Genomic DNA, 57,671 nt, shown 5'->3' with positions numbered 1-57,671 from the left:
ACCTTGGGGGACAAGGCCAAGGATGCCCATATCGCCTATATGGATCTGATTGCCAGCCAGCCTTCGGTCGACGTGCAACGCGACCAGGGCTTCATGAAGGGCTTCGGCATCGACCTCGGCGATCCCAAGAAGATCGGGGACGAAACGGATGCACGCAATGTCTGCCACGATCTGTCGAGCGGCAACGAGGATGGCGGCCACACCGCCATGGAGAACTGCCTGCAGAAGGATCCGGACATCAACGTGGTCTACACCATCAATGAACCGGCAGCTGCCGGCGCCTATCAGGCGCTGAAGGCAGTCGGCAAGGAGAAGGACGTTCTGATCGTCTCGGTCGACGGCGGCTGCCCCGGCGTCAAGAACGTTGCCGAGGGTGTGATCGGAGCCACCTCCCAGCAATATCCGCTGCTGATGGCCTCCCTCGGCATTGAGGCGATCAAAGCATTTGCCGATAGTGGCAAAAAGCCCGAACCGTCGCCGGGCCTGAATTTCTACAACACCGGCGTGACGCTGATCACCGACAAGCCTGCAGCCGGTATCGAGTCCATCGACACCAAGGCAGGGCTCGCCAAGTGCTGGGGTTGATTTGAACCTCCGATCGGCTCAATCTTAAGACAACGATAAGAAGAGAATTGCGCGAGGTGGCCACAGCCGCCTCGCGCAAAAGGCGGGGAGGCCGTTTTGAGCGTTGAAACCACCAAGGCCAGCGGACCACAGGAGTTCGAAAAGACTTTGGCCGCAAGCGACACCAGCGTCGCTTCCTTCGACACCCATTCGCGCACGCCGCTGGAGAGTATCCAGCACCGGCTGCACAAAAGCCCGGCCATGGTGCCGTTGATCATCCTGTTGCTTTCGGTGATCCTGTTTGCCATCGTCGTCGGCGGACGCTTCTTTTCGCCGTTCACGCTGACGCTGATCCTGCAGCAGGTGGCGATCACCGGCATGGTGGGCATCGCCCAGACTCTCGTGGTGCTGACCGCCGGCATCGACTTGTCCGTCGGCGCCATCATGGTGCTGAGTTCGGTCGTCATGGGTCAGTTCGCCATGCATTACGGCGTCCCGGCCCCGGTTGCCGTTGCCGTCGGGCTTCTGGTCGGGGCGCTGTGCGGCTTTATCAACGGCATCCTCATCGCCAGGGTGAAGTTGCCGCCCTTCATCGTCACGCTCGGCACGTGGTCGATCTATGCGGCCATCAACTTCATTTATTCGGGCAACGAGACCATCCGCAGTCAGGATCTCGAAACGAATGCACCGTTGCTGCAGTTCTTCGGCAATTCGTTCAAGGTCGGCGGCGCGGTGTTCACCTATGGCGTGCTGCTGATGCTGATCATGGCGGCGATCGCCTGGTACGTGCTCAACCATACCGCCTGGGGACGACATGTCTATGCGGTGGGCGACGACCCGGAGGCGGCCGAACTGTCGGGCGTTCGCGTCGACAGGATGCTGCTTGCGGTCTATACGCTCACGGGCATCATCTGCGCCATTGCCGGCTGGGCCCTGATTGGGCGCATCGGATCGGTGTCGCCACAAGCAGGTCAGTTCGAGAACATCAACTCGATCACCGCCGTGGTGATCGGCGGCACCTCGCTATTCGGTGGGCGCGGTTCCATTCTCGGGACCATCTTCGGCGCACTTATCGTCGGCGTGTTTGCGCTCGGCCTGAGGCTCTGGGGCACGGATCCGCAATGGACGCAATTGTCCGTCGGCGCCCTTATCATCGTGGCGGTTGGCATCGACCAGTGGATCAGGAAGATATCGGCATGACCCAGGCTCAGGACCCTATTCTCACCGCCCGCGGGCTCGTCAAACGCTATGGCCGCGTCACCGCCTTGGACAACGCCGACTTCGACCTCTATCCGGGCGAAATCCTTGCCGTCATCGGCGACAACGGCGCCGGCAAGTCGTCGCTGATCAAGGCGATTTCCGGTGCGGTCACGCCCGACGAGGGCGATATCCGCCTCGATGGCAAACCTATCGCTTTCAAGTCGCCGATGGAGGCTCGCGAAGCAGGCATCGAGACCGTCTATCAGAATCTGGCGCTTTCGCCGGCGCTGTCCATCGCCGACAACATGTTCCTCGGCCGCGAAATCCGCAAACAGGGCTTCCTGGGACAATGGATGCGCATGCTCGACCGTCCGGCAATGGAAAAGCGCGCCCGCGACAAGCTCACCGAACTGGGCCTGATGACCATCCAGAACATCAGCCAGGCGGTGGAGACGCTCTCGGGCGGTCAGCGCCAGGGCGTGGCGGTGGCACGCGCCGCCGCCTTCGGCTCGAAGATGGTGATCATGGACGAGCCGACCGCGGCGCTGGGCGTCAAGGAGAGCCGCCGCGTGCTGGAGCTTATCCTCGACGTCAAGAAGCGCGGCCTGCCGATCGTGCTGATCTCGCACAACATGCCGCATGTCTTCGAAGTGGCCGATCGGATCCACATCCATCGGCTGGGACGTCGCCTCTGCGTCATCGATCCCAAGCAATATACGATGTCGGATGCCGTGGCTTTCATGACCGGAGCCAAGGTTCCGCCGGAAGCGGCGCTCGCGGCCTGATCCTCTCTGCGGATAAATTGCCGCAGGGGAACCGGCGGCTATTCGACCTAAATCGATTGAATGTATGTTGCGATGCACTAGGATGGGCTGGGACTGAGAGCGAAAGCCGGTATGATCGCAGCACGATCACGAGAGGCAGTATGACGCGAACAATGACAGCCAAAGCCCCTGTTCTCGAAATCCCCGATCCCAAGACGCTCGCCGACGAGGTGCTGTCGGCCCTTAAATACCGGGTCGGCAAGGGCACCAACGTCGCAACCCAATATGATTGGCTGACAGCGTCGATCAAGGTCGTGCGAGACCGCATCGTCGATCACTGGATGCAGGCAACGCAGGAGGCCTACGCCCAGCAGGAAAAGCGCGTCTATTATCTGTCGCTCGAATTCCTCATCGGCCGGCTGATGCGCGATGCTTTCTCCAATCTCGGCCTGATGGACAATATGCGCGAGGCGCTGAAGTCGCTGGGCGTCGACCTCGACCTCATCGCGGGGCTTGAGCCGGACGCCGCGCTCGGCAATGGCGGTCTCGGCCGGCTCGCCGCCTGCTTCATGGAAAGCATGGCGACTGTCGACATTCCCGCGCATGGCTATGGCATTCGCTACGCCAACGGCATGTTCCGCCAGGAAATCCATGACGGCTGGCAGGTCGAACTGCCGGAAACCTGGCTCGACCACGGCAACCCGTGGGAGTTCGAGCGCCGCGAACGCGCCTTCGAGGTCGGCTTCGGCGGTTCGGTGGAATCGATCACGTCCAAGGACGGAAGGCTCGAACGCCACGTCTGGAAGCCGACCGAACATGTCCAGGCCGTCGCCTACGACACGCCGGTGGTTGGCTGGCGGGCCAACCGGGTCAACACGCTGCGGTTGTGGTCTGGCATGCCGATCGATCCGATCCTGCTCGACAAGTTCAACGCCGGCGATCACATCGGCGCGCTTGCCGAAAGCAACAAGGCCGATGCGCTGTCGCGCGTGCTTTACCCCGCCGATTCGCACAAGGCAGGGCAGGAACTCAGGCTCCGCCAGGAATATTTCTTCTCCACCGCCTCGCTGCAGGACATCGTCCAGCGCCATCTCAGCCAGTATGGCGATCTTGTCTCGCTGCCCGACAAGGCGGCGATCCATCTCAACGACACCCATCCGGCGATCGCCGTGCCGGAGCTGATGCGCCTGCTGATGGACGTCCACGGCATGGATTTCGACCAGGCATGGGACATCACCAAGCGCACCTTCGGCTACACCAACCACACGCTGCTGCCCGAGGCGCTGGAAAGCTGGCCAGTGCCGCTGTTCGAGCGGCTTTTGCCGCGCCACATGCAGATCGTCTATGCCATCAATGCGCAGGTGCTGCTCGAGGCGCGCGCCACCAACCAGTTCTCCAACGAGCAGATCAGCCGCATCTCGCTGATCCAGGAAGCCGGCGACCGCCGTGTGCGCATGGGCAACCTCGCCTTTGTCGGCTCGCACTCGATCAACGGCGTGTCGGCGCTGCACACCGAGCTGATGAAGGAGACGGTGTTTGCCGACCTTCACAAGCTCTATCCCGACCGCATCAACAACAAGACCAACGGCATCACGCCGCGGCGCTGGCTGATCCAGTGCAATCCAGGGCTGACCGCGCTTACCCGCGAGGCGATCGGCGACCGCTTCCTCGACAATATCGACGCCATCAAGGGGCTCGATGCCTTCGCCGACGACGCCGCCTTCCGCGACAAGTTCGCCGCCGTCAAGCGCTCCAACAAGGTCAAGCTCGCCAATCTCGTCGCCGACCGGCTCGGCATCAGGCTCGATCCCTCGGCGCTGTTCGACATCCAGGTCAAGCGCATCCACGAATACAAGCGCCAGCTGCTCAACATCCTGGAAGCCATCGCGCTTTACGACCAGATCCGCTCGCATCCCGAGCGGGACTGGATGCCGCGCGTGAAATTCTTCGGCGGCAAGGCCGCGCCCAGCTATCACAACGCCAAGCTGATCATCAAACTCGCCAACGACGTCGCCAAGGTCATCAACAGCGACCCGTCGGTACGCGGTCTGCTGAAAGTGGTGTTCGTGCCGAACTACAATGTCAGCCTGGCCGAGGTGATGATGCCGGCCGCCGACCTGTCGGAGCAGATATCGACCGCCGGCATGGAAGCCTCGGGCACCGGCAACATGAAGTTCGCGCTGAACGGCGCCTTGACCATCGGCACGCTCGACGGCGCCAATGTCGAGATCAAGGAGTGCGTCGGCGACGACAACATCTTCATCTTCGGCCTGACCACGGCCGAAGTCGCCGAGCGGCGCAACAATGGCTACAACCCGCGCGCCGTGATCGAAGGATCGCCGGAACTGGCGCAGGCTGTCGCGGCCGTCTCGTCGGGCGTGTTCTCGCCCGACCAGCCGGACCGCTACCGCGAGCTGATCGACGGTCTCTACAACACCGACTGGTTCATGGTTGCAGCCGATTTCGACGCCTATGCCGCTGCCCAGCGCGATGTCGACGCCGTCTGGCGCAACAGTCCCGACTGGTACGCACGCGCAATCCGCAACGTCGCCCGCGTCGGCTGGTTCTCTTCCGATCGCACGATCCGCCAATATGCGAAAGAAATCTGGAACGTGCCCGCCTGATATGATTGCATGAGGCCACGAACAATGTGGCCCAACTCCCTGGGAGGGACGCTACCTGATGAGGAAACCGCGCGTGACCGCTGCGACAAGCGGGCCGGACGGGCTGGCGCCAGCCAGCGATGTCGCGGCGATTGTTGCCGGCACGCATGGCGATCCCTTCGCGGTTCTGGGTGTGCATGAAGCCGGCAAGGGCTTCGTTGCCCGCTACTTCGTGCCCAATGCCGAGTTCGTCACCGCCTATACGCTGACCGGCAAGGAGGTCGGCGAACTCTCACGCCGCGACGATGCCGGTTTCTTCGAGGGCAAGGTATCGATCCGCAAACGCCAGCCGCTGCGCTATCACGCCAAAAATGCCGGCGGCGACTGGTGGCTGACCGATCCCTATTCCTTCGGCCCGGTGCTTGGCCCGATGGATGACTACTATATCGCGCAAGGATCGCACCTCAGGCTGTTCGACAAGCTCGGCGCCCATCTCATCGACCATGAAGGCGCCTCTGGCGTGCATTTCGCCGTCTGGGCGCCCAATGCGCGGCGCGTCTCGGTGGTCGGCGACTTCAACGAATGGGACGGCCGCCGGCACACGATGCGCGACCGCCGCGACACCGGCATCTGGGAACTGTTCATTCCCGATATCCGTGCCGGCCACCCCTACAAATACGAGATCATCGCCCCCGATGGCGTCCGCCTGCCGCTCAAGGCCGATCCGTTCGCCTTCAAGTCGGAACTGCGCCCGGCCACCGCTTCGGTGACGGCGGTGCCGCCGGCGCATGAGTGGGGCGACGATGCGCACCGCAGCTACTGGCGCAAGGCCGATCCCAGGCGCGAAGCCATATCGATCTACGAGGTCCATGCCGGCTCGTGGCAGCAACACGACGACGGCAGCTTCCTGTCATGGGACGAACTTGCCGACCAGTTGATCCCCTATGCCGTCGAAACCGGCTTCACCCACATCGAATTCCTGCCGATTTCCGAACATCCCTATGACCCGTCATGGGGTTATCAGACAACCGGACTTTATGCGCCATCGGCGCGCTTCGGCGACCCGGACGGCTTTGCCCGTTTCGTCGACGGTGCGCACCGCGCCGGCGTCGGCGTCATCCTCGACTGGGTGCCGGCGCATTTCCCGGTCGACGCGCATGGCCTGGCCAATTTCGACGGCACAGCGCTCTACGAGCATGCCGATCCGCGCAAGGGTTTTCATCCCGACTGGAACACCGCGATCTACAATTTCGGCCGCCGCGAGGTTGTGTCGTTCCTCGTCAACAATGCGCTGTTCTGGGCCGAGAAATACCATGTCGACGGTTTGCGCGTCGATGCGGTCGCCTCGATGCTCTACCTCGACTATTCGCGCAAGGCCGGCGAATGGATCCCCAACGAGAAGGGCGGTCGCGAAAACCTCGAAGCGGTCTCCTTCCTGCAGAAGATGAATAAGGAAGTCTACGGCCACCATCCCGGCGTGATGACCATCGCCGAGGAATCGACCTCATGGCCGAAGGTCTCGGCACCGGTGCATGAAGGCGGACTGGGCTTCGGCTTCAAGTGGAACATGGGCTTCATGCACGACACGCTGGAGTATTTCGCCAAGGAGCCGATCTTCCGCAAGCACCACCACAACGACCTGACCTTCGGACTGACCTACGCCTTTTCCGAAAATTTCGTGCTGCCGCTGTCCCATGACGAGGTCGTGCACGGCAAAGGCACGCTGCTCGGCAAGATGGCCGGCGACGACTGGCAGAAGTTTGCGACTTTGCGCGCCTTTTACGCCTTCATGTGGGGCTATCCCGGCAAGAAGCTGTTGTTCATGGGGCAGGAATTCGCCCAGCGCCGCGAGTGGAGCGAGGCGCGCGCGCTCGACTGGAACCTGCTCGACTTCCGCCCACATCGCGGCGTCTGGCAGACGGTGCGCGACCTCAACTATCTCTACCGCTCGCGCCCGGCGCTGCATGCGCGCGACTGCGAGCCGGATGGCTTCTCCTGGCTGATCGTCGACGACAAGGAAAACTCGGTCTTCGCCTGGCTGCGCAGTGCGCCCGACGGCAACCCGATCGCCGTCATTTCCAACTTCACGCCGGTGCCGCGGGACAATTATCGCGTGCCGTTGTCCAAGGTCGGCAAATGGCGCGAAATCATCAACACCGATGCTTCGGACTATGGTGGTTCAGGCAAGGGCAATGGCGGTGTGGTCGAAGCCAGGGCGGAGGGAGGAGGCATTTCGGCGACGATGCTTTTGCCGCCGCTGTCGACGATCATGCTGGAATTGGTTGGCGACTGAGCGATGCTCCAGACTGGTAATTTGGGAGGGTAAAAATGGCAGACTTGAAGAGAACCCAGCCGCTGGCGCGTGATGCCATGGCCTATGTGCTGGCCGGCGGCCGCGGCAGCCGGCTCAAGGAATTGACCGACCGCCGCGCCAAGCCCGCGGTCTATTTCGGCGGCAAGACGCGCATCATCGATTTCGCGCTGTCCAACGCGCTGAATTCCGGCATTCGCCGCCTCGGTGTCGCCACCCAATACAAGGCGCATTCGCTGATCCGCCACCTGCAGCGCGGCTGGAACTTCCTGCGGCCCGAGCGTAACGAAAGCTTCGACATCCTGCCGGCCAGCCAGCGTGTCTCGGAAACCCAGTGGTATGAAGGCACCGCCGACGCCGTCTACCAGAACATCGACATCATCGAGGCCTATGGCCCCGAATACATGGTCATCCTCGCCGGCGACCACATCTACAAGATGGACTACGAGCTGATGCTGCGTCAGCACGTCGACGCCAATGCCGACGTCACCGTCGGCTGCCTCGAAGTGCCGCGCATGGAAGCGACCGGCTTCGGAGTCATGCATGTCGATGGCAAGGACAACATCATCGCCTTCGTCGAAAAGCCCGCCGATCCTCCGGGCATTCCCGACAAGCCTGAGTTCGCCCTGGCCTCGATGGGCATCTATGTCTTCAAGACCAAGTTCCTGATGGAACAGCTGCGCCGCGATGCCGCCGAGCCGGGTTCGAGCCGCGACTTCGGCAAGGACATCATCCCCTACATCGTCCAGCACGGTAAGGCGATCGCGCATCGCTTCGCTAAATCCTGCGTGCGCTCGACGGCCGAGAACGAGGCCTATTGGCGCGACGTCGGCACGGTCGACGCCTATTGGGAAGCCAATATCGACTTGACCGATATCACCCCCGAACTCGACCTTTACGACCGCGACTGGCCGATCTGGACCTATGCCGAATTGAAGCCGCCGGCAAAGTTCGTGCATGACGAGGACGGCCGCCGCGGGTCGGCTGTTTCCTCGTTGGTCTCGGGCGATTGCATCGTCTCGGGCGCTTCGCTGAAGCGCAGCCTGATCTTCACCGGCGCGCGCATCAACTCCTATTCGACGCTGGAAGAAGTCGTCATGCTGCCCGACGTTCATGTCGGCCGGAACGCAAAGTTGAAGCGCGTCGTCATCGACCACGGTGTAAGGATACCGGAAGGCTTGGTGGTTGGCGAAGACCCGGCTCTCGACGCCAAGCGTTTCCGCGTTTCGGAAAAAGGTATCTGCCTGGTCACGCAGGACATGATCGACAAGCTGAAGCTGTAAGACAGGACGATAGACGCATGCAGGTTCTGTCGGTCACGCCCGAAATCTTCCCGCTGATCAAGACCGGCGGACTGGCCGACGTGACCGGCGCATTGCCGATCGCACTTGCCGCCAAGGGCGTGACGATGCGCACGCTCATCCCCGGCTTTCCCCAGGTGATGGACGCCTTCAAGAAAAAGAAGGCCGTCTATCAGTACCCGCTGCTGCAGGGCGGCAAGGCTTCGGTCCATGTCGTGAAGATCGCCGGGCTCGACCTGTTCGTGCTCGACGCGCCGCATCTCTATGACCGTCCCGGCGGCCCCTACGGCAATGCGGCTGGCGCTGACTGGCCCGATAATTGGCGGCGCTTCGCCGCGTTGAGCCAGGTCGGCGGCGATATCGCCGGCGGCGCCATCTCCGGCTACCAGCCGGATCTCGTCCACGCCCATGACTGGCAGTCGGCGATGACGCTGGCCTACATGCGCTACGGCAAGGCGGTCGGCGTGCCTTCGCTGATCACTGTGCACAACCTTGCCTTCCAGGGCCAGTTCGGCGCCGGCATTTTTGGCGAACTCGGCCTGCCGGCGGTGGCGATGGCGCTTGACGGCGTCGAATATTACGGCGGCGTCGGCTTCCTCAAGGCCGGCCTGCAGGCGGCCTGGGCGATCACCACGGTCAGCCCCACCTATGCCCAGGAAATCCGCTCGCCAGAATTCGGCATGGGTCTCGACGGCCTGATCAACATGCGATCCTCGGACCTCTATGGCATCGTCAACGGCATCGACACCGACATCTGGAACCCCGAGACCGACAAGCACCTGGTGTCGGCCTATTCCGCGCAGACGCTGAAGGCTCGCCTTCCCAACCGGGCGGTTGTCGAGGACCGTTTCAATCTGGAACAAGACGACAGCCCGATCGTCTGCGTCATCAGCCGGCTGACCTGGCAGAAGGGCATGGACATATTGGCGGCGGTGGTCGACGGGCTCGTCGCCACCGGCGCGCGGCTGGCGATCCTCGGTTCCGGCGATGCCGGGCTGGAAGGCGCGCTGCTTGCTGCCGCCGCCCGCCATCGCGGCCGCATCGGCGTCGTGGTCGGCTATGACGAGGGACTTTCCCACACCATGCAAGGCGGCTGCGACGCCATTGTCATCCCGTCGCGCTTTGAGCCCTGCGGGCTGACTCAGCTCTACGGCCTGCGCTATGGCTGCGTGCCGGTCGTGGCCCGCACCGGCGGCCTTGCCGACACCATCATCGACGCCAACGAGGCAGCGATCTCGGCAGGTGTGGCCACCGGCTTCCAGTTCGCGCCCAACAATGGCGGCGCGATGCTGCATGCCATCCGCCGGCTGGTCGACGCGCATTCGAGCCCCGCCGTCTGGGAACAGATCCAGCGCCAGGGCATGAAGGCCGATGTCTCCTGGGACAAGAGCGCCGACAAATACGTTGAACTCTACCGTCTGTTGCTTTCGAAAAGGGTTGCCTGAAGCATGATCCGGACCGTCGCCACCAAACCCTATCTTGACCAGAAACCCGGCACGTCCGGCCTGCGCAAGAAGGTGCCTGTCTTCCAGCAGGAGCACTACGCCGAGAATTTCATCCAGTCGATCTTCGACGCGCTCGATGGCTTCAAGGGCAAGACGCTGGTGATCGGCGGCGACGGCCGCTTCTACAACCGCGAAGTCATCCAGAAGGCCATCGCCATGGCCGCGGCCAACGGCTTCGGCAAGGTGATGGTCGGGCAGGGCGGCATTTTGTCGACGCCGGCGGCCTCGCATGTCATCCGCAAATACGAGACCTTCGGCGGCATCATCCTGTCGGCCAGCCACAATCCGGGCGGGCCGCATGAGGATTTCGGCATCAAATACAATGCCGGCAATGGCGGCCCGGCGCCGGAAAAGCTGACCGACGCGATCTTCGAGAAGACCAAGACGATTTCGAGCTTCAAGACTGCCGACATCGCTGAGATCGACATCGACAAGATCGGCACTGTCGAGGCCGGCGGCATGACGGTGGAGGTGATCGATCCGGTCTCCGACTATGCCGAACTGATGGAGACCCTGTTCGACTTCGACGCCATTCGCGCCAATTTCAAATACGGTTTCCGCATGCGCTTCGACGCCATGCATGCGGTCACCGGCCCCTATGCCAAGGAGATCCTCGAACGCCGGCTCGGCGCGGAGAACGGCACCTGCCGCAACTACAAGCCGCTGCCGGATTTCGGCGGCCATCACCCCGATCCGAATCTGGTCCATGCCAAGCACCTCTATGATGAGATGATGGGACCGGACGCGCCGGATTTCGGCGCAGCTTCCGATGGCGATGGCGACCGCAACCTGATCATCGGCAAGGGCATTTTCGTCACCCCGTCGGACTCGGTGGCGATGCTAGCCGCCAACGCGCAGCTGGCGCCGGGCTACAAGGACGGGCTGAAAGGCATCGCCCGCTCGATGCCGACCAGCGGCGCCGCCGACCGCGTCGCCGAAAAGCTCGGCATCGGCATCTATGAAACGCCGACCGGCTGGAAGTTCTTCGGCAATCTGCTCGACGCCGGCATGGCGACGATCTGCGGCGAGGAAAGCGCCGGCACCGGCTCCAACCATGTCCGCGAAAAGGACGGGCTATGGGCGGTGCTGCTGTGGCTGAACATCCTGGCCGTGCGCGGCGAAAGCGCCAAGCAGGTGGTCACCGAACACTGGGCGACCTACGGCCGCAACTACTATTCGCGCCACGACTATGAAGAGGTCGAGACCGATCGCGCCAATGCCCTGGTCGACGAACTACGCGCCAAGCTTGGCTCGCTGCCCGGCACCAGCGTGCGCGGCATGAAGATCGCCAGTGCCGATGATTTCGCCTATCACGATCCGGTCGACGGTTCGGTGAGCAAGAACCAGGGGATCCGCATCCTGTTCGAAGGCGGCTCCCGCGTCGTGTTTCGTTTGTCCGGCACCGGCACGTCGGGCGCGACGCTGCGCGTCTATATCGAGCGCTACGAGCCGGACAGGGCGAGGCACGATCTCGACACGCAAGAGGCGCTCGCGGATCTGATTGCCGCGGCGGATGATATTGCCGGGATCAAGAGCCACACCGGCCGCAACAAGCCGAGCGTGATTACTTGAGGGTGGTGGTGCGCGCCTCTCCTTCTCCCCTTGTGGGAGAAGGTGGATCGGCGCGCAGCGCCGAGACGGATGAGGGGTGCGCGAAGGATCGCCGTCCTTGCCAAGCTGGAACACCCCTCATCCGTCGCCTTCGGCGACACCTTCTCCCACAAGGGGAGAAGGGGGAGACTGCATGACCCAACTCGGCGCCACCATCACTCGCGATGGAATACGCTTCGCCGCCTGGACGTCATCCGCGCGGCGCCTTTGGGTGTCGATCTTCGACGAAACCGGCTCGCGCGAAATCGACCGGCTCGAACTCCAGCCTGAAGGCGAAGGCGTCTACGCGTTGTTCGTCGCAGGCCTCGCTGCCGGCACCCGCTACGGCTTTCGCGCCGATGGCGATTATGCCCCGGAGCGAGGGCTGTGGTTCGATCCCGAAAAACTGCTCACCGACCCCTATGCCGTCGAAATCGACCGGCCGTACCAGTATCACTGGCGGCTCACCGCCAAACGCAACGAAGGCGCCGACACCGCACCGCTAATGCCGAAGTCGATCGTGGTCGCGTTGCCGGAACCTGTGACGCCACTGCCACCCGTCCTCCAGCCTGGCGGCCTGATCTACGAGCTCAACGTCCGCTCCTTCACCAGGCTGCATCCGGATGTGCCGGAAGCGCAGCGCGGCACCATCGCCGCGCTCGCCCATCCCGCCATCATCGAGCACCTCAAGAAGATCGGCGTCTCCGCTGTCGAGCTGATGCCGGTGACGGCATGGATCGACGAGCGGCATCTGCCGCCGCTCGGCTTGAGCAATGCCTGGGGCTACAACCCCGTCACCTTCATGGCGCTCGATCCGCGGCTGGCGCCGGGCGGCCTTGCCGAATTGCGCGACACGGTAGCGGCACTGCGCAAGGCCGGGATCGGCACCATCCTCGATCTCGTCTTCAACCACACCGGTGAGAGCGATCGGCTTGGGCCGACGCTGTCGCTGCGTGGCCTCGACGCGCAGGCCTATTACCGGCACGAACCGGACGGCAGACTGGTCAATGACACCGGCACCGGCAACACGGTCGCCTGTGACCATCCTATCGTTCGGGAGATGGTGCTCGACACGCTCCGCCATTTCGTCCGCCATGCCGGCGTCGACGGTTTCCGCTTCGATTTGGCGCCGGTTCTCGGCCGTGTCGACGGCGCATTCGACCCGACGGCGGCGCTGCTCGGGGCCATCACCAACGATCCCATCCTCGCCGACAGGGTGCTGATCGCCGAGCCCTGGGACATCGGTCCGAACGGCTACCAGCTCGGCAATTTTTCGCCGCCATATCTCGAATGGAACGACCGTTACCGCGACGACGTCAGGCGCTTCTGGCGCGGCGATGCCGGCGCGGTCGGCGCGCTGGCGACGAGGCTCGCCGGTTCGTCGGACGTGTTCGGCAGGGAGGGTCAACCGGCCAGCCGCACTGTCAATTTCATCGCCGCGCATGACGGCATGACGCTGGCCGACATCGTCACCTATGAGGCCAAGCACAACCAGGCCAATGGCGAGAAGAACCGCGACGGCCACAATGAGAACCTGTCCTGGAACAATGGCGTCGAGGGCGAGACCTCCGACAAGGCGATTGCCGAGGCCCGTACCAGTGACCGCCGGGCGCTGCTCGCGACCTTGTTTGCCTCGCGCGGCACCATCATGCTGACCGCGGGCGACGAATTCGGCCGCACGCAAAGGGGCAACAACAATGCCTACGCGCAGGACAATGCCATCACCTGGCTCGACTGGGCGGGACGCGACCCCGCACTGGAAGCCCATGTGTCGGCGCTCGCGGCACTGCGCCGCGCAATGCCGGCGCTCGACGATCCACGCTTCCTGACTGGAGAGCCGCAAGGCGGTTTGGATGTGCCCGATGTCGCCTGGCTGACCGAGACCGGGGCGCCGCTCAGTGAGGCCGACTGGAACGATGCCTCGCGCCATCGCCTCGTCATGCTGCTCGCCGACAGCGGGGACGGGCGCCTCGCCGTCATCGTCAATGGCGACCGCCGCCAATGCGTCTTCACGCTGCCCATGCGGGAGGGGTTTCAGTGGCAGCCGGCCATCGAAACGCAGGCGATCGACCTTGCACGCCCGCTGCCCGGCCGCAGTGTCAGTTTCATGATCGAGCGACGGACCGCAAAGGGCCGCGCCAGGAAGGGTCCGTGATGGCCGACGACAATGCCCAGCCGGGACCTGAACAGAGCGCCGACTGGTGGCGCGGCTGCGTCATCTACCAGATCTATCCGCGCTCCTTCCAAGACACGACCGGCGACGGCAGCGGTGACCTCTCAGGCATCACATCGCGGCTGGCGCACGTGGCCTCGCTTGGCGTCGACGCCGTCTGGCTGTCGCCTTTCTTCAAGTCGCCGATGGCCGACATGGGTTACGACGTCTCCGACTATCAGGCGGTCGATCCGATGTTCGGCACGCTCGACGACTTCGGCGCGCTGGTGGCCGAGGCGCACCGGCTCGGCCTGAAGGTGATCATCGACCAGGTGCTGTCGCACTCTTCCGACAAGCACGAGTGGTTCGTCGAAAGCCGTGCCAGCAGGGACAATGACAAAGCCGACTGGTACGTATGGGCCGACACCAAACCAGATGGCAACGCGCCCAACAACTGGCTGTCGGTTTTCGGTGGCCCGGCCTGGGAGTGGGACGCCACTCGCCGGCAGTACTACATGCACAATTTCCTGGCCTCGCAGCCGGACCTCAATTTCCACAATCCGGAGGTCCAGGACGCGCTGCTGGACACGGTGCGGTTCTGGCTCGAGCGCGGCGTCGACGGCTTCCGTCTCGACACGGTCAACTACTATGTCCATGACCGCTGGCTGCGCAGCAATCCGCCTTTGGCATCGAGCGTCGCCGGCACCAATGGCGAAACCAACACCTATCTTTTCCAGGAACATCTGTTCGACAAGACGCAACCGGAAAACCTCGATTTCCTCAGGCGCTTTCGCGCGCTGCTCGACGAGTATGGCGGCCGCGCCAGCGTCGGTGAGGTCGGCGACGAAGGCCGCTCGCTGCAGACGCTCGCCGCCTACACCTCCGGCGGCGACAAACTCAACATGTGCTACACGTTCGATCTGCTCGGGTCGCAATTCTCGCCTGCCCATGTGCGTGGCTGCGTCGAGGCCTTCGAGGCAGCGGTTGCCGACGGCTGGGTCTGCTGGGCATTCTCCAACCACGATGTCGTGCGCCACGTCAGCCGCTGGACGCGGCAGGACGGCGATCCAAATGCGGTGGCGAAATTCTCGATTGCCCTTCTCTCATGCCTGCGCGGCTCGATCTGTCTCTACCAGGGCGAGGAACTCGGGCTGCAGGAGGCGGAACTGACCTTCGAAGACCTGCGCGATCCCGTCGGCATTCGCTTCTGGCCGACGGTCAAGGGCAGGGACGGTTGCCGCACGCCGATGGTCTGGGAGGCGGGCGCCGAAAATGCCGGTTTCTCCTCGGGAAAACCCTGGCTGCCGGTGCCGGCAAGCCACCGCGCCCAGGCGGCCGACATCCAGAATAGCGACGAAAATTCCGTGCTCGCCGGCTACCGGACGATACTGTCCCTGCGCAAGGCGCATCCGGCTCTGGTCGAGGGGTCGATCCGCTTTCTCGATACCGACGGCGATGTCCTTGCCTTCATCAGGCAGGGCGAGGGCGAGACATTGCTCTGCGTCTTCAATTTCGCCGACGAGCCGGCCGACTGGCCATTGCCACCGGATTTCGGGCCCGTCGTGGCGATCGCTCCAGGTGGCGGTGCGGTCCTGCGGGAAGGCGGCTTGTCGCTGCAGGCGCTGGGAAGCTTTGTCGGGCGAGCCGGCTGACCCGGCCTATTGCACCAGAACGGAGCGGCCGCACGTCGCGCCGGTGACCCGGACATCGGCCTGGCCGACGCTCACGCCGAGCGCTGCGAGCACATTGTAGACCAGTGTGTCGACCGGCGCTGTCACGCTGTTCAGCAGCGCCACCACGGCCGGCTTCACCGTTCCAAGCAGGGCGTTGAGGTTGATCGGCAGGCCCAGCACGTTGGCCGTCAGCGACAGATCGTTGACCAGCGAGGTGGTCAGCGACTGCGTCAGGTTCTGCGTTGACACGGTCTTGATCGTCTTGGCGGCGATGTCGCTATAGTTGAAGACCAGGTTTGTCGAGTTCATGTTGGTCATCGCAAACGCCGCAGAGCCCTTCACCGCCAGGAGCGGGACGAGCAGCAGTCTCACCGCCGCGATCTCGGTGTTGTAGAAGGATTGCGGTTTGGTGAAGTCGGCGAAGGCACCGGCATTGCCGTCGGCGCTGCTGGCCGCGAGATGCGCCTCGACGACACCGGGACGCGCGGCGATGGTGACCTTGATGCTGTCAGGACCCTTCGGACAGCTTATGTCCGTCAGCTTGGCCTCCGCATAGGCGATTTCGATGTGCAGCGGCAGGGTGACGGAGAGCAGGCTGGTGCCGCCGCCGATATTGCTGTTGCCGACCGTAACTGACGCCAGAAGCTTGATGCGTGTCTGCGCGGTGCGCACCACGGTGCCGGCCTCGCCGACAGCCAGCCATGGCGACGATTGCATCGGCTCGCCAATGGCGACGTCGAGCGTCGTGGCGGTGAGCCCAGGCACGGTGACGCCCAGGTCGAGCTGGGCCTGGTTGGTACCGTTGGCAAGCGAGGCTGCGGCCGTCAGCATGCCCATGGCGCTGGCATCGACACCCAGCCCCGACGGCTTTTGCCCAAGAGCCAGGCGCCCGACCGTGCCGAGGTCGACAAGGTGGCTGAGCGGAATCTGGACCGTGCTGGTGGCCTTCGAGGCCACCGACTGCAAGGCCAGTTTGGCCGTGTTGTCCAACCCCGGAACATTGGCCATGGCGGTGGCGATCTGGCCGATGCTTGCCTTTGAAGCCAGCACATCCGAATAGGACACGCCGGTCATGTTCAACTGAACCGCAAGCGCATCGACGAAGGAAAGCACGTTGATGTCGGCGGCGATCAGGGAATTATAGTCCGTCACGCTGAGCGAGATGTTGCCGCCTACCAGCCCCTTGAGGAGCGCGTTGAGCAGCCCGCCATTGACGCTGAGCAGCCTCGAGCCGACCGAAAAGGTCGCCTGTGCCTGGGCGTTTGCAGTGGCCGTCGTGCCTATGACCGGCGGGGCCATAAGCGAGGCGCCGAAATAGAGCGTGCCCTGCTTCTTCAGGAACACGCGCACGGCATTGTAGGGCAGCTTGTTCGCTTCGAACCGGCTGCCGGCGGCGATGGAGCTCAAGCCCGTGTAGCGCCCGGGCACAATCTGGACCACCGCCTTGGTGGCTGTCGGCGCGATGGTTGTCCCGTCTTTCTGCACGGTAACGGAGCTGATTCCATTGTCCTTTAGTGTCGTCAGCACCGCCGTTTCGGCGTTGTTGAGATTGGCCGCGGCGGTGATCGCCGCCAGGTCGACGATCGACTGCGCTGCGCGGCGCTCGTTGAACAGCGCACCCTGGTCGACGGCGAACGCCGTCAGCACCAGTGCGACGGGCGCGCTGAGCGCCGTCATGACGGCGAAATTGGCCCGCTTGTCGCGCAGCAGCCGCCGGCATATCTGCCGCATTCCAGCCACGGCACTCCGCATCAGATGCCCCCGACCCGGATCGTCGATTGCCGGTGAATGGTCATGCCCGGCATAGGCAGATTGGGGAACAGATTCCAGATCGGCAAATTCCGTGCGTCGTAGCTGACCGAGACCACGAACTGACTGCCATCGGCGACGCTGTCCTTGGCGTCGACCGTCAGCTTCGTGGCATCGACGAAGGGATATCCGTTGACATCGTTGTTGATGAAATTGGTCACCAGCGTCTTGCGTTCAGTGGCGTTCAGCCCCGCAATCGCCGTTCGCGCCGCATCCGCCGCGATTTGCTGGACCGAGTGGCTGGCGCCGAAATAGATACCGTATGCAACCATGCCGAGCAGAAGCAGGATAAACAGCGGCGCCAGCATGGCGAATTCGATCGCCGAGGTTCCCGAGGCGTTCGCCCGGAAACGACACCATAAAGCGAGGAGTTTCGGGTTCTGCAGCATACTGCTGAGTATACCAAACCCCGGTAGCAAGAACAGAAAACCGATAAAGCAACCGCAAGGTGCAGCCAGTTGAAAAGCATCTGAATTTTAGCTGCTCCTATTTTAGCCGAAGACTGCTCACTCAACGTCAAGCAGCGAGCGGTTGAAATAATATTTCCGTCTGTCTAGTCTCCTGCCACCAGCTGCCCGGACGGGAACCGGCGGCGCGCTCAAAAGGGGCCAGAAATCGGTTCCGGGGCGTCAACACTCGAAGGCGCGAGCCGCTGGGCAGCGCCACAGGGAGAGACTTCATGATGCTGAAAAATATGCTGAAGGCGACGCTGGTCGCCACAACCATGACCTTTGCTGCAGGCACGTTCCTGACGCCGGCCCTTGCCGAGACTGTCTATAACCGGGGCAGCGCCGCCGAAGCGGAGACGGTCGATCCGCACAAGACCTCGACGGTCTACGAAGCCGATATCATACGCGACCTGTTCCAGGGACTGGTCATGCACGATCAGAAGACGAACCTCATTCCGGGCGCTGCCGAAAGCTGGACCGTATCGGATGACGGCACCGTCTACACCTTCAAGCTGCGCAAGGACGGCTTGTGGTCGGATGGCAGCCCGGTGACGGCGGACGACTTCGTCTACTCCTTCCGTCGGCTGGAGGATCCGGCGACTGCCGCCGAATACGCTTCCATGCTCTATCCGGTGAAGAATGCCGAGGAAGTCAACACCAAGAAAGGCAAGCCCGAGGATATGGGCGTCAAGGCGATCGACGCCAACACCCTGGAAGTGACGCTGAAGGCGCCGACGCCATACTTCCTTGAGATGCTGACCCACCAGGCCACTTATCCGGTCAACAAGGCCTCGATCGACAAGCTCGGCGCCGACTGGATCAAGGCGGGCAATCTGGTTTCGAACGGCGCCTATACACTGGCCGAGTGGATTCCCAACGACCACATGAAGCTGGTCAAGAATCCGAAATTCTGGGACGCCGCGACCGTCAAGATGGACGTCGTCAACTACATCCCGACCGAAGACCGCTCATCGGCGATGAAGCGCTTCGAGGCCGGCGAACTCGACAGCTACGGCGACCTGCCGACCGAACAGCTCGCTGATCTCAAGACCAAGTTCGGCGATCAGGTCCGCGTCGGACCGTATCTCGGAACCTACTACTATGCGATCAAGACCGACAAAGCGCCGTGGGACAATGTCGAGCTGCGCAACGCCATATCGATGGCGATCGATCGCGACTTCCTCGCCGAGAAAGTCTGGCAGAACTCGATGCTTCCCGGCTATTCGATGGTCCCTCCGGGCATCGCGGGCTATACGCCGGCAATGGCCAAATACGCCGACATGTCGCAGATCGACCGCGAGGACGCCGCCAAGAAGATCCTCGAGAAACTCGGCTATACGCCCGAGCATCCGCTGAAGATGGAGATCCGCTACAACACCTCGGAAAACCACAAGAACACTGCGGTTGCCATCCAGGAACAGCTGAAGCCGCTTGGCGTCGAGATCACGCTGCTCAACACCGATACCAAGACCCACTATTCCTTCCTTGAGCAGAAGGGCAACTACGACGTGGCGCGTGCCGCCTGGATCGCCGATTACAAGGATCCCGAGACCTTCCTCGGCATCACACGCAAGGCCAGCGGAAACAACTACTCGAGCTACGTCAGCCCGGCATATGAAGCGGCCATGGACAAGGCCGCCGCCGCTGGCGGCAAGCCGGAAGAGCGCATGAAGGACCTCACTGAGGCCGAGCGCATCCTCGTCGACGACGTCGGTAACATTCCGCTTCTCTACTACAGCTTCCACGACATCGTTTCCTCGAAGCTGCATGGCTTCGATGACAATGTGATGGACATCCATCCGTCCCGCTTCGTCTCCAAGGACTGATAGTCATCCTTGACTGGACCGCCGCGCCTCATCCGGGCGCGGCGGGCTGGTCGGTCATCGCACCGGTCCGAAAGTCGTGGTCGATTTTCGGCAAGCCCGGTGCGAAGATTTGGCGCCGGAGCGTGGTTATGCGTCCGCATGGACGCGTGTCGCTCTGGCCGAAGCGGGGCGCTTATGCTGCGATATATCTTACGGCGGCTTCTGACCGCCATACCGACGCTATTCGTCATCGTGACCATGGCGTTTTTCCTGATACGCGTCGCACCAGGCGGCCCCTTTAATCAGGAGCGGGGCCTCAGTCCCGAGATCAGGGCCAATCTGGAAGCCCAGTTCGGCCTCGACGATCCGCTCTGGCTGCAATATGCCCACTATCTCGGCAACCTGCTGCGCGGCAATTTCGGGCCGAGCTATAATTTGCCTGACTTCACCGTCACCGAACTCTTCGCCAAGGGCTTGCCGATTTCAGTCCAGCTCGGCACCTCCGCACTGATCCTGGCGCTTCTGCTGGGTTCGGTGCTCGGCACCATTGCCGCGCTCAACCAGAACAAGCTTGGCGACTATACGGTGATCGCGCTGGCGACCGCCGGCAGTACCATCCCCACCTTCGTCATCGCCCCGATCATCCAGCTTGCCTTCGGATTGACCTGGAAGCTGTTGCCGATCGGCGGCTGGGGTGATGGCGCACTGATCAACAAGGTCGGCCCGGTGCTGACGCTCGCTTTGCCGCAGATCGCCATCGTTGCCCGCCTGATGCGCGGCTCGATGATCGAGAGCTTGCGTTCCCACCATATCCGCACGGCGCGTGCGCTCGGCCTGTCCGACTGGTCGGTGGTGGTCAAGCACGCACTGCGCGGCGCCATTCTGCCGATCGTTTCCTTCACCGGTCCGGCGGCCGCGGCGCTGCTTACCGGTTCGGTCATCGTCGAGACGATCTTCTCCATTCCCGGCGTCGGCCGCTATTTCGTCGATGCCGCGCTCAACCGCGACTACACGCTGGTGATGGGGACCGTGGTGGTGATCGCGCTCTTCACCATCGTCTTCAACCTGATCGTCGACGTCATGTACGCGGTCGTCGATCCGAGGGTGCGCTATGACTGACATTGCAGCCGCCGCCGCTCCGCCGGCCGTCATCGGCCGCTCGCTCTGGGGCGATGCCTGGGCGCGTCTCAAGGCCAACCGCGCCGCCATGTTCAGCCTCTATTATCTGGCCTTCATCGGCGTCATCAGCGTGTTCGGGCCCTGGTTCGTGCCGCATCAATACACCACCATCTACGCCGACTATGTGCGCACGCCCCCGAGTTTCAGCCCCTATCCGCAGGCCGACATGATCGAGACGGCGCTCACTGACGCGATCAAGCGCATGCGCGTCGACATCAAGGAGTGGAAGCAGGAGGGCGATCGCGTCACCGTCACCGTCACCTCGACCAAGCCGATCGACGAGCGCAACATCCGCTATCTCGACCGCTCCGATGCCTTCGACGATACCAAGATAGAGAGCAAATCGCCCGACGGGCTCGAATTGACGATGACTGCGTCGGTCAAACAGCAGTATTTCCTTTTCGGCACCGACAACACCGGCCGCGACCTGTTGTCCCGCACGCTGATGGCAGGGCGCATCTCACTGGCCATCGGCCTGCTTGCCGGCGTTGTCGCCGTGGTCATCGGCGTGCTCTACGGCGCGGCGGCCGGCTTCTCCGGCGGCAAGATCGACGAGGTGATGATGCGCATCGTCGACGTGCTCTATTCCTTGCCCTTTATCTTCTTCGTTATCATGCTGGTGGTGTTCTTCGGCCGCAACTTCGTGCTGATGTTTTTAGCGGTCGGGGCGGTGCTGTGGCTCGACATGGCGCGCATCGTGCGCGGCCAGGCGCTGTCGATCCGCCGCCAGGAATATGTCCAGGCCGCGGAAGCCATGGGCATCGGCCAGCGCGGCATCCTGATCCGCCATGTCATCCCAAACCTGCTCGGACCAGTGGTGATCTACATGACGCTCTTGGTGCCGCAGGTGATCATCCTGGAAAGCTTCCTGTCCTTCCTCGGCCTTGGCGTGCAGGAGCCGATGACCAGCTGGGGCGTGCTGATCTCGGTCGGCGCCAAGAACATCGGCACCGCCAACTGGCTGCTCCTGTTCCCCGCCTTCTTCCTCGTCTCGACGTTGTTTGCGCTGAATTTCGTCGGTGACGGCTTGCGCGACGCGCTCGACCCGAGAGACCGATAATATGGGGACCGCCGAGATGAAAACTCCCGAAACGATCCTCAGCGTCAAGGACCTGCGCGTCCGCTTTCGCACGCTCGACGGCGCGGTCGAAGCGGTCAAGGGCATCAACATCCACGTCAATGCCGGCGAAACCGTCGCCGTGGTCGGCGAGTCCGGCTCCGGCAAGAGCCAGACGATGATGGCGGCGATGAGCCTGCTGGCCTCCAACGGCGAGGCGACAGGTCACGTCGACTATCGCGGCCGCAACCTGTTGACGTTAAGCAAGTCCGACCTCAACAAGGTGCGCGGCGCCAAGATCAGCATGATCTTCCAGGAGCCGATGACCTCGCTCGATCCGCTCTATTCGATCGGCAACCAGCTGATTGAACCGATCCGCAAGCACCGCGGGCTGAACGCGGCCGAGGCGCGCGAGGAGGCGCTCAAACTGCTTAGGCTGGTGCATATTCCCGATCCCGAGCGGCGGATGAAATCCTATCCGCACGAAATGTCGGGCGGCCAGCGCCAGCGCGTCATGATCGCCATGGCGCTCGCCAACGACCCCGATATTCTGATCGCCGACGAGCCGACGACGGCGCTCGACGTCACCATCCAGGCGCAGATCCTGGTGCTGCTCGCCGAACTGCAACGCAAGCTCGGCATGGCCATCGTCTTCATCACCCACGACCTCGGCATCGTCCGGCGCTTTGCCGACCGCGTCTATGTCATGCGCTATGGCGAAGTGGTGGAGGAGGGCGAGGCCGAGGCTCTGTTCGCCAATCCGCAGCATGCCTATACGAAGATGCTGCTGGCCGCCGAGCCGACCGGCACCAAGTCGCCGCCGCCGGCCAACGCGCCGGTGCTGCTCGAGGGCAGGAATGTCGAAGTGACCTTCAAGATCGGCGGCGGCTTCCTCGCCGGTGATCCGCTGCTGCTACGCGCCGTCGACCACATTTCGATCCGGCTGAAGCGCAACCAGACCATCGGCATCGTCGGCGAATCCGGTTCCGGAAAATCGACGCTCGGCCGCGCGCTGCTCAGGCTGCTGCCCAGCGACGGCGTGATCCGCTTCGGCGACCGCGACATCTCCACCGCCGACCGCCAGGCGATGCGGCCGCTGCGCCGCGAGATGCAACTCGTCTTCCAGGATCCGTTCGGCTCGCTGTCGCCGCGCATGACCATCGGCCAGGTCATCACCGAAGGGCTTCTGGTGCATGAGCCGAACCTGTCAGGCAAGCAACGCGATCAACGCGCGATCGAGGCGTTGCTCGAGGTCGGCCTCGATCCCAACGCGCGCAACCGCTACCCGCACGAATTCTCCGGCGGCCAGCGCCAGCGGATCGCCATTGCGCGCGCCATGATCCTGAAGCCCAAACTGGTGGTGCTGGACGAGCCGACCTCGGCGCTCGACCGCTCGGTGCAGAAACAGATCGTCGAATTGCTGCGCAAGCTGCAGGCCGACCACGAACTGTCCTACCTCTTCATCAGCCACGATCTCGCGGTCGTGCGCGCCATGGCCGACTACATCATCGTGATGAAACAGGGCAAGATCGTCGAGGAAGGCCCGACCGAAGACATCTTCAGCAATCCGCAGGCCGCCTACACGCAGACGCTGATGGCTGCAGCGATCGATGTGACGCGCTTCAGGTTGAGTGCTTGAGCTGATCAGAGAGATATCTCATTATGAGATTAAATGTTGATCTGTTTAGTTCAATGTGAGATATTGATCCGTGAAGCGGGTTGTCTACCTGACTGCCGCAATCAAATCGCTGCGCAAGCACAAAGCTGATGCCGCTCGCATCGTCGACAAGGTCGCCGTTTATGCCGAGACGCCGGAAGCCATGTCCAACAACGTCAAGAAACTGGTTGGTTCAGATGAAATGCGGCTGCGTGTCGGAGACTACCGCATCATCTTCACCGAGACGGAAGATGAGGTCATCGTCAGCAGGATCGGCCCTCGTGGCTCCGTCTATGAATAGGAAACGGCAATGAGTATCCACTACTTCACCACGCCCAAGGGCGACGAAATGGCGGTCCTGCCGCGTGCAGAACTCGATGCGTTGCAGGACCGGGCTGCGCGTGCCCGCGAGGTGGCGAGCTACCGAGCCGGCGAGGCTCCTGGCTTCACCGCCGATGAGGCGCTCGCCTTTGCCAATGCCGCATCGCCGCTTGCCTTCTGGCGGGGGAGAAGGAGCAAGACTCAGACGGCCCTGGCGGCAGAAGTCGGCATTTCACAAAACATGCTGTCGGCGATTGAGAACGGCAAGCGCGGTGGTGATGTCGGACTATGGCTGCGGCTGTCGCGCGCGCTGGGGGTGCCTGTCGATCAACTGGTTGACGAGGACTGAATTGGATGTGCCGGCGCGCTTGATAGGACTTATCGGGCGAACCTAAGCCACGCAGCTCAGCTATCCTGGCGAGTCGAACACCTGTTGGCTCTTGCGGCGACGAGCGCATCTTGTTGTTGTTTCAGCTTTTCGATCCTGGCCGTCTCCCGGTTGGTGACTGCGCTCTTCACGCGTGCGCCGCCGAGCAGCCAGTTCGGCACGCTGGTGTTGGTGACCTTGCCGCGGGTGATGGCGGTTTGCGAGATCTCGCGCGCGGTATCGCCCACGGCAGTGTTGAGCTCGGCGCAGGTCATGCTGTCGTATTTCGCCGCGTTCACCGCACCACCCAGCGATGAGCAACCTGCCGCCAGGGACAGAACAAGCAGCGCTGACAGCCGGCCTGCGCTCGAAATCAACAACTTCATCTTCCGCACACCTCGTTCCCGGCCGCTGTTTCGGCGGCAGTCCTATTATCGAGGTAGCGCAGATGGTTGTCGCGTCAAAATACCATGCCGACACCGGATGCCGATGCGGCCGTTTTTGCCTTTGAGGTATCTTGTGGGGTGTCGGGAGAAACGGACACCTAAGTGTCTGTTTTTTCTGGTCGGAGTGGCAGGATTTGAACCTGCGACCCCCTCGTCCCGAACGAGGTGCGCTACCAGGCTGCGCTACACTCCGTGACCAGACCGCGGGCTTATAGCCGCCGTACTTCGTTCCTGCAAGCGGCAATGACAGCGCTTCTGTCGCATTTCATTCGCTTTCGTCGGGCATTGCCGCAAAGCTTGGATTTCCCGCTCGGGGTAAACCCGGCTTAAAGCCTTGCGTGCTAGGGAGCAGCCTCGATAAATCGTATTTTCGCCATCCGGAGCTCTGCTGTCTTGCCCCTGAAAATCGTAGGCGACGCCCGGCCTAACACCTTCGAGTTTGAAACCTCGGCGCTGATAAAGCCGTCCGGGTTTCGCGAATATGACGCCCGCTGGTGGTTCGGCCATCCGGCCTCGGAAGTGCCGCCTCAGCTCAACCTGATCGGCGTCCAGGCGCTCGGCATGGGGCTCGGCACGCTTATCCGCCGCCTTGGCGCCGGGCCCGACATCGTCACCGGACATGATTTCCGGTCTTATTCGCTGTCGATCAAGCTGGCGCTGGTGTCCGGGCTGATGGCCGCCGGCGCGCGTGTCAGGGATGTCGGCCTGGCGCTGTCGCCGATGGCCTATTTCGCCCAGTTCGCGCTCGAGACCCAGTCAGTGGCCATGGTCACGGCCTCCCACAATGAGAACGGCTGGACCGGCGTCAAGATGGGCGCGACGCGCCCCTTGACCTTTGGTCCCGAGGAGATGGGTACGCTGAAGAAAATCGTGCTGGCCGGCGACTTCGACCTTGTCGGCGGCGGCTCCTATGATTTCGTTTCCGGCTTCCGCGAGACCTATCTCAACGATCTGACTGCGGGCAAGCGCATCTCGAGACCGCTGAAGGTGGTCGTCGCCTGTGGCAATGGCACCGCCGGCGCCTTTGCGCCGGAAGCGCTGGCGCGGATCGGCTGCGAGGTCATCCCACTCGATGTCGAGCTTGATCACACTTTCCCGCGCTACAATCCCAATCCCGAAGACATGCGGATGCTGCACGCCATCCGCGACAAGGTGCTGGAAGCCGGGGCCGATGTCGGCCTCGGCTTCGACGGTGACGGCGACCGCTGCGGCGTCGTCGACAATGAAGGCGATGAGATATTCGCCGACAAGGTCGGCGTCATGCTGGCGCGAGATATTTCGCGGCTCCACCCGGGCTCTACCTTCGTCGTCGACGTCAAGTCGACCGGGCTGTTCAACACCGACAGTGTCCTGCGCGCCAATGGCGCGGTCACCGACTACTGGAAGACCGGCCACTCCTATATCAAGCGCCGCGTCGCCGAACTCGGCGCCGTCGCAGGCTTCGAAAAGTCAGGTCACTTTTTCTTCAATCCGCCGATCGGGCGTGGCTATGACGACGGCCTGGTGACGGCGATCGCCATCTGCCAAATGCTGGATCGCAGCCCGGGCAGGTCGATGGCCGATCTCTACCACGATCTGCCACTGACCTTCGGCACGCCGACCATGTCGCCGCACTGCCCGGACGATGTGAAATACAGCGTTGTCGAACGGGTGGTTTCCGACTTTCAGGCAATGAAGAAGGACGACGCCGTCTTCGCTGGCCAGAAGATCGCCGACCTCATCACCGTCAATGGCGTGCGTGTCGTGGCCGAGGACGGCACCTGGGGCCTGGTGCGTGCCTCGTCGAACGAGCCGTCGCTTGTCGTGGTGGTGGAGAGCCCGGTATCCTCCGAGCGCCGCTGGCAGATGTTCGAAGCCGTCAATGCCGTGTTGCGCCGCAGTCCCGAGGTCGGCGCCTACAACCAGACTTTTTGAGGTTCAGGGCCGGGGGTAAGCGGATCCGCGCCTTGCATGGTCCGCTTCCCAAGAACTTCAGGGGCGACAGGCAGTCAGGCGACGGAAGTCGCCTGCCCAAGGACGCTCCAATCGAATTCTCGTGCCCAGTCGGCGAAACTGTGCCAGCGGACCTCCGGGAATTCCTTGCGCAAGGCGTCTATGTCGACGTCGTAGCCGACGCGGTCGAACCATTCGAACATCAGCGCGGCATCCTCACTCTGCTGGCGCGCCACGGTGATCGGGATTTCCTGATAGCTGATCGGGCGGCCGATGGCCTGCGACAGGATCTTCGCCTCGTCTTCACCCGACAGTTCGTCCCCGGCGAAGTCGAAGCGCTTGCCGAACACCTGTTGGCGCCGCTCGGCCAAGGCCGCGACGAAAGCGCCGATGTCAGCCAGCGCGACCAGCTGGAGGGCACGCTTTGGCGGCACCGCGAAGGCATAAGTGCCCTGGCTGAGCGCGCTGATCGACCACGGCGCGACGACATTCTCCATGAAGGCGACCGGCGCACTGATCGTGTAGGGGATGCCGAGCCCGACGACATGTTTTTCGACGAGATACTTGCTGTCGAAATGCGGAATCCCGGTTTTCTTGTCTGCACTGGCAACTGATGAATAGATCAGATGCCCGACGCCGGCAGCCTTCGCCGCATCGGCGGCAAGGATCCCCTGGCGGGTTTCTTCTTCCATGCCGGCCTCATAGCTGTTGCCCATCAGGAACATGGTGTCGACGTCTCCGGCGGCCCTCACCACGGAGGCTCTGTCGGCGAGATCGCCGGCCACCACTTCGGCGCCCGCCGCTGCCAAATGCCGAGCAGCTTCGCTGTCTGGCTTGCGCGTCAACGCCTTCACCCGATGTCCTTTCGACAGCAGGGCGCGCGCCACTGCACCGCCTTGCTGGCCGGTAGCGCCGGTCACCAGAATGGTTCGTTTGCTGGTCATCTCGTCTGCTCCTTGTTGTTTCGCTGGAGCAAAATTAGGACCTGTCGCATTGATGCATAATTGCCTATAATTGGAAAACTTTGTCCCATATCTGGATACAATGCTCGATCTCAACGACATCGTCGTATTTGCGCGCGTCGTCGAAGCCGGCAGCTTCACCGCCGCGGCGCGCTTGCTGGCCATGCCCAAGACGACGGTCAGCCGCCGCATTGCTGCGCTGGAACGCGAGGTTGGGGTGCGCCTGCTGCAGCGCACGACGCGTAGCCTCAACCTGACGGATGCCGGGCGCCTCTATTACGAGCAGAGCAGCCAGGCGCTGCGGACGATCGAGGAAGCCAATCTGCGCCTTGCCGAGGCGCGGGCGGAGCCGTCGGGCACGATTCGCATTTCGGCCCCGGTCGGCTTCGGCGGCCATTTCCTTACCCCTACCGTGGTCGACTTTCTCAAAATGTATCCAAAGACCAAGGTCGAGCTCCGCCTGACCGACGACAAGCTCAATCTGGTCGAGGACGGTATCGATCTCGCTTTCCGCACCGGCGTGCTCCAGGATTCGACGCTGATCGCCCGCAAGCTCGGCTCGACGCACAGGCTGCTCTGCGCCAGCCCGGACTATCTCGCGCGCCACGGCGTGCCGGAAGAGCCCGCGGATCTCGCGCGCCATCAATGCGTCGTCGCCGGCCCATCGACGTCGGGTGCCCACTGGGTGCTGGATGGGCCGCGCGGCCAGGAGACGGTCGCCGTGGCCGGCCGCTTCGCCGCCAATGAGATGCAGGCGGTCGTTGCAGCCACGCTTGCGGGCTTCGGCATCGCCCAATTGCCCCACGTGCTTGCCGAGGGGTTGATCAATGAAGGGCGGTTGCAGCGCGTTCTCAAGCAGCACACGACGCCGGCCGGTGGCCTTCACGTCCTCTATCCGAGCAGCCGTCACCTTTCGCCCCTGGTCAGGGCCTTCGTCGAACTGGCAGCCGTGCGGATTTCCAGTCAGGTAAACACGGCTTAAAGGCATGCGTGCTACCCAATCGACCAACAACCCTTGAGCACGAGACCCGAATGACCGAGCGCATTGTCAGTTTTGTCATGAGTGGCGGCGTCGGATCGCGGCTGTGGCCGCTGTCGCGCGAGGACAATCCAAAGCAGTTCCACGACTTTTCCGGCGACGGCTCGATGCTGGCCAAGACGTTGCGCCGGCTGACGGCGCGGCCGGGCGGCGAGACGCCGATCTTCCTCATCGCTGCCGAGCGCCATGCCGAGCGCGTTCATGCCGACCTTGCCGGCCTCGACCTCTCAGGCGGTGGCCCGCTGTTCGAGCCGACCGGGCGCAACACCGCCGCCGCCGTCGCGCTGGCCGCGCTGCGCACTTTGTCGGAGTTCGGCGACAGCCTGGTTCTGGTGGTGCCCTCGGACCACGAGATTGCGACACCGAAGCAATTCTGGCAGAGCGTCGAGGCGGGCAGCGAGGCAGCCCTTGCTGGCCGGCTGGTGGTCTTCGGCATCAGGCCGACGCAGCCCGAGACCGGCTACGGCTATATCGAGGTGTCAGGCGAGAACAGCGGTGTCTTCGACGTCTCGCGCTTCGTCGAAAAGCCCGACCTCGCCACCGCGCAAAGCTACCTCGAGGCTGGCACCTTCTACTGGAACACCGGCATCTTCCTGTTTCGCGCCGGCGCCATGCGCGACGCCTTCGCCGCCTTCCAGCCCGACATCTGGCAAGCCACCGAAGCGGCCTACAAGGCGGCGACATCGGATCTGTCCGGCCTCTATATGCCGCTGGACCTCTACGCCGCCATCCCGTCGAACTCGATCGACTACGCCATCATGGAGCGGGCCAAGGACATCGGCATGGTGCCGGCCGGCTTCCGCTGGAACGATCTCGGCTCCTGGCAATCGCTGCTCGATGTCGGCCCGGCCGACGCCAAGGGCAATGTCCTCGTCGGCGACGTCGTCGCCATCGATTGCGAGAATTCCTATATCCGAAGCGACGGCCGGCTGTTGTCGGCGATCGGCATGAAGGACGTCGCCATCGTCTCGACCGCGGACGCCACCTTCGTCGCTCCGGTCAGCCACAGCCAGCATGTGAAGAAGATCGTCGAGCAGCTGGAGAAATCGGGCCGGCTGGAAACAAGGTTCACCCCGGCGCATGATCGCGTCATCGAAAGCGGCGCCTGGCGGCGGCGCGTGCATCACTGGCTGTTCGAAGAGACCTTGCCGCTGTGGTCGACGGCAGGCGTCGACGAGCGCCATGGCGGCTTTCACGAGGCGCTCGGTTTCGATGGTAATCCGCTGGTAAAGCCCAAGCGCATGCGCACGACGGCCAGGCAGGTCTATGCCTTCGCCGTCGCCAAGGCGCGCGGCTGGGACGGCCCGGCCGACCGCTTGATCGCCCATGGCATTGCCTTCATGGCCGGCAAGGGCCGCACCGACAGAGGCGGCTGGGTGCGCACGCTCAATGTCGATGGTTCCGTCGCCGACGCCACCGAGGACGCCTACGACCATTCCTGCGTGCTGCTTGCGCTGGCGCATGCGCATATGTGCGGCAATCCGGAGGCGCTGCGGCTGGGCGAGGAGACCTTCCTGTTTCTCGACGCGCATCTCGAGGACAGCCGTATGACTGGCTTTCTCGAGACGTCGGACGGCGCGGGCGAGCGCCGCTCCAACCCGCATATGCATCTGCTCGAGGCCTTCCTCGCCTGGTACGAGGCGACAGGCGATCGCACCTATCTGCGCCGCGCCGCCCGCATCATCGACCTCTTCCGCAGCCATTTCTTCGATGCCGAGAGCTGGACGCTGGGCGAATATTTCGACGCCGGCTGGAAACCGGCGACCGGCGAGAAGGGCACATGGACCGAACCCGGCCACCATTTCGAATGGGCCTCGCTGCTCACCGACTTCGCCGCCCGCAGCGGCCAGAACGAGTTGAGCAATTTTGCCCGCAAGCTCTATGCCTCGGCCATCGCCAACGGCCTCAACCGCGCCACCGGGCTTGCTTACGGCGCCGTCTCACGGCAGGGCCTGCCTCTCGACCTTGTATCGCGCAGCTGGCCGCAGGCAGAAGCGATCAAGGCGGCGATCGCACTGGATGGCTCGGGCGGTCCCGATCTCAAGCCCGAGATCGAGGCGCGAGTCGGCCGCCTGTTCCGCTGGCACATCGACCCGGCCCCGCTCGGCCTCTGGATCGACCGCATCGACGAACGCGGCCGCTCGCTGGCATCAGATGTGCCGGCCAGCATCTTCTATCATCTGGTGTGCGCGCTGACGCAGTATCTGGATGGGACGGTGGAGAAGGGGTGAGGCGTTGAAGCTGCCAATCTCCCCCCTTGCGGGGGAGATGCCTGGCAAGGCAGAGGGGGGTGCTGTCCCGCCAGCCTATCCGTTATTCACGACTATCAAATGCCCTTCGGGTGAAAAGATCACACCTGAGCTTGGCGATCCTTCACACCCCCTCTGTCCTGCCGGACATCTCCCCCGCAAGGGGGGAGATTGGCTGTCGCCTCGGCCTTCGCCAATCGTCAGCGTCAATACGGGCTCGCCACATCCCCCGTCTCGACATACACCGCCTTCAGCTGCGAATAGAGCGCCAGCGCCGCCAGCGAATTCTCGCGGCCGATGCCAGACTGCTTGACCCCACCGAAAGGAATTTCCACCGGCGTCAGATTGTAGGCGTTGATCCAGCAAGTGCCGGCCTGCAACTCGGCGATCACCCGATGCGCTCGCTGCAGGTCGCGGGTGAAGACACCAGCGGCAAGGCCGAATTCGGTGTCGTTGGCGCGGTCGATCACCTCGTCCTCGCCGTGGAACTTCAGCACGCTCATCACCGGGCCGAAAATCTCCTCACGCGCAATGCGCATGTTGTCCGTGACACCGGTGAACACCGTCGGCTCGACAAAGAAGCCGCCATCAAAGCCTTGCAGTGACGGCACATTGCCGCCGCAGGCGAGCGTCGCGCCATCCTGCTGGCCGGCCTTGATGTAGGAAACGACCTTCTCCTGCTGCGCCTTGTTGACCAGCGGTCCCATCTGCGTTTCCGGGTCGAGCGGATCGCCGATGCGGATCTTTTTCGTCCGCTCGACCAGTCGGTCGACGAAACGGTCATGGATGCCGCTCTGCACGAACACCCGGGTGCCGTTGGAACAGATCTGGCCTGTGGAATAGAAATTGCCGAGCATGGCGCCGCCAATGGCGTTTTCGAGGTCGGCGTCATCGAAGACGATCAGCGGCGACTTGCCGCCGAGCTCCATCGTCGCGTGCTTCATCTTCGAACCGGCGAGCGACAGCACCTTGCGGCCGGTCGGCACCGAGCCGGTCACCGAGACTTTTGCAACGACATCATGGCCGACCAGGCCGGCGCCGACATCGCCATAGCCCTGCACGACGTTGAACAGCCCGTCGGGCAGGCCGGCTTCCGAGTAGATTTCGGCCAGCGCCAGCGCCGACAGCGGTGTGTTTTCCGACGGCTTGAACACCATGGCGTTGCCCATGGCGAGCGCCGGCGCGGATTTCCAGCCGGCGATCTGGATCGGATAGTTCCAGGCGCCGATGCCGACGCACACACCGAGCGCCTCGCGGCGCGTATAGGCGAAGGGTCCGCCGAGATCGATGGCCTCGCCGTTGAAGGCGGCGACCGCGCCGCCGAAATATTCGAGGCAATCCGCCGCTGAAGGCGCGTCCGCCACCAGCGTCTCCTGGATCGCCTTGCCGGTGTCGAGCGTCTCGATGCGGGCGAGATCGGCGTTGCGGGCGCGCAGAATGTCGGCGGCGCGGCGCAGGACGCGGCCGCGCTCCACCGGCTTCATCCGCGCCCAGGCTGGCTGTGCGGCGCGCGCGGCTTCGATGGCGAGCTCCAGCACATTCGGCGTTGCAGAATGCAGCGTGGCGATGACCTCACCGGTCGCCGGGTAGATCACCGGCAACGGCGCACCACCCTCGTCCTCGATGTAGCGGCCGTTGACATAGTGCGATGCCGTTGGCTGGGCGCGCATATGAATTCTCCAATGATCTTGGCTGGACAATGCCCTATCGATCCGCGACCTGCCAGCGCGGATTGATCCAGGGTTCCTGGTTGGACGGCGCCAGCGGCGTGCGGCCGAGAATGTGGTCGGATGCCTTCTCGCCGGTCATGATCGACGGAGCGTTGAGGTTGCCGTTGGTGACGCGCGGGAAGATCGAGGAGTCCGCCACTCGCAACCCCTCGACGCCAATGACCCGGCACTCCGGATCGACCACGCTCATGACATCATCGGCGCGGCCCATCTTGCAGGTTCCGCACGGATGGTAGGCGCTCTCGGCATGATCCCGGATGAAGGCGTCGAGATCCTCGTCCGACTGAACATGCGAACCCGGCGAGATTTCCTTGCCGCGAAAACTGTCGAAAGCCTTCTGGCCGAAGATTTCGCGGGTCAGCCTGATGCAGTGGCGGAACTCGGTCCAGTCGTCTGGATGCGACATGTAATTGAAGCGGATCACCGGCGTCGCTTTCGGGTCGGGCGAGCGCAGCGTCACCGAGCCGCGCGACTTCGAGCGCATCGGCCCGACATGCGCCTGGAAGCCATGCGACTTCGCCGCCGCCTTGCCGTCATAGCGCACAGCCGCCGGGATGAAGTGGTACTGGATATCTGGGTAGTCGACGCCGGCTTGAGAGCGCACGAAGGCTGCTGCCTCGAAATGGTTGGTGGCGCCGAGGCCGGTCTTGAAGAACAGCCACTGCGCCCCGATCAGCGCCTTGGAGAACGGGTTGAGGACCGAGTTCAGCGTGATCGGCTGTGTCGATTCCTGCTGGATGTAGAGCTCCATATGATCCTGCAGGTTGCGACCGACGCCGGCCCGGTCGGCGACCACCTGGATGCCGTTTTCGGCGAGATGCGCGGCAGGGCCGATGCCGGACAGCATCAGGATCTTGGGCGAATTGATCGACGACGCCGCAACGATCACCTCACGTCGCGCCTTAACGACTTGAATCTGTTTGTGAGCTTCGATCTCGACGCCGACGGCGCGTTGATTCTCGATGATCACGCGGCGGGCGAAACCTTTGACCACGCTGACATTTTGCCGTTTGAGAGCCGGCTTCAGATAGGCCGATGCCGCCGACCAGCGGCGGCCGCCGCGGATGGTCTGCTCCATCGGCCCGAAGCCTTCCTGCTTGGAACCATTGTAGTCGTCGGTCAGCTCGAACCCGGCCTGGCGACCGGCCTCGACAAAGGCGCCGTAGAGCGGATTTTTCCGCGGGCCGCGCTGAACATGCAGTGGGCCGCCGTGACCGCGCCAGCCTTCCTCGCCGCCGTCATTGTCTTCCATCCGCTTGAAGTAGGGCAGCACGTCAGCGAAGCCCCAGCCGGTCGCGCCCTCTTCAGCCCAATGGTCGAAGTCGCGTGCGTGGCCCCTGACATAGACCATGCCGTTGATCGAGGACGAGCCGCCGATCACCTTGCCGCGCGGCGTCGCCAGCACGCGGCCGCCGAGATGCGGTTCGGGCTCGCTGGCAAAGCCCCAGTCGTAGAGGCTCATATTGAGCGGGATCGACAGCGCCGACGGCATCTGGATCAGCGGGCCGATATCGGTGCCGCCGAACTCGATGACGATGACCGAATGCTTGCCGTCTTCCGACAGGCGGTAGGCCATGGCCGAGCCGGCCGAGCCGGAGCCGATGATGACGAAATCTGCTTCAAGCATTGTTCATATGCGCCATGAAATCGGCGAGCGAAACGTTGCCGCCGGTAGCCACAACCAGGACTGTTTTGTCAGCCACATTCACCTTGCCACCGAGCAGCGCTGCCAGCGATGCGGCGCCCGACGGCTCCAGCACCAGCTTCATCCGCTCGAAGGCAATCTTCATCGCCCGTCGCACCGAGGCGTCGTCGACAGTGATGCCGCGCACGCCTGCGGTCTTGACGGCCGCGAAGGGCGCATCGCCCGGCCGCCGTGACATCAGCCCGTCACAGATCGACTTCGGCGCAATCGGCATGGTTTCGATGGCGCCGTGATCCAATGACGCTCCCATGCCGTTGAACCCTTCCGGCTCGACACCGATGATCTCGGTTGCCGGCGACAGATAGTGGAAGGCGAGCGACACGCCGCCGATCAGCCCGCCGCCACCGACCGAGCAGAACAACAGATCGGCGCTGGCGCCCTTGGCATCGAGCTGTTCGAGCGCTTCGAGCCCGGCGCCGGCCTGGCCGGCAACGATCTCCGGATCGTCGAAGGGATGCAGCAAAGCCAGACCTTCGGTTTCGGCGATCTCGCGCGCCTTGGCGGCCGCGACTTCCTCACGGGCGCGATCGCCATGATCGGTCAGCACGACCCGCGCGCCGTAGCCTGCGGTCGCATCGCGCTTGGCGGCCGGCGCGTCGATCGGCATGACGATCGTGACGGGAATGCCGAGCGCCTGGCCGGCAGCCGCCAGCCCTTGCGCGAAATTGCCCGAGGAGTAGGCGACGACGCCTTTCCTGGCTTCGTCAGGCGACAGCCGCTTCAGCCGCCAATAGGCGCCGCGCACCTTGAACGATCCTGCCCATTGCAGTGATTCCGGCTTGATGAAGACGCGCGCAGCGCCCGTCTCTTTGGCGAGCGCTGCTGATTCCAGCAGCGGTGTAATCTGCGTCGCCTTCGATGTGACGGCATAGGCCTGTCTGAGATGGTCGAGAGAGGGGACAATTGTCATCATTCGCCTCGCGGAAAGCGTTTCTGGTCCTCGAGATTGTCGAGGTTCATGTGGTTGCGCATGTAGCGCTCCGAGGCCTTCTGCAGCGGCTGGAATTCCCAGGGGTAGTGCGTGCCATTTCGCAGGGCGGGATAAACCACCCAGCGCCGCGCCTGGCTGGCGCGCACGGCCGCATCGAAGGCCGCCATGTCCCAGCGCGCCCGCACGGCTCGGGTGAAGGCCGCCACCAGATCGGCATGTGCCGGATCGGAGGCAAGATTGGTCAACTCGCGCGGATCGGCTTCGAGATCGAACAGAAGCGGCGGGTCGATCTCGCAATGGATGAATTTGTAGCGGCCGTCGCGGATCGCCACCAAGGGCGCGTTGGAGCCCTCGGCGGCATATTCCATCAGCACCGGGGCGTTGCGTTTCGTGCCCTCAAGCAGCGGCAGCAGCGACTGACCGTCCGTCCACGGCGCGATCCCTGAGATATCTATGCTAGCGAGATCGCGCAGCGTCGGCGTCACGTCGAGATTGGAAACCGGCTCGGAAATCAGGCCTGCAGGAATGCCCTTGCCGGCAATCATCAATGGTACCCGTGCCGAGCCCTCGAAAAAATTCATCTTGAACCACAGGCCGCGCTCGCCAAGCATGTCGCCATGGTCGGAGCAGAACAGGATGATGGTGTCGTCCAGCACGCGCGTACGCTCCAGCACCGACACCAGCTCGCCGACCTTGTCGTCGAGATAGGAGATGTTGGCGAAGTAGCCGCGCCGCGAGCGGCGGATCTGCTCCGGCGTAATGTTGAAACTGTCATAGTCGCTGGCGCGGTAGAGCCGTTGCGAATGCGGGTCCTGGTCGGCATAGGCGATGAATTCCACCTCCGGCTCCAGTGCGGGACAGTCTTCATAGAGATCCCAATATTGCCGCCGCGTGACATAGGGGTCGTGCGGGTGGGTGAAGGAAACCGTCAGGCACCAGGGCCGGCTGGCCGCATCATCGGAGGTGCGGGCAAGGTCGTAGAGTTTTTGCACCGCATGGAAGGCGACCTCGTCGTCATACTCCATCTGGTTGCTGATTTCGGCGACGCCTGCGCCGGTCACCGAACCCAGATTGTGATACCACCAGTCGATGCGTTCGCCGGGTTTGCGATAGTCCGGCGTCCAGCCGAAATCGGCGGGATAGATGTCGGTGGTCAGCCGCTCCTCGAAGCCGTGCAACTGGTCGGGGCCGACGAAATGCATCTTGCCCGACAGGCAGGTGTAGTAGCCGGCGCTGCGCAGATGATGCGCATAGGTCGGGATCGACGAGGCGAACTCGGCCGCGTTGTCGTACACTTGGGTTCGCGACGGCAATTGCCCGCTCATGAAGGCGGCGCGGCCGGGCGCGCAGAGCGGCGAGGCTGTGTAATTGTTGGCAAAGCGCGCCGACCGCGCAGCCAGCGCCTTGAGATGCGGCGCATGCAGAAAATCCGCTGGCCCATCTGCAAACAGCGTGCCGTTGAGCTGATCGACCATGACGATCAGGATGTTGGGTCGCCTTGATGTCACTGAGGCTGTCACTGTGTCTGCCGCCCGCCGAGTTTGATTTCGAGATAGTCTTCGACCAGCGCGATCGCGGTCGCCGCGTCCGGCACGCCGTCCTTCAGTGCGCGCCTGATGTAGAGCCCGTCGATCATCGCCGCCGTCGCTTCCGCTGCACGGTCGGCTTCGTGCCTGGCCAGTATGCCGGTCAGCCCGCTCATAAGGTTGGAATGCAGCCGCCGGGCATAGATCCGGAGCAGCCGGCGCAGGGCCGATGATTGCTGCGCTTCGACATAGAAGGCGAGCCAGGCGGCGATGGTTTCGGCCTGGAACTGGATGTCGGAGAAGTTGACGGCGACCACCGCCGAGACGCGTTGGCGCGGCGTGGCGGCGGATTGCAGAGCGCGCCGCATGTCGGCGGTGAGTTCCGCCAGAATGTGTCGCATCGTTGCGAACAGCAGCTCGTCCTTGGCGCCGAAATAATGATGAGCAAGGGCCGAGGACACGCCGGCCCGTCCGGCGATCTCCGACATGGTCACGTCCAGCGAGCCTCGCTCGCCGATCGCAGAGATCGTCGCGTCGATGAGCGCCTTGCGGCGCAGTGGCTCCATTCCGACTTTCGGCATTGTTATTCCCGGCTCTTGGTTCGCATGATTATTTTTTATTGATCCGTCAATCAACAAAAAATCGACTCGATTGCCGCCTGCACCAAGCGATTGTCGGCTTGCGGCCCTTTTCGACGCACGAGGGATTGTTTATATTTGAACAATAAAGGCGAAGTGCGCCATTTGAGCCCACATGTTAGGCTGGCGCCAAGGATGGAGACCGCCATGACCGCATGCATCGTTGGCTGGGCGCATTCGCGCTTCGGCAAGCTGGAAGGCGAGACGCTGGAAGGCCTGATCACCAAGGTTGCGGTCGACGCGCTCGACCATGCCGGCATCGGCCCGGACGAGGTCGACGAGATCGTGCTCGGCCACTTCAATGCCGGCTTCTCCCCGCAGGATTTTACCGCCAGCCTGGTGCTGCAGGCCGACGACCGGCTGCGCTTCAAGCCGGCGACGCGCGTCGAAAACGCTTGCGCCACCGGCTCGGCCGCGGTCCGCCAAGGCATCCGCGCCATTGACGCCAATGCCGCCCGCGTCGTGCTGGTGGTCGGCGCCGAGCAGATGACGACGACGCCCGGTCCCGAAATCGGCAAGAACCTGCTCAAGGCGTCCTATCTGCCGGAGGACGGCGACACGCCCGCGGGCTTTGCCGGCGTCTTCGGCAAGATCGCGCAGGCCTATTTCCAGCGTTATGGCGACCAGTCGGATGCGCTGGCAATGATCGCCGCCAAGAACCACAAGAACGGCGTCGACAATCCCTATGCCCAGATGCGCAAGGATTTCGGCTACGAATTCTGCCGCCAGGAAAGCGAGAAGAACCCCTTCGTTGCCGGTCCGCTGAAGCGCACCGACTGTTCGCTGGTCTCCGATGGCGCTGCCGCCCTTGTCCTGACCGACACCTCGACGGCGCTGAAGATGCGTCGTGCCGTTGCCTTCCGCGCCAACGAGCATGTCCAGGATTTCCTGCCGATGTCGAAGCGCGACATTCTCTCGTTCGAAGGCTGCGAACAGGCCTGGAACCAGGCCTTGAAGAAGGCCGGCGTGACGCTCGACGATCTCTCCTTCGTCGAGACGCATGACTGCTTCACCATCGCCGAACTGATCGAGTACGAGGCGATGGGCCTGGCCAAGCCCGGCGAGGGTGCGAAACTTGCGCTGGACGGCACGACGGCCAAGGACGGCAGGCTGCCGGTCAATCCGTCCGGCGGCCTGAAGGCCAAGGGCCATCCGATCGGCGCTACTGGCGTGTCGATGCATGTGCTGACCGCCATGCAGTTGACTGGCGAGGCCGGCGGCATCCAGGTGCCCGGGGCAAAACTCGGCGGCATCTTCAACATGGGTGGCGCGGCCGTCGCCAACTACGTTTCCATCCTCGACCGGATCAGGTAGAAGCAGCCCGTATTTTTGGGGCGTAGCTTATGACAAATCCGGTTCTGGTCGAAGTCTTGCGCGGCGCGATCGTCGAGAGCGCCCATCGCGGCGCTGTCGCGATCTTCGATGGTGACGGCAAGCCTGTCCTGGAAATCGGCGATACGGCGCGGCCAGTCTCTCCGCGCTCCGCAGTCAAGGCGATCCAGGCGCTGCCGCTGGTCGAAACGGGCGCTGCCGATGCCTACGGCTTCGGTGACCGCGAACTGGCGCTGGCCTGCGCCTCGCATTCCGGCGAGCCGGCGCATGTCGAACTGGCGCAGGCGATGCTGGCCAAGGCCGGGCTCGACAAGTCGGCGCTCGAATGCGGCGCGCATTGGCCGTCCAGCCATGGTGCGGAGATTGCTCTGGCGCGCGCCGGCGGCTCGCCGAACGCGCTGCACAACAACTGTTCCGGCAAGCATTCCGGCTTTCTCTGCACCTGTGTGCACTCGGGGATTGCCCATCAGGGCTACGTCAAGGCCGGCCACCCCTTTCAGGAGATGGTACGAGACGCCATGCAGGCGGTGACCGGCGCTGCCCACGATGCCGATGACCGGGCCATCGATGGCTGCTCCATCCCGACCTACGCCGTGCCGCTGAAAAGCTTCGCGCTGGGCTTTGCCCGTATGGCGACGGGCAGGGGCTTTGGCCCTGTGCGCGCCAAGGCCGCCAAACGTTTGCTGTCAGCTTGCATGGCCGAACCTTTCCTGGTTGCCGGCACCGGCAAAGCGGACGTCGCGCTGATGGAGGCCGCGCCCGGCCGCATCTTCGTCAAGACCGGCGCCGAGGGCGTTTATTGCGCCGCCGTTCCAGAGCTTGGCCTTGGCATTGCGCTAAAATGCGATGACGGTGCCGGCCGGGCCGCCGAGGTGATGATCGCGGCTGTGCTGGCTAAATTGCTGCGGGTGGACGAAACGGTGGCTGCAAAGCTCGGCGAACTGGCCCATCCGCCAATTGAAAGCCGCATTGGAGCCAAGGTCGGGGCGTTGCGGCCGACCGCGGCGATTGGCTAGCGATGCGCCCGCTACCTTAAAAGCCGAACGAAAGTGCGCCTAGCGATTCATCGAGGTCATTCCAATTCGATGTTCGGCTTTTGCCAATTTTCAGATATTTAAGTATAAGTTCGCGCTATATTCCGGATTGTGAGCCGCATTGTGTATCACCGAATTGCACTTGGTCTCCTATACGGACTTCTTTTTACAAGCTTGGCGCTTTTAGCCTTTAGCGTGCGGATAGCGCATTGGGTGGCCGACAATGCCGGTCTGAAAGCCATGCTTGCGGGCGTGTTGGCCTATATCGGTATTGTTTCCGGCTTGGTCTGGGCCATTAACAAAATCAACAAGGCCTTTCCGACGTTGGATCTTCCGTCTTCGAGTGCTCGTTCCGAGCACGCCTGGTTCGTGGAGCCAGTGGTAGTCGATGTGGAATCGGACGTGGCTGCCGAGAAGTCGCCGCCAATAAAACGCGAGAAGCCGTGACTATTCTAGCTGACCTTGTTGCGTTCAACCGTCAGATGCGCATAGCCGCTGTCGCTTGATTTGGCGAGGTCCCCGGTCGCGGGTTCGGCCCAGCGCTGGCCGATAATGGCGCCGTTTTTGGCGCCGTCGATGACATTGTTGGAAATGATGGCGTTTCCCGCGCCCTCGACCACGGTGACGGCGATGCCGGTTCCGGCCTGACGAATGATGTTTCCGGTCGCAACCACATTGCGCATATAGGCGCCCCAGCCGATCTGCATGCCATAGAGCGGCGCGTTCTCGATGACATTGCCCGAGACGGTGGTGTCGGCCTCGACGCTGATGCCGACGCCGAAGCCAGGTGGATCGGCAGGGTAGGGGCCTGTGGTCGACAGATTGCGCACGATGTTGTTCGAGCACACGCCCATGCGGCCGCCCTCGTTGAAGTTGACGATCGAGATGCCGTTGGCGGCACCGTCGACGATGTTGTTGCCAATGATGGCGCCTTCGAAGGAGAATTCGGAATAGAGCGCGGTTTCGCCCGAACGCGAGCAGGTGTTGCCTGTCATCTGCAGATTGCTGGAACTGTTGGCGCGGATCGCCGAGAAGGCGCAGTCCGAGACGATGTTGCCGTTGACGGAGACATTGCCGGCGCGGAAGGCGTTGATGCCGTTGCCGTTCTGGCCGGTGCCGCCGCTGCGCGCGCCAATGCGCTGCACGCGGTTGCCGCTGACGATGGTGCCGTCCTCAGCCTGCTGCCAGCGGTGCACGAGAATGCCGCCATTGCCGCAATCCGACACCGTATTACCCGATATCTCGAGGCCGGCGGCCTCGACGGAATAGATGCCGGCATCCGCTGCCCCCGATATGTCGCAGCGCTCGACGCGGCCCGATACATGCTCGAACGCCAGCCCGTGCTTGCCGCTGCCGGTGATCGTGCAATTGTCGATGGCAAGATGGGCGACTCGACGCAGGTCGAGCAGGCCTTGCGCGTCATCGGCCAGCCAACTGTTGGCGCCGTCGAAGACCAGCCCTGTGAGGTCGATATGCTCAGCCTGTTCGGCGGTCAGCAAATGGCCGTTGCCGCCGTAGATAATGCGCGAGGCGCCGGGCACGCCGGAAAGCCTGACACGGGCGGGCAAGCTCAGGTTGGACACGACATAGTTGCCCGGCGGCAGGAACACCGGCGCGTTGCGTTCGCTCGCCTCGGCAAGCATTCGGATGAACGCCTTGCTCTGATCGTCCGGTGCGTTCGGCTGCACGCCAAGCTCCGTGGCGTCGATCGAGCCGCGCGCAGCCGTCTTTGCCAAGGCATTGCCCAGCGAAAGACCGAGCACGGCAAAGCCGGCCGTTCCCTTCAGCAGCGCTCGTCTGTTCAACATCGGCACATCCCTTGCGATCGTCCGGCCAACCGCAGGAATCATGCCAGCCGCAGAGGTCTTCGCCCGGCTATAGTCCGGCCAATGACCGGGTCCGGCAAGTGGCTTGTACAGTCGCCGAAGCGGGCCTAAGTTTATCCGATGAGCAGAGCCTTCACCCGCGAGGAAGACAGCGAAAACGCCATTGCCGGCATCGGCGAGCGGCCGATCAGCCCGCACCGCAATCTGGTGACGGAGCGCGGTCTGGCGCAGATCGACGACAGTCTGACCGATCTGCGCGACATACTGGCGAAAGCCGAGCGAAAGGCCGACCGCGAGCGCATCGCCGTCGTCTCGCGCGACCTGCGCTACTGGACCGCGCGTCGCGAAAGTGCCGAGCTTTCCGTGCCGGAACCCGGCAGCGACCAGGTGCGCTTCGGCATGGGTGTTACGCTGGAAGCCGATGACGGCAAGAAGGTGCACTGGAAGATCGTCGGCGAAGACGAAGCCGATCCCTCAAAGGGCAGCATTTCCCACGTCTCGCCGATGGCCGTTGCGCTGTTCGGCAAGAAGGTCGGCGACGTCGCAAGCGTCAACGGCAAGGAATGGGAAATCGTCAAGCTGTCGGACGCCTGACGCGGTCGCTCAGCCCGCCAGCAGCCGATCCAACAACCGATCCGCAGCTTCCGGAATAACCGTGCCCGGCGGGAAGATTTCCGCAGCACCAGCCTCCAGCACCGCGTCGTAATCCTGCGGCGGGATGACGCCGCCGGCGACGATCAGTATGTCGGCGTGGCCGAGTTTCTTCAGCGTATCGCGCAGTTCGGGGATCAGCGTAAGATGGCCCGCCGCCAGCGACGAGGCGCCGATGATATGGACATCCTGCGCGACCGCCAGCTTGGCGATCTCATCCGGCGTCTGGAACATCGCGCCGACGGTGACGTCGAAGCCGAGATCGGCGAAGGCCGTGGCGATAACTTTCTGGCCGCGGTCGTGGCCGTCCTGTCCCATCTTGGCCACCAGGATGCGTGGCTTGCCGCCGGACTTCTTCTCAAAAGCTTCGAGCTTCTCCACGAGCCGGTCGACCGCCAGATTGTCGCCAAGCGCATTGCGATAGACGCCGGAGATCGTCTGCACCGACGCGACGTGGCGGCCAAAGACCTTTTCCAGCGCCAGTGAGATCTCGCCGACGGTGGCGTTGGCGCGCGCGGCGCGGATGGCGAATTCCAGCAGGTTTTCGTTACCTTGCGCAGCGCGGGTCAGCGCATCGAGTGCGCTCTCGACCGCGCCGACATTGCGCGTGCCTTTCAGGTTCTGCAGCTTCGACAATTGCCGGGCTCGGACCTCGGCATTGTCGATCTTCAGCACGTCGACCGCGATGTCGTTCTCCGGCCGATGCGCGTTGACGCCGACCAGCATCTGTTCGCCGGAATCGATGCGTGCCTGCGTGCGCGCGGCCGCTTCTTCGATGCGCAGCTTCGGAATGCCCTGTTCGATCGCTGCCGCCATGCCGCCAAGGCTCTCGACCTCTTCGATATGGGCGAGCGCGCGCGCCGCCAGATCATGCGTCAGCCGCTCCAGATAGGCCGAGCCACCCCACGGGTCGACAATGCGCGTGGTGCCGGATTCCTTTTGCAGGATGAGCTGCGTGTTGCGGGCGATGCGGGCCGAATGGTCGGTCGGCAGCGCCATCGCTTCGTCGAAGGAATTGGTGTGCAGCGACTGTGTATGGCCTTGCGTGGCCGCCATCGCCTCGATCATGGTGCGGGTGATGTTGTTGTAGGGATCCTGCGCCGTCAGCGACCAGCCCGACGTCTGGCAATGGGTGCGCAGCGACAGCGAGCGTTCGTCCTTCGGCGCGAAATTCTGCTGCATCAGGCTCGACCACAAAAGCCGCGCGGCGCGGAGCTTGGCGACCTCCATGAAGAAGTTCATGCCGATTGCCCAGAAGAAGGAAAGCCGTGGCGCGAAACGGTCGATGTCGAGCCCGGCGGCGACGCCGGCGCGGGCATATTCGATGCCGTCGGCAATGGTGTAGGCGAGCTCCAGGTCGGCCGTCGCACCGGCCTCCTGCATGTGATAGCCGGAGATCGAAATCGAATTGAACTTCGGCATGTTCTTCGATGTGTAGGAGAAGATGTCCGACACGATCCGCATCGAAGGCTTCGGCGGATAGATGTAGGTGTTGCGGACCATGAACTCCTTCAGGATGTCGTTCTGGATGGTTCCCGCCAAATCCTTCTGTGCCACGCCCTGTTCTTCCGCCGCCACGATGTAGAGCGCCATGATCGGCAGCACGGCGCCGTTCATGGTCATCGACACCGTCATTTCGTCGAGCGGGATGCCGTCGAACAATTGCCGCATGTCGAGGATGGAATCGATGGCGACGCCCGCCATGCCGACATCGCCGGCAACGCGCGGGTGGTCGCTGTCATAGCCACGATGCGTCGGCAGATCGAAGGCGACCGACAGGCCCTTCTGGCCGGCAGCGAGGTTGCGCCGGTAGAAGGCGTTGGATTCTTCCGCCGTCGAGAAGCCGGCATATTGCCGGATCGTCCACGGCTGCTGGACATACATGGTCGGGTAGGGGCCGCGCACGAAGGGCGGCATGCCCGGATAGGTGTCTAGATCGGCAAGCCCCTTGAGGTCGCCCTGGCCGTAGAGATGCTTGACGGCAATGCCTTCCGGCGTCAGTCGCGAGCCCTTGACCTCGACGGGTATGCGCCGTGGCGCCGACCAGCCGATCTCTGAGAAATTCGGGATCACGGCGCGGCTCCGATTGACTGGTCGATGCGGACCGGAAACAGCGCCTCGCACACCGCCACGCCCTCGGTGAAGGGAGGCCGCCGCTCGGCCGCCAGCGTCTCGACCGGGGCCTCGCTTTTCAGAGGGTAAAGCGTGGTGCCAATGATTGCCCGTTCACCCGACCGGTAGGCCTCGGCACGGCGCTCGGATGCTGCCCTTACGCGCGCCTGGATATGGCCTTGCTGCAGGCTCGCCAGAACGCCGCCTTCCGCTTCGATCCTCTGGAATTCTGCCCATGCCGCTTCGCACAAGCCCAAGGTCAGCGCCTCGACCGCGCCCGAGCCATAGGTGGGGTCGGCGACGTGGTCGATATGGCTTTCATTGGCCATGATCAGCTGCGCGTTGCGGGCGACGCGGCGCGCAAAAGGCGCCGGCAGGCCGTGCGCGATTGTGTGCGGCAGGATGGAGATCGAATCGGCACCGCCGGCGGCCGCGGCGAAACCGGCGATCGCAGTGCGTAGAATATTGGTCTCGGGATCTGCCGCCGTCATCATGCGGAACGAGGTCTCGGCATGGATGTTGGCGGTCGAGGCCGGGATCGAGCACGTCTCCTGGATTCGCGCCCACAGCCTGCGCAACGCCCTGAGCTTGGCCGTCGACAGGAACTGGTCCTGGTCGACGCTGAGCGCAAAGCCGATATGTGGTGCGGCATAGACGAGGGGCTGGCGCGCGTCCTCGAACATCCTGAGATAGGAGACCGCGGAGGCAAGCATGGTGCCGAGCTCCTGCGCCTCGGTGGCGCCGGCATTGTGGAACACCCGCCCGTCCGCCTCGAGCAGCACGCCCGGCACGCCCAGCGAGAAGAAATGCGCAAGCGATTGCGGCATCGATGCCTGCAAGGCCTCGATCGACATGCGCAGCCGGCCGGTGCCGGCAAAGATCGCCGCCGGGTCGATGCCGAAGGAGAGGTTGAGCTTTGCCGGATCGGAGCGGCGCTTGCTCAGGAACGCCACCAGCCAGTCGGCCACGGCGCGGCTCCAGGGATGCGCGTCGATGCGGATCTGCACGCGGTTGAGCGGCACGCCGTCAAGCACCGTCTCCAGCGCCTGTGCCGTCCTCGGCAGGCCATAGCCGAATGCATTCGGGGCGCCTTCGAAGACCAACGACAATCCCGTCGCGCCTTGCGCGACATCGTCGAGCGCCTGCGCCTTGGCGCGGCCGCTATCGGGATCGTCGATGCGCTGGCTGACGATCCAGGGCAGCTTGGGGTTGGCGCGCACAAGCGGTTCCGCCCCGCCGGCGCGCTCATAGAGCGGTTCGATGCGAATGGCGTCGTCGGTGTGCGACACCAGCCTGTCCTCGAAGGATGCGCCGGCCAACGCCTTTTCCGCCAAGGCCAGCCATCGCTGGCGCTCGACGTTTGTGGGTTCGACTTCCTGCAAGGCTCCGGCGCCCATCCATTTTCCTCGTTCTTATGCGGCCGCACCAGCCTGGGCAGTCCAGTCTACGGTTCCCCGTCCGATATCGCAATGCAATGCGACTCCAGGGTCCGAACTCGATCTCTCTGATATAGGTCAGACCGCGTGGACGAACCATGAACGATTGCCAAACAGCGGCAAAATCCGCAAGCTCCAAAAACCGATTTGGAGGATTGGTCCAGTTTAGACAATTGGCCCATCTGACGATTGGCATTGTCGCTGTGCAATGGCCTGACTATAGGTGCGGCAAGGCCATTGGCCTTAACACTTCAGTTTGCGGAGACATGGACATATGGCTGACGAGACCAGCATTTTCCTCGGCGCCAGCCGCAAGCCCGACGACAGCTACCAGCGCGCCGAGCAGCTTTTGCTGCAGTATGGCAATCGCCATGGCCTGATCACCGGCGCCACCGGTACCGGCAAGACGGTCAGCCTGCAGATCCTGGCCGAAGGCTTTTCCAATGCCGGCGTGCCGGTGTTCTGCGCCGACATCAAGGGCGACCTGTCCGGCATCGCCATGATGGGTAAGGCGCAGGATTCCCTGGTCAAGCGGGCCGAACAGGTCAAGCTCGACCCTTATGACTTCCAGGAGTTCCCGGTCATCTTCTGGGATCTGTTCGGCGAGCAGGGCCACCCGATCCGCGCCACCGTCTCGGAAATGGGGCCGCTGCTTTTGTCACGGCTGATGAACCTCTCCGAAGCGCAGGAAGGCATCATGAACATCGCCTTCCGCATCGCCGACGAGGACGGCCTGCTGCTGCTCGACATGAAGGATCTGCAGGCGCTGCTGGCCAACATCGCCGAGCGCGCCGACGAGATCAGCGCGCGCTACGGCAATGTCACCAAGCCCTCCGTCGGCGCCATCCAGCGCACCCTGCTGGTGCTGGAACAGCAAGGTGCGGCGCATTTCTTCGGCGAGCCTGCCCTGCGCATCGCCGACATCATGCGCACCACCCGCGACGGTCGCGGCGCCATCAGCGTGCTCGCCGCCGACAGGCTGATGATGAACCCCAGGCTCTACGCCACCTTCCTGCTCTGGCTGATGTCGGAGCTGTTCGAGGAATTGCCCGAGGTCGGCGATCCCGACAGGCCGAAGCTGGTGTTCTTCTTCGACGAGGCGCACCTTCTGTTCGACGAGGCGCCGAAGGTGCTGATCGACCGCGTCGAGCAAGTGGTTCGCCTGATCCGGTCCAAGGGCGTCGGCGTCTATTTCGTCACGCAGAACCCTTTGGATATCCCCGAGAAGGTTCTGGCACAGCTGGGCAACCGCGTGCAGCATGCACTGCGCGCCTATACGCCGCGCGAACAGCAGGCGGTGAGGACAGCCGCCGAGACGTTCCGGCCAAATCCCGACTTCGACTGCGCCACCGCCATCACCCAACTCGGCACCGGCGAGGCGCTGGTCTCGACGCTGGAAGCCAAGGGCGTCCCGTCCATGGTGCAGCGGACGCTGATCCGGCCGCCATCGTCCAGGCTTGGCCCGATCACAGTGGACGAGCGGCGCAAGCTGGTCGAACAGAGCCCGGTCGCCGGCCAGTATGACCAGACCATCGACCGTGAATCGGCTTTCGAGATGCTGCAGAAGAAGGCCAAGGGCGCGCAGGAGGCGGAGGAGCAACAGGCCGACAGCGGCCGCTCGCGCTGGACCATCCCCGGCTTCGGCAATGACGATTCGCCGCCGCCGTCCAGGCGCGCGCCGGCGCCGCGCCCGTCCAACCGCCAGACCGTGGCCGAGGCCGCGATCAAAGCCGTCGTGCGGTCCGTCGGCTCATCGGTCGGCCGGGCGATCGTGCGTGGGATTCTGGGCAGCCTGTCCAGGGGACGGTAGCAAGCATCAGCCCGCCCGACCGATTTGAGGCGACGGCGGCCAACGCCAGCGGTCTCTCCCCGGCTGCATCGCGGAGAACCTAACCGAAGCGGTTGCTCGATTGGCCTCGTTCCCCCGGCCGGAGCGCAAAAAGGGCGCCCTCATTTGGGTGCGCGTCAAGGTGCTCGGCGGTCATCGTGAAGCGCGCCGAAGTGACGAACAGCGTATCGAGATCGGCGCCGCCAAAGGCGCAGCTCGTCGGCCAGGAGCAAGGAAGTTCGACGATCCGGTCCAGCCGGCCGTCCGGCGCGATGCGGGCAAGACAGCTGCCGCCCACGACCCGACAATTCCAGATGTAACCTTCGGCATCCATGCAGGAGCCGTCGGGCAGGCCACGCTCAAAGCTGCCGAAAAAATGCCGCCGGTCGGCAAGCCGTGAAGAGCCGCCGTCCGAGGCGTAGCTGTAGATTGCGTTTTTCATCGTGTCTGCGGTCACGAAGCGACCGTCCTGCGTCCACACCATGGTGTTGGTGATGCCAAAACGGTCGTCGGACAGGCGCGTCACGCCGCCGTCGAGTGCGACCCGAAACAGCTGCCCGGCGTCCTGCGTGATGGCGACGGGTGCGTCGTCCGCTCCGATGTTGTTGGCCATCGTGCCGACCCAGAACGACCCATCGGGAGCACCGACGCCTTCGTTCAGCCGTATGTCGGGCCGGTCCGGCTCAATCGTCGCGATCGTTCGGAACGGCCCGCCGAAGTCCCACAAGGCAATCTCGTTCCTGAGGCCGACAATGGCGCCGCCATCGGCGCGCAGGCCGATCGAAGTGACCAGATCGGGCGTCTCCCAGGATTCGTGAACCAAGGTCAGCGGATCCAGCCGGTGGATCCTGCGGCCGATAATGTCAATCCAGACCAGCCGGTCGCAGCGATCGTCCCAGATCAGGCTCTCCCCGACGACGTCACGCGCATCGAAGAGCAGGCCAGCGTTCGTCTCGTTCATGCGGTTCCCCAGGCTAGAAACACTCTTGACATATATCTCTTGGATAAATTAACAACAATTAGATAGCAACCTGTCATACAGGTTTTGAGGGAGCGACATGCAGGATCCGACGGAGACAGCGGCTGAGCCGAATCCCGGCCTTGTGAGCACGGCGATCCAGGCGATCACCCAGCACATCCGTTCGGAGGGCCTTGCAGCCGGCGATCCGCTGCCAAGCGAAGCGGCCATGACGCGCCAGCTCAATGTCTCGCGAACCGTCGTGCGCGAGGCGTTCCGGTCGCTTTCAGCAATGCGCCTGATCGACATGAGCGCCGGGCGCCGCGCCACCGTCGCCAAACTCGACACCGGCGCCATGTCGATGGTGATCGAGCACGGCATCACCACGCAGCAGATCAGCGTCCATCAGGTCTATGACGTCAGGCGCACGATCGAGATGCGCACGGTAGCGCTCGCGGCGCTCCGCCGCACCGAGGCGGAAGCTGCTGCGATTGCGCAATCCGCCAGGCTGATGCGTGAGAATTTCCAGAACCCCGAGATCGTCATGGAGCACGACATCGCCTTTCACGAGGCGATCGCGGCGGCCTCGCACAATCCCGTCTTCTCGCTGATCGTCACCGCCTTCAGCGGGGTCACGCGCCGCACCTGGGTGATCGGCTGGCGCACGCGCTCTTCGAGCGAAGACCAGCTCAAGATGATCAAGGGGCACGAGGACATAGCCGAAGCGATCCTCAAGGGCGATCCGCGGCTCGCCGTCGAGCACATGGCGCAACATTTCGACAAGAGCGTCAAGGCGCTGCTCGACGCGGGAATCGCCTGACATGAAGATCACCGCGATCGAGACCATTCGCATCGAGGAGCGGCCCAACCTCCTCTGGGTCGAGGTCCATACCGACGAGGGCATCACCGGGCTCGGCGAGACCTTCTTCCTGTCGCGCACGGTCGAGGCGTATCTGCACGAATACGTCGCGCCACGGGTGATCGGCCGCGACCCGCTCGAGATCGACCTTTTGTCCGCCGACCTGGTCGGCTATCTCGGCTTCCGCTCCAGCGGCGCCGAGGTGCGCGGCAATTCGGCCTTCGACATCGCGCTGTGGGACATTTTCGGCAAGGTCACCGGTCAGCCGATCGCGCAGCTTCTGGGCGGCTTCAGCCGGCGCTCCATCCGCACCTACAACACTTGCGCCGGCACCGAATACATCAAGGACGCCAAGGGCCAGACGACGGCCAATTACGGCATCGGCGCGGGGCGCGACTATGACGATCTGAACGGCTTCCTCAACCGCGCCGGCGAACTGGCCGAAGAACTGCTCGAGGACGGCATCACCGCCATGAAGATCTGGCCGTTCGATCACGCCGCCGAAAAGACGCGTGGCAACGACATCTCGGCGGCGGATCTCAAATCCGCGCTGCAGCCATTCGAGAAGATCCGCCACGCCGTCGGCGACAAGATCGATATCATGGTCGAGTTCCATTCGATGTGGCAGCTTTTGCCGGCCATGAAGATCGCCGGCGCGCTGAAACCTTATGCCACCTACTGGCACGAGGACCCGATCCGCATGGACAGCCTCGGCGACCTGAAACGCTACGAGGCGGTCAGCCCCGCGCCGATCTCGGCCTCCGAGACACTGGGAAGCCGCTGGGCGTTTCGGGACCTGCTCGAAACCGGGGCTGCCGGCATCGTCATGCTCGACATCTCCTGGTGCGGCGGCCTGTCGGAGGCGCGCAAGATCGCCTCGATGGCGGAGGCCTGGCGGCTGCCGGTTGCGCCGCATGATTGCACCGGTCCGGTCGTGCTCGCCGCCTCGACGCACCTGTCGCTCAATGCGCCCAACGCGCTGGTCCAGGAAAGCGTACGCGCCTTCTACCGCACCTGGTACCGGGACCTGGTGACGGCGCTGCCTGAAGTGAAGAACGGCATGATCACCGTGCCGCCCGGACCGGGCCTGGGGCTGGCGCTCAACCCCGACCTTGGCAAGGCCTACACCGTGCAGCGCCGCGTCTCCGACAAGACCGACATCTAGAAAATCCAAAGGGAGGAATTGAAATGAGAAAACTGACTGCAACACTTCTGCTTGGCGTCGCTCTATTCGGCGTCCAGACCGCTGCGCGCGCCGACGGGCTGAACATCGTCTTCACGCACCATTCGTCGGCCTCGAACACCTTCTGGCAAGCGGTGAAGAAGGGTTTTGACGACGGCTGCGCCAAGGTCGAGGCCAGCTGCAACATGGTCTTCACCCAGACCGAGGGCTCGGTCGAGCAGCAGATCGCCAACATGCGCGCTGCCCTTGCCGCCAAGCCCGACGCGCTGCTGACCTCGATTGTCGACGACCACGCCTTCGATGACGTCATCAAGGAGGCGCGCGACGCCGGCGTGCTGGTGATTGCCGTCAATGTCGACGACACCGAAGGCGCAAAGGGCAATGCGCGCCAGGCCTTCGTCGGACAGGGCTTCAAGCCGGCGGGCTATTCGCTCGCCAAGGCCATTTCCGAGAGCTTCCCGAAGGACGGGCCGATCAAGGTGCTGGTCGGCATCTCGGCACCCGGCCAGAACTGGTCCGAAAGCCGCGGCGCCGGCGTGATGCAGTTCCTGGAGGAATACAAGGCCGCGCATGCCGACCGCGACGTGTCGTGGGAGCGCATCGACAGCGGCACCGACCTTGCCATCACCTCCGACCGTGTCGGCGCCTACCTTAACGCCCATCCCGACACCACTGCCTATTTCGACACCGGGTTCTGGTGCGCCGGCGTCGCCCGCGTGCTGGCCGATCGCGGCGTAGCGCCTGGCAAGGTCCTGCTCGGTGGCTTCGACCTGGTGCCCGAAGTGCTGCAGCAAATGCAGAAGGGCTACGTGCAGGCGCTGGTCGACCAGCAGCCCTACATGCAAGGCTTCATGCCGGTGATGGAGGCCTATCTCAACAAGAAGATCGGCCTGGCGCCTTCCGACATCGACACCGGCCAGGGCATCGTGCGGCCGAACCAGGCCGACGCGATCATGGCGCTCTCCGCCCAAGGGATGCGCTGACAGCGCAGCGCCAATGAATGGCTTTGCATCGGCGGCGCCGCGCGCCGCCGATGCATCAACCGAACTTCGAATTCCTGGAGCCTGACGTGAAGCGTCTGTTCAAGACCTATCTCGAAAAGCCGGAGCTGGCCGGTCTGATCCTGCTCTTGCTGCTGATCGTCGTGTTCCAGATCCGCTCGCATGGCGTGTTCCTCAACCAGGACAATCTGCGCGGCATTCTCGGCATCCTGCCGGAGGCCGGCCTTGTTGCCATCGGCGTCACCATCCTGATGATCAGCGGTGAGTTCGACCTCTCCGTCGGCTCGGTGTTCGCGCTGATGCCGATGACGATGGCGGTGCTGATGGTGCATGGCGCCCCGTTCCCGCTGGCGCTGCTTATTGGACTGCTTGTCTCAGCGGGCATCGGCTTCATCAATGGCTACATCACCCTTCGCTTCGCCATACCGAGCTTCATCACCACGCTCGGCATGCTGTTCATGGCGCGCTCGCTCACCGTCGTCGTCTCGGGCGGCTTCCCGCCGCTGCTCCCGGCCGACCTGCCGAACTGGCTGTTCACCTCCTTCGTTGGCCCCGGCAACATGTTCCGTATGTCCTTCCTGTGGTTTGCCGGCATTGCGGTGCTGACGTCGCTGATGCTTTCGCGCACCAATTTCGGCAATTGGATCAAGGCCACCGGCGGCTTCCCGCCGGCCGCCGCCGCCATGGGCATCCCGACCGCCAGGGTCAAGATCATCTGCTTCATGCTCTGTTCGATGCTCTCCGGCTTCGCCGGCATGCTGCAGGTGCTGCGGCTGGGCTCGCCCTTGCCGTCGATCGGCGAGGGCATGGAACTGCAGGCGGTGGCCTCCGCCGTCATCGGCGGCGCTTCGCTCGCCGGCGGTATCGGCACCGTCATGGGCGGCATCATCGGCACGACGCTGATCCGCGTCATCGACAATGGTCTCGTGCTCAGCCATGTCGACGCCAACTGGTTCAAGTTCGCCATCGGCTTCCTGACCATATTCGCCGTCGTCGCCAATGCCTGGATGCGCAAGCGCGCCAAGGCCATCAAGATGGAGGACTAAGCGATGGCCGACGCGATCATCTCCGTGCATAAGCTTCACAAATGGTATTCCGGCGTCCACGCGCTGAAGGGGGTGACGCTCGACTTCACCCGCGGCGAGGCGCTTGGACTGGTCGGCGACAATGGCGCCGGCAAATCAACCCTCATCAACATCCTCTCCGGCGTCCACACGGCGGACCAGGGCGAGATCAAGGTTGAGGGCCAGACAGTCCGCATAGCCAAGCCGCGCGACGCGATGGATCTCGGCATCGAGACGATCTACCAGTACAATTCCATGGTGCCGACCATGTCGATCGCCAGGAACCTGTTCATCGGCCGCGAGCCGACCCGGTTTTCGGTCTTCGGCGTCGGCTTGCTCGACCAGAAGAAGATGGCCAGCGAAAGCATCCGCGCGATTGCCAATGTCGACCTGCACCTGCGCTCGCCGGATGCCCTTGTTGGCGAGCTTTCCGGCGGCCAGCGGCAGGGCGTCGCCATCGCCCGGGCCATGCATTTCAAGTCGAAGGTGATGATCCTCGACGAGCCGACCAACCATCTCTCCGTCAAGGAGACGAGGAAGGTGATCGGCTTCGTGCGCGGCCTGAAAGAGCAAGGCATCACCGGCGTCTTCATCAGCCACAACATGCACCACGTTTTCGAATGCTGCGACCGCGTGGTGGCGATGGCGCGCGGCGAAATCGTGCTGGACAAGCGGGTCGGGGAGACCTCGATCGATGAAGTCCACAGCGTTCTCTAAGAGGTGCCGGCAATGAAGGTCCTTGCCGATCGTGTCGTGCTCCTGACCGGCGGCCTTGGCTCGCTTGGCCGGGCCCAGGCGGTGACGCTGGCTAGGGCCGGCGCGCGTGTTCTGGTGCTCGATCGCCCCGATAGCGAGGACGGGCCGGGGGTCGCCTCGGAACTGGCTGCGCAGGCAGACGGCGATGTCACCTTCGTCGGTTGCGACCTCAACCGGCTTGCCGAGGCGGAAGCCGCGGTGGCCGCGCTGGCGGCGAGGGAAGGTGGGATCGACGTCCTGATCAACAACGCTGCCCTGATCATCAACCGGCCGTTCGAAGAATTCTCGCTGACCGAGTATGAGGATCAGATCCGCGTCAATTCCTCAGCCGCCTTCGCGTTGGCGCGAGCCTGCGCGCCGGCATGAAGGCGAAGGCTTATGGCAAGATCGTCAATTTCTGCTCCATCACGCTCAATGGCCGCTGGGACGGCTACGTCCCGTATGTCGCGTCGAAGGGCGCAATGCTCGGCCTGACCAAGTCGCTGGCGCGGGAGCTTGGGCCGCACGGCGTCAGGGTCAACGCCGTATCCCCTGGCGCGGTGGTTTCGGAGGCCGAGGCGCGTGTGTTCGGCGACCGGCTGGCGCAATACAACGCCTGGATCCTGGAGAACCAGGGTCTCAAGATGCGCATCGAACCGCACCACGTCGCCGATCTCGTGCTGTTCCTGGCATCGCCCGCCTCGGACATGATCAGCGGCCAGAACATCGCCATCGACGGCGGCTGGTGAGGGATGGCTGGCCTTCTGGAACTGCGCGACGACCGCGCCCGTCTCGTCCTGGCGCCGCAGAAGGGGGCGGCGATCGCGCGCTTCGACGCACTGATCGGCGATGTAGCGGTGCCGCTGCTTAAGCCCGGCGATGGCACCGGCGCCTCCGGCTGCCAGCTTCTGGTTCCCTGGTCGAACCGTATTTCTGGCGGCGGCTTCGCGTTCGACGGCCGCTTCCACGCGGTCGAGCCGAATGTGCCGGGAGAGGCCTTTCCGATCCATGGCGACGGCTTCCAGAGGGAGTGGCGGATTGCCGGCCACAGCGCCACCGAAGCGGAACTGGTCCTCGACGCCGGCGGGATCGGCCCCTACCGATACGCGGCACGGGTCGTCTATGCGTTGCATGACGGGGCCCTCGATGCCACGCTCACCGTGGAGAATCGTGCCGGCATTCGACTGCCTTACGGCCTCGGCTTTCATCCATGGTTCCCGCGCAGCGCCGCAACGACGCTTGAGGCGAAGGCGGCGCGGGTCTGGCTGGAGGACAAGCGTCATTTGCCGGTCGGCGTGGCGCCCGTGGCCGACTACCCCGCGTGGAATTTCTCGAGCGCCTCCCTGCTGCCGCGAAGCTGGGTGAACAATGCCTTCGACGGCTGGGACCGCCGCGCCAGGATAACCCGGCCCGAGGACAGGATCGCCATCTCGCTCACGGCCTCACCGGCGCTCGACGTCTTCATCCTCTACTCGCCGTCGCACGATGCCGATTTCTTCTGCTTCGAGCCGGTGTCGCATACCGTCGATGCGCATCACGGCGAAGGGCTGACGCCGCTTGAGCACGGCGCCACGTTGAGTGCAGACATGCGGCTTGATTGGAGTTCCACCGCTTCGCGTTGACGCGAACAGTCCGCACAACCGAATACCGACAGCAGGCTGGTGCTTAGCCAACTGGCTTCACCGTCCAGGCGAGGCGGCGAGCGGCTGGGTGAAGGGGGTCCTGAGCCGCAGCAGGAGCCTTACGTACACACCCATTCGCGGATCTTGCATTTCTGTCCCGTCCGCTCGCAGGCCTGCAGCGTCAGGTCTTCGGCCTCGCGGCGCGTCTGCGCCGTCTCCGATCCCCAACTGGTCAGCTGTCCCTCCGCCTTCTCGCCGACGGCGAGGGCCCCGCAATGATTGTAGGGAAAGCCGGTGTTATCGTCGTCGTCCCAGTGACGATGATTGCGAAACACGCTGACCACGGTACAGCCGTCGCCGCCGGCGTTCTGACAATGCTTGACGGCGATGTCCATCGCCTCTTGCCGCTTGTCGGCGCCCCAGAAGAAGCCGTGCTTGCCGTCGGGGATCGAATAAGCGATCGCCGCCCAGATGCCTTTTTCCTCCTGGGCCGGCGGCTCAGGCACGTCCGCCGCCGGGGCGAGGTCCGCCGCACCGAGCCGCCCGGCGCAAAGCAACAGCATGCCGATCGCCGCAATGGCGGAATTCACCCTCATTGTACGCCTCCTTGTTTTCCTGCTGCCGAGGCCACGGAAATGACGACGCAGCTGTTGCCGGTGGGCAAGAGCATCGCGTTGCCTCCTCGATTGGCCAGTTCATAGACGCTGATTTGTCCAAGATTATTGGCAAGCTTGCTGCCCTTCGGAAGCAGGGCCGGAACGTCGGCGCAACTGGCCGCGAACGGTGCCACCCGGACCATCGTGCCTTCGCAAACAGATGCGGTGGGTGCTGCGAACACCAGGCCCGCGGCCGGGCCGCTGTAGCCCTGCGTGGCGTAGTTCATGCCGACCAGGGCTTCCACCACGTGTTTGTCGGGGGCCTCGTTGTTCCAGATCGACTGGACGCTGTACGTCGTGCCGGTCGTCAGCATCTGCCCAAGGGCCGGGAAAATGTTGGAACAAGACTGCAAGCCTGCCTGTTTGGCGTGTTGCAGAAATGGCGTGTCGGCCAGCGCCGGATCGGGTTGGCTGGGCGGGCTGGTCTCCGCAACCGCCGGCAGCGGCAGGACAGTGTGGACCAGGTCGTATCGCATGGCGGCGAAGCCGGCAGCGCCGATGACGGCAATTCCAAACAGCGCAAGCATCGCCGTTTTGGTCCAGTTCCGTTTCGGTCTGTTCACATTGCTTGCGTCGACCCGAACGGCATCGACGTTCTGGTTGCGGGACATGATCCGGTCATGGATCGATTGCTGGTTCATTTGGGACGCCTCGGTCATTTTATCGCCTCAACCGCCTTGGAAAGGCCCTTGAGGGTCGCGGTCACGTTGATCGTCCTGCCGTCCGTCGTCGGATAGGAGATGGTGGACGCCGCGTCCTTCGAAATCTGTTCGCGCATGATCGGTCCGACCGGCAGCATGCCGATGCAAACGGCCTGATTGCATCCCTCGAGTTGAATTTTTATAGGCTCCTTGCGCCCTTCGAAGCTCAGCAGGACAGGAGCGTCGCTCCTGGCAACCGGCGGGGTGCGCAGGATCATGTAGGGATTGCCTGCCTTGGTGGCGGCCAGCGACCAGCTGAAAGCGACCTGTCCTGCCTGGTCTTCGATGATCTGGGTGACGTTGCAGACCCGTTGGCGGGCCTTCAGGTTCTCGTCGCAGATCAGCGTCCAGTTCTCGAACGGACGCGTGGTCCGTTGATACTCGCCAAGCTTCGCATCGGCGGGCACCGCGACGTCGGAAGGTTTTACCCTGTAGCCGGAAGGGATCGCTCCCTGCCCGGCCGCAAACGAGCCGGACAGGAGCATGAAAGTCATGGATAGTGCGCCAGCAAAGACCGCTTGCCTGATCATGACCGGGTTCAGTTCAGGGTAAGGCTGACACCCGCGCCAACACCCCAGTGCCCGCCAGCCGTCGTGCCGGACAGGTTGGCCCGAACCCGTCCCTCCTCGCTGGTGTAGCCCGCACCGAAGGCGACGGCGCCTTCACCGCGCCAATAACCGCCGCCGGCCGCCACGCTCAGCTTGCCGGGACGGTCGTCATAGCGCAGCGAGGCGGCCGCCAGGCCGATCGCGGCGGCCTGGCGCGCTTCGCCGCGAACCTCGCCCATGTCCATGTTGAGCTGGCTGAGTTTGGAGTCCGCATACGCATTGGCCTGCTGCAGCGTCGTGGCCGCCACCTGGTTGGTGTAGGTCTTCGAATCCGCCAGCGTGGTCGACAGCCCGGTGTTGAACTGCTGCACATTGACCGCATCGGTGTTGGCAACGCCCGGTCCGACATTGTGGATGACCACCGGCGTGTTCGGGTCGCCGCCGGCAAGGGTAATCGAGTTGGATTTGCTGCCGTCCCCGTTCTTGTCGTACTGGACTGCGAACTCGTTGAGATCGCCGACGCTCCCCTGCATGGCTTCGACAGCCTGGTTGGTCGCGTAGAGCTGGCTGCCGTTGATGGCGTCGGTGGAGGTGCCGCTGATCCGGCCCGCAGCGACATTGGTGACCGTGCGCTCGTTGCCGACGGTGCCGACGCTCACC

General features: G+C 63.6%; 47 protein-coding genes, 1 tRNA gene and 1 pseudogene (2 of these 49 running past the window's edge). 31 read left to right on the top strand and 18 right to left on the bottom strand.

The window, feature by feature from the left end; all coding sequences use genetic code 11:
• The 10 genes from AC1DZ8_RS27620 to bglA form a co-directional block, all read left to right on the top strand.
• Nucleotides 1-585 carry the 3' portion of a sugar ABC transporter substrate-binding protein gene (locus AC1DZ8_RS27620; protein ID WP_246501755.1) on the top strand. 393 nt of this gene lie to the left of the window's left edge, so the window shows 585 of its 978 coding nt (coding positions 394-978); the start codon falls outside the window, past its left edge; the stop codon is at nt 583-585.
• Between the two features lie 96 nt (nt 586-681).
• Nucleotides 682-1,764: an ABC transporter permease gene (locus AC1DZ8_RS27615; RefSeq protein ID WP_352584746.1), complete on the top strand. Its 1,083-nt coding sequence runs from the start codon at nt 682-684 to the stop codon at nt 1,762-1,764.
• On the top strand, nt 1,761-2,549 hold the full coding sequence (locus AC1DZ8_RS27610) for an ATP-binding cassette domain-containing protein (protein WP_477302579.1): 789 nt from the start codon (nt 1,761-1,763) through the stop codon (nt 2,547-2,549). Before AC1DZ8_RS27615 ends, AC1DZ8_RS27610 begins: the two co-directional genes overlap by 4 nt.
• 140 nt (nt 2,550-2,689) lie before the next feature.
• Entirely contained in the window at nt 2,690-5,152 is a 2,463-nt protein-coding gene (locus tag AC1DZ8_RS27605) for a glycogen/starch/alpha-glucan phosphorylase (RefSeq protein ID WP_477302577.1), read from the top strand.
• Nucleotides 5,153-5,210: 58 nt separating this feature from the next.
• A complete protein-coding gene (glgB, locus tag AC1DZ8_RS27600) occupies nt 5,211-7,424 on the top strand; it encodes a 1,4-alpha-glucan branching protein GlgB (RefSeq protein WP_477302575.1) in 2,214 nt (737 codons plus the stop codon).
• Between the two features lie 35 nt (nt 7,425-7,459).
• On the top strand, nt 7,460-8,725 hold the full coding sequence (glgC, locus tag AC1DZ8_RS27595; RefSeq protein ID WP_112564064.1) for a glucose-1-phosphate adenylyltransferase: 1,266 nt from the start codon (nt 7,460-7,462) through the stop codon (nt 8,723-8,725).
• Nucleotides 8,726-8,742: 17 nt separating this feature from the next.
• The gene (gene glgA / locus AC1DZ8_RS27590) at nt 8,743-10,188 is read left to right on the top strand and encodes a glycogen synthase GlgA (protein WP_477302572.1); all 1,446 of its coding nucleotides are present in this window, start codon (nt 8,743-8,745) and stop codon (nt 10,186-10,188) included.
• 3 nt (nt 10,189-10,191) lie between these two features.
• Complete coding sequence (locus AC1DZ8_RS27585; RefSeq protein WP_477302570.1) at nt 10,192-11,820, top strand: alpha-D-glucose phosphate-specific phosphoglucomutase; 1,629 nt, start codon at nt 10,192-10,194, stop codon at nt 11,818-11,820.
• Between the two features lie 172 nt (nt 11,821-11,992).
• The gene (gene glgX, locus AC1DZ8_RS27580; RefSeq protein WP_477302568.1) at nt 11,993-13,993 is read left to right on the top strand and encodes a glycogen debranching protein GlgX; all 2,001 of its coding nucleotides are present in this window, start codon (nt 11,993-11,995) and stop codon (nt 13,991-13,993) included.
• Nucleotides 13,993-15,642 (top strand): beta-galactosidase BglA, encoded by a 1,650-nt coding sequence (gene bglA / locus AC1DZ8_RS27575; protein WP_477302566.1) that lies wholly within the window; start codon nt 13,993-13,995, stop codon nt 15,640-15,642. Before glgX ends, bglA begins: the two co-directional genes overlap by 1 nt.
• A 6-nt stretch (nt 15,643-15,648) precedes the next feature.
• Here bglA and AC1DZ8_RS27570 read toward each other — a convergent pair whose 3' ends face one another.
• Entirely contained in the window at nt 15,649-17,415 is a 1,767-nt protein-coding gene (locus AC1DZ8_RS27570; RefSeq protein WP_477302564.1) for a pilus assembly protein TadG-related protein, read from the bottom strand.
• The gene (locus tag AC1DZ8_RS27565; RefSeq protein ID WP_477302562.1) at nt 17,415-17,780 is read right to left on the bottom strand and encodes a TadE/TadG family type IV pilus assembly protein; all 366 of its coding nucleotides are present in this window, start codon (nt 17,778-17,780) and stop codon (nt 17,415-17,417) included. The genes AC1DZ8_RS27570 and AC1DZ8_RS27565 overlap by 1 nt, the downstream gene beginning before the upstream one ends.
• Before the next feature lie 374 nt (nt 17,781-18,154).
• Between AC1DZ8_RS27565 and AC1DZ8_RS27560 the strand changes: the two genes are divergently transcribed.
• From AC1DZ8_RS27560 to AC1DZ8_RS27535, 6 genes are all read left to right on the top strand, one after another.
• Nucleotides 18,155-19,747, top strand: a complete 1,593-nt coding sequence (locus AC1DZ8_RS27560; RefSeq protein ID WP_477302938.1) for a peptide ABC transporter substrate-binding protein — start codon at nt 18,155-18,157, stop codon at nt 19,745-19,747.
• A gap of 174 nt (nt 19,748-19,921) precedes the next feature.
• Nucleotides 19,922-20,845, top strand: a complete 924-nt coding sequence (locus AC1DZ8_RS27555) for an ABC transporter permease subunit (protein ID WP_477302560.1) — start codon at nt 19,922-19,924, stop codon at nt 20,843-20,845.
• A complete protein-coding gene (locus AC1DZ8_RS27550; RefSeq protein WP_477302558.1) occupies nt 20,838-21,965 on the top strand; it encodes an ABC transporter permease in 1,128 nt (375 codons plus the stop codon). Before AC1DZ8_RS27555 ends, AC1DZ8_RS27550 begins: the two co-directional genes overlap by 8 nt.
• Before the next feature lie 16 nt (nt 21,966-21,981).
• A complete protein-coding gene (locus tag AC1DZ8_RS27545; RefSeq protein ID WP_477302556.1) occupies nt 21,982-23,601 on the top strand; it encodes an ABC transporter ATP-binding protein in 1,620 nt (539 codons plus the stop codon).
• A gap of 70 nt (nt 23,602-23,671) precedes the next feature.
• Nucleotides 23,672-23,920: a type II toxin-antitoxin system RelE family toxin gene (locus tag AC1DZ8_RS27540; RefSeq protein WP_477302554.1), complete on the top strand. Its 249-nt coding sequence runs from the start codon at nt 23,672-23,674 to the stop codon at nt 23,918-23,920.
• 9 nt (nt 23,921-23,929) lie between these two features.
• The gene (locus tag AC1DZ8_RS27535) at nt 23,930-24,289 is read left to right on the top strand and encodes a helix-turn-helix transcriptional regulator (RefSeq protein WP_477302552.1); all 360 of its coding nucleotides are present in this window, start codon (nt 23,930-23,932) and stop codon (nt 24,287-24,289) included.
• A gap of 56 nt (nt 24,290-24,345) precedes the next feature.
• Here the strand turns inward: AC1DZ8_RS27535 and AC1DZ8_RS27530 are convergent, their stop codons facing one another.
• Nucleotides 24,346-24,693 carry a hypothetical protein gene (locus tag AC1DZ8_RS27530; RefSeq protein WP_477302550.1) on the bottom strand — a complete coding sequence of 116 codons (348 nt, stop codon included), beginning with the start codon at nt 24,691-24,693 and terminating at the stop codon, nt 24,346-24,348.
• A gap of 176 nt (nt 24,694-24,869) precedes the next feature.
• A tRNA-Pro gene (locus AC1DZ8_RS27525) sits at nt 24,870-24,946 on the bottom strand.
• A 200-nt stretch (nt 24,947-25,146) separates the two neighbouring features.
• Between AC1DZ8_RS27525 and AC1DZ8_RS27520 the strand changes: the two genes are divergently transcribed.
• On the top strand, nt 25,147-26,667 hold the full coding sequence (locus AC1DZ8_RS27520) for a phosphomannomutase/phosphoglucomutase (RefSeq protein ID WP_477302548.1): 1,521 nt from the start codon (nt 25,147-25,149) through the stop codon (nt 26,665-26,667).
• A 74-nt stretch (nt 26,668-26,741) separates the two neighbouring features.
• Here AC1DZ8_RS27520 and AC1DZ8_RS27515 read toward each other — a convergent pair whose 3' ends face one another.
• On the bottom strand, nt 26,742-27,629 hold the full coding sequence (locus tag AC1DZ8_RS27515) for an NmrA/HSCARG family protein (RefSeq protein WP_477302546.1): 888 nt from the start codon (nt 27,627-27,629) through the stop codon (nt 26,742-26,744).
• A gap of 100 nt (nt 27,630-27,729) precedes the next feature.
• Between AC1DZ8_RS27515 and AC1DZ8_RS27510 the strand changes: the two genes are divergently transcribed.
• Both AC1DZ8_RS27510 and AC1DZ8_RS27505 read left to right on the top strand, forming a co-directional pair.
• Nucleotides 27,730-28,629 carry a LysR family transcriptional regulator gene (locus tag AC1DZ8_RS27510; RefSeq protein WP_477302544.1) on the top strand — a complete coding sequence of 300 codons (900 nt, stop codon included), beginning with the start codon at nt 27,730-27,732 and terminating at the stop codon, nt 28,627-28,629.
• 50 nt (nt 28,630-28,679) lie between these two features.
• Nucleotides 28,680-30,917 (top strand): mannose-1-phosphate guanylyltransferase/mannose-6-phosphate isomerase, encoded by a 2,238-nt coding sequence (locus tag AC1DZ8_RS27505; protein ID WP_477302542.1) that lies wholly within the window; start codon nt 28,680-28,682, stop codon nt 30,915-30,917.
• 224 nt (nt 30,918-31,141) lie between these two features.
• Here the strand turns inward: AC1DZ8_RS27505 and betB are convergent, their stop codons facing one another.
• From betB to betI, 5 genes are read right to left on the bottom strand one after another with little or no spacing between them, the layout of a single operon-like run.
• The gene (gene betB, locus AC1DZ8_RS27500; protein WP_477302540.1) at nt 31,142-32,605 is read right to left on the bottom strand and encodes a betaine-aldehyde dehydrogenase; all 1,464 of its coding nucleotides are present in this window, start codon (nt 32,603-32,605) and stop codon (nt 31,142-31,144) included.
• 34 nt (nt 32,606-32,639) lie between these two features.
• Nucleotides 32,640-34,292, bottom strand: a complete 1,653-nt coding sequence (gene betA, locus AC1DZ8_RS27495; RefSeq protein WP_477302538.1) for a choline dehydrogenase — start codon at nt 34,290-34,292, stop codon at nt 32,640-32,642.
• Complete coding sequence (locus AC1DZ8_RS27490) at nt 34,285-35,283, bottom strand: threonine/serine dehydratase (protein ID WP_477302536.1); 999 nt, start codon at nt 35,281-35,283, stop codon at nt 34,285-34,287. Before AC1DZ8_RS27490 ends, betA begins: the two co-directional genes overlap by 8 nt.
• Nucleotides 35,280-36,809 carry a choline-sulfatase gene (betC, locus tag AC1DZ8_RS27485; RefSeq protein WP_477302534.1) on the bottom strand — a complete coding sequence of 510 codons (1,530 nt, stop codon included), beginning with the start codon at nt 36,807-36,809 and terminating at the stop codon, nt 35,280-35,282. The genes AC1DZ8_RS27490 and betC overlap by 4 nt, the downstream gene beginning before the upstream one ends.
• Before the next feature lie 8 nt (nt 36,810-36,817).
• Nucleotides 36,818-37,408: a choline-binding transcriptional repressor BetI gene (gene betI / locus AC1DZ8_RS27480; protein ID WP_477302532.1), complete on the bottom strand. Its 591-nt coding sequence runs from the start codon at nt 37,406-37,408 to the stop codon at nt 36,818-36,820.
• 204 nt (nt 37,409-37,612) lie between these two features.
• Between betI and AC1DZ8_RS27475 the strand changes: the two genes are divergently transcribed.
• The 3 genes from AC1DZ8_RS27475 (at nt 37,613) to AC1DZ8_RS27465 (ending at nt 40,278) form a co-directional block, all read left to right on the top strand.
• Nucleotides 37,613-38,779, top strand: a complete 1,167-nt coding sequence (locus tag AC1DZ8_RS27475) for an acetyl-CoA acetyltransferase (RefSeq protein ID WP_477302530.1) — start codon at nt 37,613-37,615, stop codon at nt 38,777-38,779.
• Between the two features lie 29 nt (nt 38,780-38,808).
• The gene (locus AC1DZ8_RS27470; protein ID WP_477302528.1) at nt 38,809-39,813 is read left to right on the top strand and encodes an asparaginase; all 1,005 of its coding nucleotides are present in this window, start codon (nt 38,809-38,811) and stop codon (nt 39,811-39,813) included.
• 231 nt (nt 39,814-40,044) lie between these two features.
• Entirely contained in the window at nt 40,045-40,278 is a 234-nt protein-coding gene (locus AC1DZ8_RS27465) for a hypothetical protein (RefSeq protein WP_477302526.1), read from the top strand.
• A gap of 5 nt (nt 40,279-40,283) precedes the next feature.
• Here AC1DZ8_RS27465 and AC1DZ8_RS27460 read toward each other — a convergent pair whose 3' ends face one another.
• Nucleotides 40,284-41,639 carry a TIGR03808 family TAT-translocated repetitive protein gene (locus tag AC1DZ8_RS27460; RefSeq protein WP_477302524.1) on the bottom strand — a complete coding sequence of 452 codons (1,356 nt, stop codon included), beginning with the start codon at nt 41,637-41,639 and terminating at the stop codon, nt 40,284-40,286.
• Between the two features lie 138 nt (nt 41,640-41,777).
• On the opposite strand from AC1DZ8_RS27460, the gene greA reads away from it, so the two are divergent.
• Complete coding sequence (greA, locus tag AC1DZ8_RS27455) at nt 41,778-42,251, top strand: transcription elongation factor GreA (RefSeq protein ID WP_477302522.1); 474 nt, start codon at nt 41,778-41,780, stop codon at nt 42,249-42,251.
• A gap of 9 nt (nt 42,252-42,260) precedes the next feature.
• Here the strand turns inward: greA and scpA are convergent, their stop codons facing one another.
• Together scpA and AC1DZ8_RS27445 are read right to left on the bottom strand one after the other, a co-directional pair.
• A complete protein-coding gene (gene scpA / locus AC1DZ8_RS27450; RefSeq protein WP_477302520.1) occupies nt 42,261-44,381 on the bottom strand; it encodes a methylmalonyl-CoA mutase in 2,121 nt (706 codons plus the stop codon).
• Nucleotides 44,378-45,817, bottom strand: coding sequence for a methylmalonyl-CoA mutase subunit beta (locus tag AC1DZ8_RS27445; protein ID WP_477302518.1), 1,440 nt, complete (start codon nt 45,815-45,817; stop codon nt 44,378-44,380). The genes scpA and AC1DZ8_RS27445 overlap by 4 nt, the downstream gene beginning before the upstream one ends.
• A 313-nt stretch (nt 45,818-46,130) precedes the next feature.
• On the opposite strand from AC1DZ8_RS27445, the gene AC1DZ8_RS27440 reads away from it, so the two are divergent.
• On the top strand, nt 46,131-47,666 hold the full coding sequence (locus tag AC1DZ8_RS27440) for a helicase HerA-like C-terminal domain-containing protein (protein WP_477302516.1): 1,536 nt from the start codon (nt 46,131-46,133) through the stop codon (nt 47,664-47,666).
• Nucleotides 47,667-47,745: 79 nt separating this feature from the next.
• Here AC1DZ8_RS27440 and AC1DZ8_RS27435 read toward each other — a convergent pair whose 3' ends face one another.
• Nucleotides 47,746-48,645, bottom strand: coding sequence for an SMP-30/gluconolactonase/LRE family protein (locus tag AC1DZ8_RS27435; protein ID WP_477302514.1), 900 nt, complete (start codon nt 48,643-48,645; stop codon nt 47,746-47,748).
• A 97-nt stretch (nt 48,646-48,742) separates the two neighbouring features.
• On the opposite strand from AC1DZ8_RS27435, the gene AC1DZ8_RS27430 reads away from it, so the two are divergent.
• The 7 genes and pseudogenes from AC1DZ8_RS27430 to AC1DZ8_RS27400 all read left to right on the top strand — a co-directional run bounded on the left by AC1DZ8_RS27430 (nt 48,743) and on the right by AC1DZ8_RS27400 (nt 55,106).
• Nucleotides 48,743-49,462, top strand: a complete 720-nt coding sequence (locus AC1DZ8_RS27430) for a FadR/GntR family transcriptional regulator (RefSeq protein WP_181062131.1) — start codon at nt 48,743-48,745, stop codon at nt 49,460-49,462.
• Between the two features lies 1 nt (nt 49,463).
• The gene (locus tag AC1DZ8_RS27425) at nt 49,464-50,666 is read left to right on the top strand and encodes a mandelate racemase/muconate lactonizing enzyme family protein (protein WP_477302512.1); all 1,203 of its coding nucleotides are present in this window, start codon (nt 49,464-49,466) and stop codon (nt 50,664-50,666) included.
• 23 nt (nt 50,667-50,689) lie between these two features.
• Nucleotides 50,690-51,667, top strand: a complete 978-nt coding sequence (locus AC1DZ8_RS27420) for a substrate-binding domain-containing protein (protein ID WP_477302511.1) — start codon at nt 50,690-50,692, stop codon at nt 51,665-51,667.
• A gap of 86 nt (nt 51,668-51,753) precedes the next feature.
• Nucleotides 51,754-52,731, top strand: a complete 978-nt coding sequence (locus AC1DZ8_RS27415) for an ABC transporter permease (RefSeq protein WP_477302509.1) — start codon at nt 51,754-51,756, stop codon at nt 52,729-52,731.
• Nucleotides 52,732-52,734: 3 nt separating this feature from the next.
• Nucleotides 52,735-53,466 carry an ATP-binding cassette domain-containing protein gene (locus AC1DZ8_RS27410; RefSeq protein WP_477302507.1) on the top strand — a complete coding sequence of 244 codons (732 nt, stop codon included), beginning with the start codon at nt 52,735-52,737 and terminating at the stop codon, nt 53,464-53,466.
• A 12-nt stretch (nt 53,467-53,478) separates the two neighbouring features.
• Nucleotides 53,479-54,233 (top strand): annotated as a pseudogene (locus AC1DZ8_RS27405) (SDR family oxidoreductase).
• Between the two features lie 3 nt (nt 54,234-54,236).
• Nucleotides 54,237-55,106 (top strand): aldose 1-epimerase, encoded by an 870-nt coding sequence (locus AC1DZ8_RS27400; RefSeq protein ID WP_477302505.1) that lies wholly within the window; start codon nt 54,237-54,239, stop codon nt 55,104-55,106.
• 119 nt (nt 55,107-55,225) lie between these two features.
• On the opposite strand, the gene AC1DZ8_RS27395 is transcribed toward AC1DZ8_RS27400, so the two are convergent.
• The 4 genes in view from AC1DZ8_RS27395 to AC1DZ8_RS27380 are tightly spaced (at most 44 nt apart) and all read right to left on the bottom strand, a layout consistent with a single transcriptional unit that may run on beyond the window.
• Nucleotides 55,226-55,702: a DUF4189 domain-containing protein gene (locus AC1DZ8_RS27395; protein WP_477302503.1), complete on the bottom strand. Its 477-nt coding sequence runs from the start codon at nt 55,700-55,702 to the stop codon at nt 55,226-55,228.
• Nucleotides 55,699-56,403, bottom strand: a complete 705-nt coding sequence (locus AC1DZ8_RS27390; protein ID WP_477302936.1) for a hypothetical protein — start codon at nt 56,401-56,403, stop codon at nt 55,699-55,701. The genes AC1DZ8_RS27395 and AC1DZ8_RS27390 overlap by 4 nt, the downstream gene beginning before the upstream one ends.
• A gap of 14 nt (nt 56,404-56,417) precedes the next feature.
• Nucleotides 56,418-56,957, bottom strand: a complete 540-nt coding sequence (locus tag AC1DZ8_RS27385; RefSeq protein ID WP_477302501.1) for an invasion associated locus B family protein — start codon at nt 56,955-56,957, stop codon at nt 56,418-56,420.
• 44 nt (nt 56,958-57,001) lie between these two features.
• On the bottom strand, nt 57,002-57,671 hold the 3' end of the coding sequence (locus tag AC1DZ8_RS27380) for a YadA-like family protein (protein ID WP_477302499.1). It continues 3,449 nt past the right edge of the window; the window shows 670 of its 4,119 coding nt (coding positions 3,450-4,119); its start codon lies off the right edge, out of view; the stop codon is at nt 57,002-57,004.

It is taken from the genome of Mesorhizobium sp. P2_F7 (assembly GCF_056403695.1).
The sequence above is the reverse complement of the archived record's forward strand: the minus strand, read 5'-3'. Positions and strand labels throughout refer to the sequence as shown.

Coding starts and splice junctions, on each gene's coding strand:
- AC1DZ8_RS27610 (WP_477302579.1), top strand. CDS start 1,761: ATGACCCAGGCTCAGGACCCTATTCTCACCGCCCGCGGGCTCGTCAAA.
- AC1DZ8_RS27605 (WP_477302577.1), top strand. CDS start 2,690: ATGACGCGAACAATGACAGCCAAAGCCCCTGTTCTCGAAATCCCCGAT.
- glgB (WP_477302575.1), top strand. CDS start 5,211: ATGAGGAAACCGCGCGTGACCGCTGCGACAAGCGGGCCGGACGGGCTG.
- glgC (WP_112564064.1), top strand. CDS start 7,460: ATGGCAGACTTGAAGAGAACCCAGCCGCTGGCGCGTGATGCCATGGCC.
- glgA (WP_477302572.1), top strand. CDS start 8,743: ATGCAGGTTCTGTCGGTCACGCCCGAAATCTTCCCGCTGATCAAGACC.
- AC1DZ8_RS27585 (WP_477302570.1), top strand. CDS start 10,192: ATGATCCGGACCGTCGCCACCAAACCCTATCTTGACCAGAAACCCGGC.
- glgX (WP_477302568.1), top strand. CDS start 11,993: ATGACCCAACTCGGCGCCACCATCACTCGCGATGGAATACGCTTCGCC.
- bglA (WP_477302566.1), top strand. CDS start 13,993: ATGGCCGACGACAATGCCCAGCCGGGACCTGAACAGAGCGCCGACTGG.
- AC1DZ8_RS27570 (WP_477302564.1), bottom strand. CDS start 17,415: ATGCGGAGTGCCGTGGCTGGAATGCGGCAGATATGCCGGCGGCTGCTG.
- AC1DZ8_RS27565 (WP_477302562.1), bottom strand. CDS start 17,780: ATGCTGGCGCCGCTGTTTATCCTGCTTCTGCTCGGCATGGTTGCATAC.
- AC1DZ8_RS27560 (WP_477302938.1), top strand. CDS start 18,155: ATGCTGAAAAATATGCTGAAGGCGACGCTGGTCGCCACAACCATGACC.
- AC1DZ8_RS27555 (WP_477302560.1), top strand. CDS start 19,922: ATGCTGCGATATATCTTACGGCGGCTTCTGACCGCCATACCGACGCTA.
- AC1DZ8_RS27550 (WP_477302558.1), top strand. CDS start 20,838: ATGACTGACATTGCAGCCGCCGCCGCTCCGCCGGCCGTCATCGGCCGC.
- AC1DZ8_RS27545 (WP_477302556.1), top strand. CDS start 21,982: ATGAAAACTCCCGAAACGATCCTCAGCGTCAAGGACCTGCGCGTCCGC.
- AC1DZ8_RS27535 (WP_477302552.1), top strand. CDS start 23,930: ATGAGTATCCACTACTTCACCACGCCCAAGGGCGACGAAATGGCGGTC.
- AC1DZ8_RS27530 (WP_477302550.1), bottom strand. CDS start 24,693: ATGAAGTTGTTGATTTCGAGCGCAGGCCGGCTGTCAGCGCTGCTTGTT.
- AC1DZ8_RS27515 (WP_477302546.1), bottom strand. CDS start 27,629: ATGACCAGCAAACGAACCATTCTGGTGACCGGCGCTACCGGCCAGCAA.
- AC1DZ8_RS27510 (WP_477302544.1), top strand. CDS start 27,730: ATGCTCGATCTCAACGACATCGTCGTATTTGCGCGCGTCGTCGAAGCC.
- AC1DZ8_RS27505 (WP_477302542.1), top strand. CDS start 28,680: ATGACCGAGCGCATTGTCAGTTTTGTCATGAGTGGCGGCGTCGGATCG.
- betB (WP_477302540.1), bottom strand. CDS start 32,605: ATGCGCGCCCAGCCAACGGCATCGCACTATGTCAACGGCCGCTACATC.
- betA (WP_477302538.1), bottom strand. CDS start 34,292: ATGCTTGAAGCAGATTTCGTCATCATCGGCTCCGGCTCGGCCGGCTCG.
- AC1DZ8_RS27490 (WP_477302536.1), bottom strand. CDS start 35,283: ATGATGACAATTGTCCCCTCTCTCGACCATCTCAGACAGGCCTATGCC.
- betI (WP_477302532.1), bottom strand. CDS start 37,408: ATGCCGAAAGTCGGAATGGAGCCACTGCGCCGCAAGGCGCTCATCGAC.
- AC1DZ8_RS27475 (WP_477302530.1), top strand. CDS start 37,613: ATGACCGCATGCATCGTTGGCTGGGCGCATTCGCGCTTCGGCAAGCTG.
- AC1DZ8_RS27470 (WP_477302528.1), top strand. CDS start 38,809: ATGACAAATCCGGTTCTGGTCGAAGTCTTGCGCGGCGCGATCGTCGAG.
- AC1DZ8_RS27460 (WP_477302524.1), bottom strand. CDS start 41,639: ATGTTGAACAGACGAGCGCTGCTGAAGGGAACGGCCGGCTTTGCCGTG.
- greA (WP_477302522.1), top strand. CDS start 41,778: ATGAGCAGAGCCTTCACCCGCGAGGAAGACAGCGAAAACGCCATTGCC.
- AC1DZ8_RS27445 (WP_477302518.1), bottom strand. CDS start 45,817: ATGGGCGCCGGAGCCTTGCAGGAAGTCGAACCCACAAACGTCGAGCGC.
- AC1DZ8_RS27440 (WP_477302516.1), top strand. CDS start 46,131: ATGGCTGACGAGACCAGCATTTTCCTCGGCGCCAGCCGCAAGCCCGAC.
- AC1DZ8_RS27435 (WP_477302514.1), bottom strand. CDS start 48,645: ATGAACGAGACGAACGCTGGCCTGCTCTTCGATGCGCGTGACGTCGTC.
- AC1DZ8_RS27430 (WP_181062131.1), top strand. CDS start 48,743: ATGCAGGATCCGACGGAGACAGCGGCTGAGCCGAATCCCGGCCTTGTG.
- AC1DZ8_RS27425 (WP_477302512.1), top strand. CDS start 49,464: ATGAAGATCACCGCGATCGAGACCATTCGCATCGAGGAGCGGCCCAAC.
- AC1DZ8_RS27420 (WP_477302511.1), top strand. CDS start 50,690: ATGAGAAAACTGACTGCAACACTTCTGCTTGGCGTCGCTCTATTCGGC.
- AC1DZ8_RS27410 (WP_477302507.1), top strand. CDS start 52,735: ATGGCCGACGCGATCATCTCCGTGCATAAGCTTCACAAATGGTATTCC.
- AC1DZ8_RS27400 (WP_477302505.1), top strand. CDS start 54,237: ATGGCTGGCCTTCTGGAACTGCGCGACGACCGCGCCCGTCTCGTCCTG.
- AC1DZ8_RS27395 (WP_477302503.1), bottom strand. CDS start 55,702: ATGAGGGTGAATTCCGCCATTGCGGCGATCGGCATGCTGTTGCTTTGC.
- AC1DZ8_RS27390 (WP_477302936.1), bottom strand. CDS start 56,403: ATGAACCAGCAATCGATCCATGACCGGATCATGTCCCGCAACCAGAAC.
- AC1DZ8_RS27385 (WP_477302501.1), bottom strand. CDS start 56,957: ATGACTTTCATGCTCCTGTCCGGCTCGTTTGCGGCCGGGCAGGGAGCG.